General features: G+C 42.7%; 51 protein-coding genes, 4 tRNA genes, 1 pseudogene and 1 other annotated feature (2 of these 57 only partly in view). Of the genes and pseudogenes, 21 read left to right on the forward strand and 35 right to left on the reverse strand.

Annotated features, from left to right (window positions below):
* Window positions 1-187: a binding site (T-box leader), on the reverse strand; it reaches 84 nt to the left of the window's first position.
* 192 nt (window positions 188-379) lie between these two features.
* The gene (locus CKW02_RS19760) at window positions 380-1066 is read left to right on the forward strand and encodes an ABC transporter permease subunit (RefSeq protein WP_003215033.1); all 687 of its coding nucleotides are present in this window, start codon (window positions 380-382) and stop codon (window positions 1064-1066) included.
* On the forward strand, window positions 1067-1948 hold the full coding sequence (locus CKW02_RS19765; protein WP_003215070.1) for an ABC transporter ATP-binding protein: 882 nt from the start codon (window positions 1067-1069) through the stop codon (window positions 1946-1948).
* 36 nt (window positions 1949-1984) lie between these two features.
* On the opposite strand, the gene CKW02_RS19770 is transcribed toward CKW02_RS19765, so the two are convergent.
* The 11 genes from CKW02_RS19770 to CKW02_RS19820 form a co-directional block, all read right to left on the reverse strand.
* The gene (locus CKW02_RS19770) at window positions 1985-2452 is read right to left on the reverse strand and encodes a GNAT family N-acetyltransferase (protein ID WP_003215047.1); all 468 of its coding nucleotides are present in this window, start codon (window positions 2450-2452) and stop codon (window positions 1985-1987) included.
* Between the two features lie 69 nt (window positions 2453-2521).
* The gene (locus CKW02_RS19775; RefSeq protein ID WP_372706122.1) at window positions 2522-3712 is read right to left on the reverse strand and encodes a S1C family serine protease; all 1191 of its coding nucleotides are present in this window, start codon (window positions 3710-3712) and stop codon (window positions 2522-2524) included.
* Between the two features lie 78 nt (window positions 3713-3790).
* Window positions 3791-4585: an MBL fold metallo-hydrolase gene (locus CKW02_RS19780; protein WP_003214582.1), complete on the reverse strand. Its 795-nt coding sequence runs from the start codon at window positions 4583-4585 to the stop codon at window positions 3791-3793.
* 6 nt (window positions 4586-4591) lie between these two features.
* The gene (locus CKW02_RS19785; protein WP_095117928.1) at window positions 4592-5455 is read right to left on the reverse strand and encodes a two-component system regulatory protein YycI; all 864 of its coding nucleotides are present in this window, start codon (window positions 5453-5455) and stop codon (window positions 4592-4594) included.
* The gene (gene yycH / locus CKW02_RS19790) at window positions 5442-6821 is read right to left on the reverse strand and encodes a two-component system activity regulator YycH (RefSeq protein WP_003214749.1); all 1380 of its coding nucleotides are present in this window, start codon (window positions 6819-6821) and stop codon (window positions 5442-5444) included. The genes CKW02_RS19785 and yycH overlap by 14 nt, the downstream gene beginning before the upstream one ends.
* Window positions 6811-8649, reverse strand: a complete 1839-nt coding sequence (walK, locus tag CKW02_RS19795) for a cell wall metabolism sensor histidine kinase WalK (RefSeq protein WP_003214777.1) — start codon at window positions 8647-8649, stop codon at window positions 6811-6813. Before walK ends, yycH begins: the two co-directional genes overlap by 11 nt.
* A 7-nt stretch (window positions 8650-8656) precedes the next feature.
* Complete coding sequence (gene yycF, locus CKW02_RS19800; protein ID WP_003215017.1) at window positions 8657-9364, reverse strand: response regulator YycF; 708 nt, start codon at window positions 9362-9364, stop codon at window positions 8657-8659.
* A gap of 350 nt (window positions 9365-9714) precedes the next feature.
* Window positions 9715-9787: transfer RNA gene (locus CKW02_RS19805), tRNA-Phe, on the reverse strand.
* A 27-nt stretch (window positions 9788-9814) separates the two neighbouring features.
* A tRNA-Asp gene (locus CKW02_RS19810) sits at window positions 9815-9891 on the reverse strand.
* Window positions 9892-9972: 81 nt separating this feature from the next.
* Window positions 9973-10044 (reverse strand) — tRNA-Glu (locus CKW02_RS19815).
* A gap of 6 nt (window positions 10045-10050) precedes the next feature.
* A tRNA-Lys gene (locus CKW02_RS19820) sits at window positions 10051-10126 on the reverse strand.
* A 342-nt stretch (window positions 10127-10468) separates the two neighbouring features.
* Here CKW02_RS19820 and CKW02_RS19825 point away from each other — a divergent pair.
* Window positions 10469-10993, forward strand: a complete 525-nt coding sequence (locus tag CKW02_RS19825; protein ID WP_003214709.1) for a peroxiredoxin family protein — start codon at window positions 10469-10471, stop codon at window positions 10991-10993.
* Between the two features lie 29 nt (window positions 10994-11022).
* On the opposite strand, the gene CKW02_RS19830 is transcribed toward CKW02_RS19825, so the two are convergent.
* From CKW02_RS19830 to CKW02_RS19845, 4 genes are all read right to left on the reverse strand, one after another.
* Entirely contained in the window at window positions 11023-11232 is a 210-nt protein-coding gene (locus CKW02_RS19830) for a hypothetical protein (protein ID WP_003215098.1), read from the reverse strand.
* 15 nt (window positions 11233-11247) lie between these two features.
* A complete protein-coding gene (locus CKW02_RS19835) occupies window positions 11248-12381 on the reverse strand; it encodes a DUF418 domain-containing protein (RefSeq protein WP_003214724.1) in 1134 nt (377 codons plus the stop codon).
* Window positions 12382-12516: 135 nt separating this feature from the next.
* The gene (locus tag CKW02_RS19840) at window positions 12517-13806 is read right to left on the reverse strand and encodes an adenylosuccinate synthase (RefSeq protein ID WP_003214555.1); all 1290 of its coding nucleotides are present in this window, start codon (window positions 13804-13806) and stop codon (window positions 12517-12519) included.
* Window positions 13807-14022: 216 nt separating this feature from the next.
* Window positions 14023-14634: a TetR/AcrR family transcriptional regulator gene (locus tag CKW02_RS19845; RefSeq protein ID WP_189286556.1), complete on the reverse strand. Its 612-nt coding sequence runs from the start codon at window positions 14632-14634 to the stop codon at window positions 14023-14025.
* 106 nt (window positions 14635-14740) lie between these two features.
* Between CKW02_RS19845 and CKW02_RS19850 the strand changes: the two genes are divergently transcribed.
* Entirely contained in the window at window positions 14741-15946 is a 1206-nt protein-coding gene (locus CKW02_RS19850; protein ID WP_003215250.1) for a cytochrome P450, read from the forward strand.
* Window positions 15947-15978: 32 nt separating this feature from the next.
* Here CKW02_RS19850 and CKW02_RS19855 read toward each other — a convergent pair whose 3' ends face one another.
* The 3 genes from CKW02_RS19855 to CKW02_RS19865 form a co-directional block, all read right to left on the reverse strand.
* The gene (locus CKW02_RS19855; RefSeq protein WP_003214623.1) at window positions 15979-16392 is read right to left on the reverse strand and encodes a VOC family protein; all 414 of its coding nucleotides are present in this window, start codon (window positions 16390-16392) and stop codon (window positions 15979-15981) included.
* 129 nt (window positions 16393-16521) lie between these two features.
* A complete protein-coding gene (gene dnaB, locus CKW02_RS19860; RefSeq protein ID WP_095117971.1) occupies window positions 16522-17886 on the reverse strand; it encodes a replicative DNA helicase in 1365 nt (454 codons plus the stop codon).
* A gap of 220 nt (window positions 17887-18106) precedes the next feature.
* A complete protein-coding gene (locus tag CKW02_RS19865; RefSeq protein ID WP_003215035.1) occupies window positions 18107-19063 on the reverse strand; it encodes a DUF4885 family protein in 957 nt (318 codons plus the stop codon).
* 108 nt (window positions 19064-19171) lie between these two features.
* On the opposite strand from CKW02_RS19865, the gene CKW02_RS19870 reads away from it, so the two are divergent.
* The 13 genes and pseudogenes from CKW02_RS19870 (at window position 19172) to CKW02_RS19930 (ending at window position 38556) form a co-directional block, all read left to right on the forward strand.
* On the forward strand, window positions 19172-20029 hold the full coding sequence (locus CKW02_RS19870) for a hypothetical protein (protein ID WP_003214534.1): 858 nt from the start codon (window positions 19172-19174) through the stop codon (window positions 20027-20029).
* Between the two features lie 580 nt (window positions 20030-20609).
* Window positions 20610-21491 (forward strand): alpha/beta hydrolase, encoded by an 882-nt coding sequence (locus CKW02_RS19875; RefSeq protein WP_003214949.1) that lies wholly within the window; start codon window positions 20610-20612, stop codon window positions 21489-21491.
* 7 nt (window positions 21492-21498) lie between these two features.
* Window positions 21499-22284 carry a 2,3-dihydro-2,3-dihydroxybenzoate dehydrogenase gene (locus tag CKW02_RS19880; RefSeq protein WP_003215196.1) on the forward strand — a complete coding sequence of 262 codons (786 nt, stop codon included), beginning with the start codon at window positions 21499-21501 and terminating at the stop codon, window positions 22282-22284.
* 26 nt (window positions 22285-22310) lie between these two features.
* Window positions 22311-23492, forward strand: a complete 1182-nt coding sequence (gene dhbC / locus CKW02_RS19885) for an isochorismate synthase DhbC (RefSeq protein WP_003214915.1) — start codon at window positions 22311-22313, stop codon at window positions 23490-23492.
* 48 nt (window positions 23493-23540) lie between these two features.
* Window positions 23541-25136, forward strand: a pseudogene (locus CKW02_RS19890) ((2,3-dihydroxybenzoyl)adenylate synthase); the annotation flags it as partial.
* Window positions 25137-25155: 19 nt separating this feature from the next.
* The gene (locus CKW02_RS19895) at window positions 25156-26064 is read left to right on the forward strand and encodes an isochorismatase family protein (protein WP_003215100.1); all 909 of its coding nucleotides are present in this window, start codon (window positions 25156-25158) and stop codon (window positions 26062-26064) included.
* A 15-nt stretch (window positions 26065-26079) separates the two neighbouring features.
* Complete coding sequence (locus CKW02_RS19900; protein WP_003214729.1) at window positions 26080-33228, forward strand: amino acid adenylation domain-containing protein; 7149 nt, start codon at window positions 26080-26082, stop codon at window positions 33226-33228.
* 20 nt (window positions 33229-33248) lie between these two features.
* The gene (locus tag CKW02_RS19905; RefSeq protein ID WP_003215360.1) at window positions 33249-33476 is read left to right on the forward strand and encodes an MbtH family protein; all 228 of its coding nucleotides are present in this window, start codon (window positions 33249-33251) and stop codon (window positions 33474-33476) included.
* Between the two features lie 124 nt (window positions 33477-33600).
* Window positions 33601-35223, forward strand: coding sequence for an AraC family transcriptional regulator (locus CKW02_RS19910; RefSeq protein ID WP_003215194.1), 1623 nt, complete (start codon window positions 33601-33603; stop codon window positions 35221-35223).
* Between the two features lie 98 nt (window positions 35224-35321).
* Window positions 35322-36287, forward strand: coding sequence for an ABC transporter substrate-binding protein (locus CKW02_RS19915; protein WP_003215121.1), 966 nt, complete (start codon window positions 35322-35324; stop codon window positions 36285-36287).
* A gap of 78 nt (window positions 36288-36365) precedes the next feature.
* Window positions 36366-37100, forward strand: coding sequence for an alpha/beta hydrolase (locus CKW02_RS19920; protein ID WP_003214801.1), 735 nt, complete (start codon window positions 36366-36368; stop codon window positions 37098-37100).
* A 72-nt stretch (window positions 37101-37172) separates the two neighbouring features.
* Window positions 37173-37319: a YycC family protein gene (locus CKW02_RS19925; RefSeq protein ID WP_003214589.1), complete on the forward strand. Its 147-nt coding sequence runs from the start codon at window positions 37173-37175 to the stop codon at window positions 37317-37319.
* A gap of 22 nt (window positions 37320-37341) precedes the next feature.
* Window positions 37342-38556 (forward strand): CynX/NimT family MFS transporter, encoded by a 1215-nt coding sequence (locus CKW02_RS19930; RefSeq protein WP_003214688.1) that lies wholly within the window; start codon window positions 37342-37344, stop codon window positions 38554-38556.
* Window positions 38557-38596: 40 nt separating this feature from the next.
* On the opposite strand, the gene rplI is transcribed toward CKW02_RS19930, so the two are convergent.
* The 3 genes from rplI to CKW02_RS19945 are packed head-to-tail and all read right to left on the reverse strand — an operon-like array spanning window position 38597 to window position 41991.
* Entirely contained in the window at window positions 38597-39046 is a 450-nt protein-coding gene (gene rplI / locus CKW02_RS19935; RefSeq protein ID WP_044139055.1) for a 50S ribosomal protein L9, read from the reverse strand.
* Window positions 39043-41022 (reverse strand): DHH family phosphoesterase, encoded by a 1980-nt coding sequence (locus CKW02_RS19940; RefSeq protein WP_003214961.1) that lies wholly within the window; start codon window positions 41020-41022, stop codon window positions 39043-39045. Before CKW02_RS19940 ends, rplI begins: the two co-directional genes overlap by 4 nt.
* A 30-nt stretch (window positions 41023-41052) precedes the next feature.
* Complete coding sequence (locus tag CKW02_RS19945) at window positions 41053-41991, reverse strand: YybS family protein (protein WP_003214844.1); 939 nt, start codon at window positions 41989-41991, stop codon at window positions 41053-41055.
* 302 nt (window positions 41992-42293) lie between these two features.
* On the opposite strand from CKW02_RS19945, the gene CKW02_RS19950 reads away from it, so the two are divergent.
* The gene (locus tag CKW02_RS19950; protein WP_003214584.1) at window positions 42294-43223 is read left to right on the forward strand and encodes a manganese-dependent inorganic pyrophosphatase; all 930 of its coding nucleotides are present in this window, start codon (window positions 42294-42296) and stop codon (window positions 43221-43223) included.
* Window positions 43224-43267: 44 nt separating this feature from the next.
* On the opposite strand, the gene rsiV is transcribed toward CKW02_RS19950, so the two are convergent.
* From rsiV to CKW02_RS19965, 3 genes are all read right to left on the reverse strand, one after another.
* Window positions 43268-44125, reverse strand: a complete 858-nt coding sequence (gene rsiV / locus CKW02_RS19955; RefSeq protein WP_003214892.1) for an anti-sigma-V factor RsiV — start codon at window positions 44123-44125, stop codon at window positions 43268-43270.
* Window positions 44126-44620: an RNA polymerase sigma factor SigV gene (locus CKW02_RS19960; RefSeq protein WP_003215191.1), complete on the reverse strand. Its 495-nt coding sequence runs from the start codon at window positions 44618-44620 to the stop codon at window positions 44126-44128.
* 148 nt (window positions 44621-44768) lie between these two features.
* Window positions 44769-45425 carry a hypothetical protein gene (locus CKW02_RS19965; protein WP_003214666.1) on the reverse strand — a complete coding sequence of 219 codons (657 nt, stop codon included), beginning with the start codon at window positions 45423-45425 and terminating at the stop codon, window positions 44769-44771.
* Between the two features lie 84 nt (window positions 45426-45509).
* Here CKW02_RS19965 and katX point away from each other — a divergent pair, with 84 nt between their 5' ends.
* Entirely contained in the window at window positions 45510-47120 is a 1611-nt protein-coding gene (katX, locus tag CKW02_RS19970) for a catalase KatX (RefSeq protein WP_372706121.1), read from the forward strand.
* A gap of 48 nt (window positions 47121-47168) precedes the next feature.
* Here katX and wrbA read toward each other — a convergent pair whose 3' ends face one another.
* The 10 genes from wrbA to CKW02_RS20020 form a co-directional block, all read right to left on the reverse strand.
* Window positions 47169-47837 (reverse strand): NAD(P)H:quinone oxidoreductase, encoded by a 669-nt coding sequence (gene wrbA / locus CKW02_RS19975; protein ID WP_034620302.1) that lies wholly within the window; start codon window positions 47835-47837, stop codon window positions 47169-47171.
* An 18-nt stretch (window positions 47838-47855) separates the two neighbouring features.
* Window positions 47856-48464, reverse strand: a complete 609-nt coding sequence (locus tag CKW02_RS19980) for an alpha/beta hydrolase (RefSeq protein ID WP_034620304.1) — start codon at window positions 48462-48464, stop codon at window positions 47856-47858.
* Window positions 48461-49432: a ring-cleaving dioxygenase gene (locus CKW02_RS19985; RefSeq protein WP_034620306.1), complete on the reverse strand. Its 972-nt coding sequence runs from the start codon at window positions 49430-49432 to the stop codon at window positions 48461-48463. Before CKW02_RS19985 ends, CKW02_RS19980 begins: the two co-directional genes overlap by 4 nt.
* Before the next feature lie 191 nt (window positions 49433-49623).
* Window positions 49624-51141, reverse strand: coding sequence for an osmoprotectant update ABC transporter permease/substrate-binding subunit OpuFB (gene opuFB, locus CKW02_RS19990; RefSeq protein WP_003215320.1), 1518 nt, complete (start codon window positions 51139-51141; stop codon window positions 49624-49626).
* On the reverse strand, window positions 51134-52099 hold the full coding sequence (locus CKW02_RS19995; protein WP_034620308.1) for an ABC transporter ATP-binding protein: 966 nt from the start codon (window positions 52097-52099) through the stop codon (window positions 51134-51136). Before CKW02_RS19995 ends, opuFB begins: the two co-directional genes overlap by 8 nt.
* Window positions 52100-52310: 211 nt before the next feature.
* The gene (gene rpsR / locus CKW02_RS20000; protein ID WP_008347556.1) at window positions 52311-52550 is read right to left on the reverse strand and encodes a 30S ribosomal protein S18; all 240 of its coding nucleotides are present in this window, start codon (window positions 52548-52550) and stop codon (window positions 52311-52313) included.
* A 40-nt stretch (window positions 52551-52590) separates the two neighbouring features.
* A complete protein-coding gene (gene ssbA, locus CKW02_RS20005; protein ID WP_003215157.1) occupies window positions 52591-53136 on the reverse strand; it encodes a single-stranded DNA-binding protein SsbA in 546 nt (181 codons plus the stop codon).
* A gap of 36 nt (window positions 53137-53172) precedes the next feature.
* Window positions 53173-53460: a 30S ribosomal protein S6 gene (gene rpsF / locus CKW02_RS20010; RefSeq protein WP_003215073.1), complete on the reverse strand. Its 288-nt coding sequence runs from the start codon at window positions 53458-53460 to the stop codon at window positions 53173-53175.
* 108 nt (window positions 53461-53568) lie between these two features.
* The gene (gene ychF / locus CKW02_RS20015) at window positions 53569-54669 is read right to left on the reverse strand and encodes a redox-regulated ATPase YchF (protein ID WP_003214682.1); all 1101 of its coding nucleotides are present in this window, start codon (window positions 54667-54669) and stop codon (window positions 53569-53571) included.
* A gap of 216 nt (window positions 54670-54885) precedes the next feature.
* Window positions 54886-55092, reverse strand: coding sequence for a DUF951 domain-containing protein (locus CKW02_RS20020; protein ID WP_003214565.1), 207 nt, complete (start codon window positions 55090-55092; stop codon window positions 54886-54888).
* 285 nt (window positions 55093-55377) lie between these two features.
* On the opposite strand from CKW02_RS20020, the gene CKW02_RS20025 reads away from it, so the two are divergent.
* Together CKW02_RS20025 and CKW02_RS20030 are read left to right on the forward strand one after the other, a co-directional pair.
* On the forward strand, window positions 55378-56697 hold the full coding sequence (locus CKW02_RS20025) for a hydrolase (protein WP_095117930.1): 1320 nt from the start codon (window positions 55378-55380) through the stop codon (window positions 56695-56697).
* Window positions 56698-56712: 15 nt separating this feature from the next.
* Window positions 56713-57123 (forward strand): hypothetical protein, encoded by a 411-nt coding sequence (locus tag CKW02_RS20030; RefSeq protein ID WP_003215287.1) that lies wholly within the window; start codon window positions 56713-56715, stop codon window positions 57121-57123.
* 25 nt (window positions 57124-57148) lie between these two features.
* Here CKW02_RS20030 and CKW02_RS20035 read toward each other — a convergent pair whose 3' ends face one another.
* Window positions 57149-57671 carry the final stretch of a YkvI family membrane protein gene (locus CKW02_RS20035; RefSeq protein WP_003214632.1) on the reverse strand. 533 nt of this gene lie beyond the right edge of the window, so the window shows 523 of its 1056 coding nt (coding positions 534-1056); its start codon lies off the right edge, out of view; it ends in the stop codon at window positions 57149-57151.

A 57671-nucleotide genomic window follows, 5' to 3' on the forward strand; every position in this document is an offset into this window, starting at 1 on the left:
AATCTGGCTCATATACTGTGGTTTTGATAACGAGTACCAACTCTCGTCGTGTCCTACTAATATCATAGATATGTTCAGCACGAGGCTCAGAGACCATTTTTCGAATCATTATTTTTGCTTCTTTTCAGCTGCCGAAGCTCTCTGTGGAAAAATTGATGATTGTACTTTCTCTCGTCATTGCCTGTTTAACTATCTTGAATTAAAGCTATCATACATGATGTTTTTTGATAAATCAAGATATTTTTCTGAACATTTTCAAAAATGAGTCAACTGGTGTTGAAAGAGTCTTCTTTTTATAAAATTTAAACAAATGTTAAAGAGCAAGATATGGTGTCTTTCCTTTCTAGCGGTATAATAAAGATGAAGGGAGGTACAGCGTGTGTGGACCATCTGTATGAATGAGTTTAAGCAGCTCTTCAAAAGCACAAAATCTATTTTAACAATTGTTATTATTTTCATTTTATCTACTTTTGTTTCAACTCTACCGTTTATTGCTGCTCATCAGGACAAATGGGAGGCAAAGGATCCTTATTCCATTGGGAATGAACTGGTGATGTCGTTATTTGGTTTCTTCCTTATTTTCTTATTGTCTCACGATATTTTAAGCCGAGAAATTCATTTGAAAACCATTCGTTTTCTCGTCAGTAAAACCACTCGTTTGAACATTATTATCGGGAAATATCTTGGACTGATGCTGTTTTGGCTTAGCTGTATCATGACGACATACGTACTGAATATGGTGATTTCACATCGTTTCCTGTTCTCTGATGCGTTAAAAATCTTAACCTTTATCAGTGTCGGTATCTCATGTGCTTTATTTTTGTCCATGCTCTTTCCAACCCCACAGAAATCAATGTTTGTTGGGATGTTGTTTTCCTTTCTTTTCCCAATCGTCAGTATGATATCTGTTCTTTCTTCAGAACGATTGATTCATTGGTTCCAATATATGACGCCTTATTATTATGTGCGCTTGAGTGAGCCGCTGACCTATATACTCTTGAATACAGCATTGACCGTTATCTTACTCATTGGAACAGCACTCCTATTTCAAAGGAGGGATGTCTAAATGCTACATACAAAAGAACTCACAAAAAAATACCGGACAAAAGTCGCGATAGATCACATTACCCTTGATGTCAATCAAGGTGATATTTTCGGGCTCATTGGACCGAAGGGTTCTGGTAAGACGACGTTTTTCAATATCATTACGGGAATTTCCCGGCAAACCTCTGGGACGTTCACGATGATGGATATGCCTTCATTAAAAAAGGTGAGGCAACATATCGGTGTTCTGCCTGAATATACGGATTTATATGAAGGGCTTACGGCACTTGAACATATTGCCTACTTATCAAAAATCACCGGGACGCGCCAGAAAACGAGTGATTATGAAGAACTGCTCGAATTTGTCGGCTTAGATCACTATCAGCAGGAAAAGGTCGGTTCCTTCACACCTGGTATGAAGAAACGGCTCGGCATAGCGCAGGCTATCGCCCATCGACCCGAATTTATTTTACTCGACGAGCCTTTTGCTGATATTGACGCAGATTCAATCTTGCACATCCAGCAGGTCATTGACACGTTAAAATATGAAGGGAAAACCGTCTTATTAACGGCTGACCACCCAAGGTTCACAAATAGTATTTGTACAAAAACTGCTTTTATTTCTGAAGGAAAATTAGTGTCCCCCCATACACATCCTCAAGAGAAAACCATCACATCCTCAAACATACGTGCAACCTTCAAGCATGCGTGGATTGATGATGAGGTGAAGCCTGTTCTCACACAGTACTTACAAACTGTTGGAACAGATCTTGTGATCAGTGATGACGAGACCTCATTGTTGATTCGTTCAGAAGCCCAAGTCCCATCGATCATCCGCGCTTTCGTGAAATGCAAAGTTGATTTATACAGAGTTACGGCTCAAGATGCCATGAGTTCCTCATAAAAAAGCACCGCATGCGATCCGCACGGTGCTTCTTCTTTATGATAAAGGTTTACTCATATAGATTCCAGTTTCTGCAAATCCCGTCTTCTCATACAGTGAACGGGCAATTTGATTATGAGCAAAGACATGAAGCGAGAGTTTCTGCACTCCTAATGACTTTGCTTGCTCCTCTAATGCAGCAATGGCCTGCTTTGCAAAGCCTTTGCCTCGATAGGCTTCGAATAAAATAAAGTTATAAATGAATCCTTCCTGCTGAGGGTGATTCGGGTCATAACAAAGCCAAACCCAGCCAATCGCTTCTTCCCCATTTAAGAAATTCCATAGCTCATGATGCTCTGTCTGTAGACCTTCGGGAAGTAGCCGATCAAATTGTTCTTCGGCGTTTGCAAGTGATTCTTCCTTCTCCCAAGTCCCTGCGAGTACCTTTTCTTCTGCGTACCGCTGAATGGCCTTCTCCATCAATACATCGTAATCTGTTTGTGACATTGGTTGTAGTGTAACCAATCGTACCGCCCCCTTTCCTCCATCATATGATGAGCATGCAAAAAAAAACCAGTCCCATCAAGGAACTGGTTAGCCACCGAATCGGTCGGTTTGAGAAAGTTTGATCTCTACAGATTTTTTCTTTCCACTTCGGTAAAACTGCACCTTTACCTTGTCGCCGACTTTCTTTTGATATAAATACTTACGAAGGTCTACGATATTCTGTACACTCTTGCCATCAAAGAAAGTGACGACATCCAGCTCTTTTAGTCCCGCTTTTCCTGCCGGAGACAAAGGCTCGACACTCATCACGACAACCCCTGATGTGACGTTAGACGGCAGCTTCAACGTTTCCTGCCAGTGATAGCTCGCAATATCTGCTAAAGACTTCATGCCAACGCCTAGATACGGACGCTTCACTTCTCCGTATCGCTCTAAATCTTCTATGACAGGGATGACGAGGTTTGCCGGGATAGACAGCCCGATGCCTTCTACCTCTGATTCAGCAATCTTCATTGAGTTGATACCGATCACTTTTCCGTCCATATTGATCAAGGCACCACCGCTGTTCCCTGGATTGATGGCGGCATCTGTTTGCAGTACTTCCGCATTCCAATCCGCCTGTCCGTCTCCATTCGAGTCTACAGGAATCGCACGTTCCGTTCCTGAAATGACACCTTGTGTGACAGAGCCTGCGAATTCAAGCCCTAAAGGATTTCCAATGGCGATTACAGGCTCACCGGGCTTCACATGGTCTGAATTACCGAAGGCTGCGGTTTGCTTGATCTTATCACTTTTGACGGTGAGAACCGCTAAATCCATGAGCTGATCACTTCCGACAAGATTTGCTCCAATTCTTGTCCCATCCTGAAGACTCACTTCAAGCTGATTGGCACCTTTGATGACGTGATGGTTGGTCACAATATAAAAGGTGTCACCCTTTTTCTTATAAATCACACCTGACCCGCTGCCTGCCTCTCCGCCTTCTTCCCAAAAGCTCGACTTTTGGATATTAATGACGCCGACAACCGTATCCGACATATTCGATACGACTTTTGTGACCGCATCATTGACGTTCACATTGACGGTCTTTAAAGGGCCCTGTGCTGCTTGCCCATCTCCGTTCTGCTGCCACCCAAAGGGACTGCCGCTCTGTCCTGATACATAGGGGAAAAAGAATCCCATTAAAAAAGCTCCTACCAATACACCGATCAGACCAGATAGGAAATATCCTTTTCTGCTTCGTCTCGGCTTCCACTCTACATCGCGATAATCCACTATGTTTCCTTCCTTTCAGTGAATAGATGATGTATATAGTGTTGGTAAGAAGCTCTTATCTTAATCATACGATTGTAAAAATCATACGGCGCAAAGCGGGGTTGCTTTTTTCGGGTCCGTATCATATAAATCAAAGCCATCCCCGACAACAAAGCCTTTCATCTCAAGCGTCTGCTGGACCGCCATACGGGCTAAATCCTTCATGTTGTTGTCTTGACTCAAATGAGCCAAGTAAATGCGTGAGGTGGCATCTCCAATGACATCTGTCATCGCAAGAGCCGCATCTTCATTTGATACATGTCCGACATCGCTCAAAATTCTGCGCTTAATGCTCCACGGGTATCGGCCCATTTGCAGCATACCGACATCATGATTGCTCTCAAATACAAATGTATTGGCTGACTGAATGATCCCTTTCATACGATCACTCACATAGCCTGTATCCGTCATTAGGGCAAGTTTGCGCCCGCCATAATGGAACACGTAAAACATGGGCTCAGCCGCATCATGTGAGACGCCAAAGGACTCAACATCGAGACCGCCAAAGGATTGGACGGTTTCCATATCAAAATGGAATTTTTGCTCTATGTCAACCTTCCCGATATGAGTCTCCATCGCCTTCCATGTTTTCGCATTTGCATAGACAGGGAGCTTGTACTTTCTTGCCATGACACCAAGCCCTTTAATATGATCTGAGTGCTCGTGTGTCACAAAAATGCCGTCCAAGTCCTCAGGCTTGCGGTCGATTTGACCAAGCAGCTCGACCATCTGTTTGCCGCTTAAACCAGCATCGACCAAAAAGGCATGCTCGTCTGTTTCTAAATAAAAAGCGTTCCCCGTACTTCCGCTCGCTAGTACACTGAACTGCAAGCTCATGTTCTCTCACTCCATTGAAGATTTGTCATCTTTCTCTATATGATCAAGTGTTGAGCCATCAATGGCATTGATCAAATATTCTTCTTCTGTCTTTTTCTTTGAACTAGCTGATACGCCTTCAAGCTCGACTCGCCATACAGGCACCATGACCTGCGTGCTTGCACCTGGGTATTGCGTATAGTAGCCCAGCTCTACCTTTTTCACGGTCGTGTTTTGGCTCAGCATGTTTTGCGTATATAAATCCTTCACAGTTTCAAGCGCTGGCACTAGGGTTTCTTTTCTCACTTCATTAATCGATGTCACCATCGACTGCTGATACGATACGACCTCGTTTTTATCATTTAGATCTAGGGTGATTTTTCCGATGGTTTCGGAGTCATCAAGCCCCTCTTGGAAAATGTATTTCCCTTTATACGTTTGGAAAAAGACGATTTTCCCTGTCTCTTCATCAATACTCCACAGCTTATAATTCTTCCCATCCAGCAAACGCTGGTTCACAAGGTTTGCCGCCGCTGTTTTCATATCTTTTTTCGGCAAGGCCACTGGTTTATTGAAAGTCATTTCAAGCAGCGTGACAGGATCATCTTTGTCTCTTTTCGGGAATGTGCTTTTCGCCTTTTGATCAGCTAATTCGTCAACATCCTTTTTCGTATATTGCTTCTTTTCAGCTGTAATGCGATAGCCAATCTTCGCTTCATCTGATAGATTGCCATATTTGATCCCGTCTGCCTTCATTTCTTCCGGCGTATCCGTTTTTTCGATAATCGCAAAATGATCGGTTGATCGTTTTTCAAAGTATTGAAAACCTAGAAAGATATCGAGAACGAGAAAGGCTAGGATAAAGATCGTTTTGGTCTTATTCCACTCCATGATTCTCGCTCCCCTCTGTCAACAAATCATGCGATAGAATCACGGTTTTGCCATTGTATTTCATGCACCATACTGGCTCCAGCCAGACAAACATCGCTTGATCTTGATCTGATGGGGTGGAAGCAGCTTGATAAGCCGGGAAAATTTGTTCAATTTTCTCAAGGTCATCATATTTCGTCTGCTTGACGATTAAGTCTTTCAACTCTGTCCCATTCATCAGCTTGACCTGTTCGCTCTGACTCGCTTTGTTGCCTAGAATATAGTTTGGACGCTTGTAATTCAAGATGTCGTCATTCGCCCACTGTACTTCAAGAGAGGTCATCCCAAATGGGTGCTTTGTACTGTTGACGATCGGTAGGCCATCCATAAACATATTAAAGGAAAGCTGCTGGTTGCTATTGATGCCAAAGTATTGATAGTCATCGGTAAAGCTTCCCGTATCATTGAAATACTTCACACTTCGCTTGATCAAATCGCCCGTTTGGAAAACGGTGCTGCTGTTGATATTGCGATGTTGATATTGGATGCGGTGGTCTTTTTGATTGGCTTCAAGGCGGCTTGTGCCATCTGTGTACACCGTTCGGTTTAAATTAGACTCCTCGCCGACTAGACTCGGATCCGTAAACAAAGCGTCCTTGAATTTGCTTGTCTTAATCGTTTCGATAAAGAACATTTTTGCTTCAAGCTGCTTTTGCTTTCTCGGAAGGAGGAAATCTCGTTTCGAATTCGCTGAGAATGTATAGAGATCATAGTGCGGCATCTCGTTTTGAGCGGCTGCGATACTGTCCATGAGATTCCGATAGTTAGCGGATTCTATTGTCAGCTCAAGCACCGTTTCCTTGCTGTATGAAACCAAATAAACTTTCTTATTGGCCTTGTCCTGCTGGGAGAACGGCACAATCATCCGGTCAAACGAATTGTATTCAATGGACTTATTCGGCCATTTAAACAACGCTTGGAAAATATCAATCGGAATCGGGTCATTGAACACAAGATCCAATGTCTTCCCCTGTCCTCCGCTTCCATAGAAGAAATTCTTAAATTTCTGCTCCGAATATTGATCTGACACATCCGAAATCTCTTTCACATCCCAAAGGCTCACATCATTCCAGAAGTTTTGAAAGAGTTCCTTTTGATCCACTTTAAAATGCTCCCCATTTGAATGGATGAACATCTCCCGCGGCTTCACGACATCAATGAGGCTTCTAGGCTCATCGCTTGATATCTTCTTCGTTTCCACGACCTGAGTGCCGGCATCTGCCTGGTCCTGCATGACGGGCTGGAACATCCAAATATTCCACGTAAACACAAGACTGATCGCAATTAGGATTGTCAATATTATGGTTTTAAAGGTCTCACGCTTCATCCCAATCATCCTCTTGTTCTTCATTGTACGGAAGGGTAAAGGTCACTGTTGTTCCTTTTCCTTCAATGCTGTCAGCCCAAATATCTCCGCCATGAGCCTGAACCATTTCTTTTGCAATCGCAAGGCCTAGGCCGGTTCCGCCAAGTTTTCTTGTTCTCGCCTTATCCACTCGATAAAAACGTTCAAAGATTTTATCCATATCCTTCTTCGGAATACCGATCCCTTCATCTTTGACGCTGAATAATACAAGGCCATTCTCCTCATCCAGATCAACGGTAAACGTGATATGTCCACCCTCTGGAGAGTATTTCATAGCATTGGAAATGATATTATCGAGCACCTGTGTGATTTTATCTTGATCGATTTCCACATATATTTCACGCTGCGGAAGATTGCGGATAAAATCGACATGCTGCTCTTTCGTCATTTCAAAACGATCAATGACCAATGAGATAAACTTGATAAAATTCGTCCACTCACGGTTGAATTGATAATCCTTGCTATCGAACTTAGACAGCTGCAGCAGGTCATTAACAAGCCGGATCATACGCTCTGTTTCATTTTGTGTAACACTGAGGAACCTTGGCGCAAGCTCTTTATCACCAATTGCGCCTTCAGCCAGTGCCTCAAGATAGCTTCGCATCGTCGTCAGCGGTGTGCGCAGTTCATGTGATACGTTTGCGACGAATTCACGGCGTTCTGCATCAATTTTCTCCTGCTCTGTGACGTCGTAAATGACCGCAATTAAACCATCAATCTTCCCGTGCTCTTTCTGAATCACTGAGAAATTTACACGCAAAACAGACAGCTGATCTTCGCGTTCGATTTCTATCAGCATGGAATCTTGATTTTCGACTAAATCTTCAAAGGTATGCGTGTCCTCGAGGCCCAGTAAGGACGTGATCGGCATCTCTAGTGCTGTTTCACGTGAAACATTTAACAGCTCTAATGCGGGGCTGTTTAATAGAATAATCGCACCGTTTTGATTCGTTGCGATGACGCCATCCGTCATATAGGCAATGACCGAAGAAAGCTTTTTCCGCTCACCCTCCGTCATCAGCTGCGCTTCCTCCAGCTCTCTCGTCAGATGGTTAAAGGTTGTCGCAAGCTGGCCAATCTCATCATGTCCATACTTTCGGACCTTTCTGGAAAAGTTCCCTTTGGCGAGCTCTATCGCTTGCTTTCTCATATCCGAGATTGGGTGTGTAATGGTTCTGAATATGAATATACCAAGTAGAGCGGTTATCCCAAGGGCGAGCAGCGTTCCCGTTGCCAAAATCGTATTAATGGTTCGCATTTGGTTAAAAACACTTTCCATGGATGAGACCACATAAATGACACCAACGGTTTCTTGGTTCTCATTTTTCACGGCTGTCGCTGATATGCGGACTCGTTTATTCGATTCTGGGTCATAGAATTTTTTCTCGTAGTCTTTGCCTACTGCGAAAATACGGCTAATGATTTGATCTGTGATTTTCTTGCCGGCAATCTCCTGACTGCCGTTATTCACAGAGGCAATCACCTCTCTGCTTCCGTCAATATAGCTGACTTCAGAAATTTCATTAGACTCATCTTTGTTGTTAAAGTCGTTTAATATCTTTTGAGCATCCTCTTTTAATTCTGCCTTGCTTTTCGATGAATCTTGTTCTAGGTAATACGATAACGAGTAGATTCGCTGATTCAAGGAATTATCATATGAATTAATTAAGGACTGCTCTAGCTGCTTCACAAAGTACACGCCAATGATCTGCATGGCGACGATGATCAGCAGCACGTAAATTAAGGTCAATTTAAAGTGAATCGAGCGAAAAAAACCTACTTTATTCATAAGAATCTTAGTCCTGCTCTGGGTTTCTTAAATAGTAGCCGACGCCTCGTCTTGTCACGATCCAGCTCGGGTGGCTAGGGTTGTCTTCAATTTTCTCACGAAGACGGCGGACGGTGACGTCTACTGTACGGACATCCCCGAAGTAATCGTAGCCCCATACGGTTTGCAGCAAGTGCTCACGTGTCATAACCTGTCCGATATGTTTCGCTAAGTAATGAAGCAATTCGAACTCACGGTGTGTCAATTCAATCGTTTCCTCGCGCTTAGACACCACATACGCATCTGGATAAATGACAAGTGATCCAATTTCAATATCATTTGATTCAGATTCTTCCTCTGTCTGCGGTGTAGCAATTTGTCTTCTTAAATTCGCTTTCACACGGGCAAGCAGTTCGCGCGTGCTAAATGGCTTCGTCACATAATCATCTGCGCCAAGCTCAAGACCGATGACTTTATCAATTTCAGAGTCTTTTGCTGTCAGCATGATAATCGGCATGTCATATTTCTTTCTCACTTCACGGCATACCTCAACGCCATCTTTGTTCGGTAGCATAATGTCGAGCAGAATAATGTCCGGTTTGATTTCTTCTACCATTTCAAGGGCTTCATTGCCGTCATATGCACAATGAACCTCATAGCCCTCTTTTCTTAAGTTAAACTCCAATATATCAGCAATCGGTTTTTCATCATCTACGACAAGAATCTTTTTTTCCATTGTGATTTCCTCCTGCATTTTTAGCATCTATGTCATTCCATTTTTGCATGTCTCATCAGACCTTTTTCATTTGAGCAAAAAAGGTTCACTGTCTATTATAACGTTTTACGTGGCAAAGATAAAAATAATAACGGCTTTCTTTTCTAGCAATCGTTGGATAGGAAGACGATACTCAAAAAAATGATGGTTTTTTTCCTTTTTTATTGAAACTTTTCCAGTCACTGATCGTCTATATAGATGTAACGTCTTCTTCTTATGGAGCCGGGCCCTACCTAGGTCCGGCTTCTCCCTTTTTATGCCTTCTTTTCATAAAATAAAAACGCACCTGCGATTGCAGATGCGTTTGGAAGTGGCTCGGGACGGAATCGAACCGCCGACACACGGATTTTCAGTCCGTTGCTCTACCAACTGAGCTACCGAGCCATCATCAAAAAGATGAATAAGTATAAATGGCGGTCCGGACGGGACTCGAACCCGCGACCTCCTGCGTGACAGGCAGGCATTCTAACCAACTGAACTACCGGACCTCAGTAACTTGCCCGAAAAAGCAATCGTGGTGCTCTTCCAAGCAAGTGAGGAAAAATTAGCTTAACGCTAAAGTAAATCAATGACCCGTACGGGATTCGAACCCGTGTTACCGCCGTGAAAGGGCGGTGTCTTAACCGCTTGACCAACGGGCCAATACATGGTGAGCCATGAAGGACTCGAACCTTCGACCCTCTGATTAAAAGTCAGATGCTCTACCAACTGAGCTAATGGCTCTCGGTTTGTGAAAAGTAATTCTGAAGAAGTTGTATTGCGTCAAACCAATCGCTTTAAAAAAGCTGGAACATCGCATCCTAACAAGTTTCAGAGACCTTTGCAACAACGAGATTTATAATATCATAGAGTAATTACATATGGCAATACGTTTTTCGACATTTTTTTAAAAAAAGTGTCGGATTTGAAATCTCCTGCCAAATCCCTTCTACTTGCAACCGCCTTCATTTTCACTGCCTCTTTTCATGACCTCTGCCTATTCAAGCACATAGAAACGTTTTAGACCGCCCGAAATTGGTTATACATGAAACAAGTGACATTGTGATTGAAAAAGGAGGAAGCAGTATGAGTTCATTCAAATTAGGAGATAAAATGCCCAATTTTTCACTTCCAACCATTCAGGGCGAACATATTGATTTTCACAAACATTTAGAGGAGCATCAAAGCTGGCACCTCATCGTCTTCTTTAGAGGCTCATGGTGCCCAGTATGTGTAGAAGAATTGAAAGAGCTCGAACAGCAGCAGCCATACTTTCAAGACAAGGATATCCACTTAATGGCGATTTCAACGGATCATTCTGATGACTTGAAGGAATTTGCCGATAAAGAAGGACTATCCTTCCCAATCATGTCTGACAAGGACCTCACTTCATTAAAAGCATATGAAGTCCACTATCACGGAGAAGATGCTCCTTATGAAGATCACGGAGTGCACGGGGAACCTGCCTATTTCTTATTAAACGAAAAGGGCCAAGTCCTCTATCAGCAAAGACAAACAAGTCCGTTTGGCAGACCGCATGCCAACGAACTGCGCAAAATCATTCAGTACATCCGCAAAAACTTAAAAGGCCAATATAAAAGCGTGAAATAAGAAAGAAGCCCTCATGACGAGGGCTTCTTTTATGAATTCCTTTTATGATATATCCAGTCTGCGACGAAAAACACAAGAAGACCCGACATGAGAATCACAAAAGTGACGGGTGGTTTATCATCTTGGAAATAAGAGTACAGCGAATGTCCTCCTAATGCGAGAAGATAAAAGATAAATGCCGGCCCAGCTGCTTTATGTGCATTCGCTTGTTCTTTTTTCGTACTTTTTTTGAAAAACATTGTAACGATTCCCCTTTATGCTGCTTTCTTCTTCGTCACCCGGCGAAGTGCCTGCGAACGAATATATTCCATTGGACCAATTCTCCAAACCTTTAGACAACATGCTGATATGGCGATTTGCAGAAGAGAAATGAGCAGCCATGCCAATACGATAAGAGGGGCGTTGATTTGCCCGCCAAGACCCAATCCCCAGCTATAAAAAAGAACCGAGCAGATGACATTTTGCAGGATGTAACAGCTGAGCGCCATTTTCCCTACATATTCAAACCAATTCCACATGAACCATGACTCCGTGTGAGCCAAGAGCTTCGCAATAACAGCGATATAGAAAAGAGAGAGGAATGGCGAAAACGCATAGCGCACAACGAATTCCACTAGTTCGTTCGGAACGAAGACAAGTGCATTCAGCGGCAAACCCACCCACAGACCGATTCGGAATAATCTTTTCCGTAGAGATTGCCCGCGTTCGTTTGCATAAAAAACACCGGCTCTCATCATCCGCACACCTAATAAAAACAGAAATGTGTTCATTGGAATGATAAAGATCGCTTCCCCCCGGTACATGAAAAAGTGTTGTAATCGTTCTTGAACCTGTGAGATCCATGTCTCTGGTAGTTGCTCTTCCAGCGCCGGTTCACTGCTTTGATCATACGATTCTGTTTCCATTTCAGAGAGGGCGAACACCATCAGACAGGACAGAACAAGCAGATGAATGACTCCAGAGAAGATCATGCCTCTTTTGATACGCTTGCTCCCTCCTCGCACAATAAATGCCACAAGCAAACCGGTGACAGCGTAACTCATGAGCACATCATATTCCATCACAAGTGCAAAATGGACAAAGCCTTCGATAAATAAAAATAAAAGAATCCATAAATATGTACCCGGCCAAGGCGTGTTTTTTCTTTTGGCCTGCTGGTATTTGAGCTCTAGCCCTACACCGAACATGATAGTGAGCAGCGAGAGCATTTTCCCATAGACGAACATGGAAACAAGGCTTTCTAGAAAACTGCCATTCTCATATTCATCTGCAATCTGATCTGTCGCAAAGGTATCCCCTGCATAGGCAAAAAACCAGACGTTCGTTCCCAATGTGCCTAATATGGCGAAACCTCTTAAAATATCTAATAATCTTATTCTTTCTTTCACTAGAACGCTCCTTCCCCCTATACAGTTATCATATTTTGGTAATGATCGGAAGCTTGTTCTACTGAAATTAAGAAATTTTTAAACAAAAAGACACCAGTAAAATGTGAATTTTACTGGTGTCTGATCAGTCTATGATTATGGACGGTACACGCTGCGGACAACGTTCGTTTGTGAACGATCTGGTCCGACTGAGAAAATGGAAAGTGGAATACCTGTTAATTGTGAAATACGCTCTAAATAATGACGGGCATTTTCAGGCAGTTCGCTTAAATTCTTCACGCCTGTAATATCCTCTGTCCATCCTGGCATTTCTTCGTAGACAGGCTCACATTTCGCTAATTCTTTTAGACTTGCTGGGAATTCTTCTGTGATTTCTCCGTTCAATTTATAAGCGACACAGATTTTCAATGTTTCAATCCCTGTCAATACATCAATTGAGTTAAGAGATAGATCTGTAATCCCGCTCACACGGCGAGCATGTCGGACAACAACACTGTCAAACCAGCCAACACGGCGCGGGCGTCCAGTTGTTGTACCGTATTCACGGCCAACCTCACGGATTTGATCGCCAATGTCATCATGGAGTTCTGTCGGGAATGGGCCATCTCCAACACGTGTTGTGTACGCTTTTGACACGCCGACCACATGTTGAATTTTCGTTGGTCCTACACCAGAACCAATCGTCACTCCTCCAGCCACTGGATTAGATGACGTAACAAATGGATATGTCCCTTGATCGATATCAAGCATCACACCTTGTGCTCCTTCAAATAGCACGCGGCGGCCTTCATCTAGTGCGTCATTCAAGACAACAGATGTGTCCACGACATATTTTTTCACTTGCTGACCATATTCATAATACTCGTCTAAAATATCTTCAATCTTGAAGCCTTCTGAGTCGTACATTTTCTCTAAAAGACGATTTTTCTCTTCTAGATTACGTGCAAGCTTCTCTTCAAATACTTCACGATCTAATAGATCTGCGACACGGATACCGATACGAGCTGCTTTGTCCATATAAGCTGGTCCGATTCCTTTTTTCGTCGTACCGATCTTGTTAGCCCCTTTCCGCTCTTCTTCTACCTCGTCCAATTTTAAATGGTAAGGCAAAATAACATGGGCTCTATTGCTGATTCTGAGGTTATCTGTACTCACATTCCGTTCGTGAAGATACGCAAGCTCAGTGACCAACGCTTTAGGATCAACCACCATTCCATTACCGATGACACAAGTTTTTTCTTTATAAAAAATACCGGACGGAATGAGGTGTAGCTTGTAAGTCACTCCATCAAATTTGATCGTGTGACCTGCATTGTTTCCCCCTTGATAACGGGCAATCACCTCTGCATTTTCTGAAAGGAAATCGGTAATTTTCCCTTTCCCTTCGTCACCCCACTGCGTACCTACTACGACTACTGAAGACATATCGTGCACCTCCGTTAACCTTTCAAAACGTTATCTCTTTCAAACACATTTATTTTATCAATGCAAAACGAAAAAGTCAACGCGAAATCCGAACATTAATATCTCGAAATCAAATTTTGTTCGTTTTAAATATGAGAAAAAGCGCTTTAATCACTTCTTCAGCGCTTAAAAAGGGAGATTTTGAGTAAAAACAACAATTTTGATTATTCTTACTTTCTATTGATTTTCAATTAAATGAATCATAGAGCTTGCCATAAAATCAGGTGAGTACGGTCTCCCTGTCCTCAGCCACCATTCAGCTGTTCCAACATAAGCCGAAATGACGAATTGCTTCTGCATGTCGATAGGAACGAGATGCGGATCAGGCTTTGAGCCTGCAACCCCCTTTACCCCCAAAGAAAAGCTTTCTTCAAAAAAAGCACGAACCGTTCCATGAATATTGAGCTCTCGTCCTCGCTTCAAGAGAATTTGATACTCCTCTTCGTGTTCTTGCAAATGCTGATAAAATCGAAAAATATACACATATGCCGCATGCTCTTTTTCCAAATTACCTTCTTGTACAGGCGCAAAAATGGCACATTTCATCACATCAAACATCTCATCCATCACCTGCTGGGCAAGATCAAATTTATCCTCATAATGCTGATAAAAGGTCGTGCGGTGGATGCCCGCCACTTTCGTCAAATCCTGTACAGAAATTTTCCCCCATTCTTTCTCGCTTAATAACTGAAATAATGCTTTTCTTAATTGCTGCTTTGATTCCGTTGCGCGCTTATCCCCTCTGTAGCAGTCCGCCACAAGCCGCTCTCCCCTTCCTATTTTCTTCAACAGATTTCGCTTTTCTGTTGGTTGAATCCTCCAGGCTGATGAATTAACTTTAATCTAACACAATGAAAAAAAGGAAGCATCTGACAACCTATAAGGAGTGATGATCATGGAAACAACAACCCCAAGTGCCGTGCAAAAAACGTTATTAAGAGGAAAAAACAAGCAGGACCCGTATCACCCATTTGATTGGTATGCCAACATGCGCCAGACATCACCTGTTCATTTTGACGAAGCCAGCCGAACGTGGAGTGTATTCACCTACGAGGAAGCAAAGCGTGTGACAATCGATAAAGATACCTTTTCGAGTCAGCCTCCTAAAAACCAGCGGAAGCATTCACTGATGAAAACAATGGTGATGATGGACCCTCCCAATCACACTCGTATCCGCTCCATTGTCAGCAAAGCCTTTACTCCTCGAGTCATGAAATTGTGGGAGCCTCGTATTCAAGAATTGATGGATGAACTCATGGCACAACTTGAAGGAAAAAAAGAGATTGACCTAGTGCAAGACATCTCTTATCCGCTTCCTGTCATTGTCATTGCAGAACTTTTAGGTGTGCCGTCAGAGCATAAACAATCCTTTAAAGAATGGTCAGATATTCTCGTCAGCATGCCTAAAAGTGAAAATGAGGAGGATGTAGCTGAATGGCAGAAAACACGTGACAAAGGAGAAGCTGACATGATGGCGTTTTTTGCAGACACCATTGAAAAGAAACGTCACAACCTCGGTGATGATTTGATTTCCCTCATTATTCAAGCGGAGGAGAATGGAGACAAACTGTCAGCGGATGAACTAATTCCATTTTGTAATCTTCTTCTTTTAGCCGGCAACGAAACAACTACCAACTTGATCTCCAATATGATCTTCAGCTTGTTAGAACAGCCGGGTGCGTATAAAGCGCTCGCCCAATCACCTGAACTCATCCCACGTGCAGTGGAGGAGGCCGTCCGTTTTCGTGCACCAGCTCCTACAATCGTCCGTTATGTCACAAAAGATACAGAGCTTGGAGGAGAAGTGTTGAAAAAGGGAGACAATGTGATTGTGTTTCTTGCTTCCGCCAACCGAGATGAGCGTCAATTTTCAAACGCACACGAATACGATATACACCGCCATCCTAATCCTCATATTGGTTTCGGGCACGGCATCCATTTCTGTCTTGGCGCACCACTCGCACGTCTTGAAGCATGTACAGCTATAAAGACTTTAATCGAACGATATGAGGCGTTAGAGCTCCTTTCTTACGTTCCGATGACAAGCAGCAGCATGTATGGACTGAAAGAACTGAAACTGCGCGTCACGCCTCGTTCATAACAGAAAAGACTCCCGGGCATGGGAGTCTTTTTTTAAACGGGGGTGATTCCATCTGTGTTCATGAGCACAATGCGATACCCATCTGGGTCTTCAATGGTTGCTCCTCCCCGTTCCCAATATGGATTTGTAGAGGTGACTTGCCGTCCGCCAAATGAGATCAACCTCTCTTTCATTTGCTGAAATTCCTCAGCATTTGGAATATAGAACACAAGAAGCTGTTCTGGATGCGGGGAGGGCAGACTTTCTTCTTCTTCATGCTTCGTGATTTCTAGATGAACATGCTGATGAGGAAGTCCCAGCATGACGCCGTCATATCCTTCATGCTGATCAAACGAGCCTATTCGTTTGAGCCCTAAGCCTTCTTCATAAAAGGACACAACCTCTTCCATGTTGACGGTTGGGCGTGCGATGCGTAATTGAGCGGCTTCGAACTGTTGAAATTTCATCAGTCATCACTCCTTTTCTCCTTTTAGTATACGATTTCTTTGTCTTTCTCTCCTCCTCATTTCGACCGTTTTTCAATCATTCTTTCGATGTAGATCCATCAAAAAAAGCCCAGCTTCTTGAGCTGGGCTTTAAGCACCGGGCGGAACACCCGCATCGTCAAATCTTCTTTCCAGGTTGACGAATTTGTTATATTCTTTGACGAACGCCAGTGATACTGTACCAACTGGACCGTTACGTTGTTTGGCAATAATGATTTCAATAATGTTCTTATTCTCTGATTCTTTGTCGTAGTAATCATCACGATAAAGGAATGCCACGATATCGGCATCCTGCTCAATACTTCCTGATTCACGAATATCAGACATCATCGGACGTTTGTCCTGACGCTGCTCTACTCCACGTGAAAGCTGAGACAAAGCAATAACTGGAACTTCAAGCTCCCTTGCCAGTGATTTTAATGCCCTAGAGATTTCAGAAACCTCTTGCTGACGGTTATCGCTTGATCGTCCGCTCCCTTGAATGAGCTGTAAGTAGTCAATCAGGATCATGCCAAGACCGTTTTCTTGCTTCAAGCGGCGGCATTTCGAGCGAATTTCACTTACTCTGATTCCAGGTGTATCGTCAATGAAAATCCCACTATTTGATAGCGAGCCCATCGCCATTGTCAACTTGCCCCAGTCCTCTTCTGTCAGATTACCGGTTCTTAGGTTCTGTGCATTAATATTCCCCTCTGCACAAAGCATACGCATGACGAGCTGCTCAGCCCCCATCTCTAAACTAAAGATGGCGACACTTTCGTCCGTTTTGGTCGCAACATTTTGTGCGATGTTCAATGCGAAGGCTGTTTTCCCTACTGATGGACGAGCCGCTACAATAATTAAGTCATTTCGCTGGAATCCAGCTGTCATCCGGTCAAGCTCGGAGAAACCTGTTGGAATCCCTGTGATATCGCCTTTTCGGTTATGAAGCTGTTCAATATTATCATATATCTGAACAAGCACGTCCTTAATGTTTTGGAAGGCTCCTGAGTTTTTACGCTGCGCCACTTCCATAATGGTCTTTTCAGCATCACTCAACAGATCCTCTACTTCATCCTCACGCGTGTATCCATCCTGTGCAATGGTTGTCGCCGTACGGATCAGACGTCTTAAAATTGATTTCTCTTCTACAATTTTTGCATAGTATTCAATGTTTGCGGCAGTTGGGACAGAGTTCGCAATATCGGTTAAATACGAAATCCCGCCTACCTCTTCTAGTAAATCTGTATTGGCCAGTTCAGAAGTCACCGTAACAAGATCGACCGGTTCCCCTCTATCACCAAGTACAAGCATCGCATTGTAAATCTTTTGATGCGACATTCTATAGAAATCCTCTGGAATTAATACTTCAGAAGCGAGCGTAAGCGCAGATGGTTCTAAAAAAACAGCACCTAATACGGCCTGCTCGGCTTCTATATTTTGCGGCGGCAGCCGGTCATCGAGAAGTTCCGTCATGCCAAGCACCGTCCTTTCATAAAAAAATACGCTACTCATCATTTTAACATTTTCATCAATAAAAAAGTGAAAAACATCGACTATAGTCAAAATTACCATGAGGATGTTTCGTTGAACAGCCAACCAACGCATCTCAATAGAAAAGACCCTGTAACATCAATTGTTATAGAGTCCTTCATTGCCGCTAATGGGATTTGTATCTGTTACCGTTCACATGTTGTTAATCGATCGTTTTCTTCACTCCATAATTTTCTTTTTGCCCAATGTCATGTAAAGACCCGTTTTGATAACCAATGGATAACACCAAATCGGGAATAGAATCAAACCCGTTTTTCGCTAGATCAAACAGCTGTGCTCCGTAATGTGAAGCGGCAATACGTGCATGTTCTGCTGTGTATGGATTTTTCAGGAGATCTTCTTTGTATATATCAAAAATATTCGTCCCTTTATCGGTTACAAATTGACCGTTTACAATACTTAAGTCTTTTAAATTGTAGCCTGTCACCGTTTTGATTTGATTCACAAGGTGGAATTTAGCAAGAGAATCAGGCGTGAATTGAGTAGAATCATCATTTCTACTTTTCATAATATGGAAAAATAATTCTCTTGTATTGTTGCTTGTATTTAATAGGTCTTCTATTTGTTTAGTCAGCGATTCATCTGTTGATCCACCCACCACTAATTTGAAATGATTTGGGTCGATGGTAAAAGTTAAATTCATGTTCTTAGGAATGGTTATACCATTTTTAGAGAACAAATCTTGCAATTGTTCGTTGACCTTTTGTCGGTTGAATATTTTCTTTTCTACGCTTTCTTGGGTAGGATCGTACCGTTTTTCGTTACGGAAGATGGCGTCATTAAAGTCATATTGCCCACCCTTATTATTTCTTGCCCAACTCATTTCCATAGTGTACGCAGCTTCTCTTTCAGACTTGGTTAGATCACTTCTGAAATAAGAGGAGTATGGATTTCTATACTTATTATATATGTGGTCTTGAGGATCACTGAATCTTTTATTTTGTTCATTAATTTTTTGATATTTCTCATCAAGTATCTTCATTCGTTTATCTGCTTCGGTCATCGTCTCATTTGTACTTTTAATAGTTGATTGATTTTTCGAATCCATTTCTTTATGAGTGTTTGAAGTAGCTGTCCTGTATGACGTATTAATATTCATTTAGATTCTCCTTTTTGAAAAATTAGTGATTATTAAATATATCGGCAATTCAGTTAAAATTTGTTAGTTTTGATCCGATATAGTAATTATTACAAGGAGGGTTAAAATATGACAAATACTATCTTCAAACGTTTTTTATTACCTGCATTATTATTAGTGCTTGTTACTAGTTTTTTTGCACCTAATTCAGCAGAAGCAGCGATTACAGGAAATAACAGTCCTAACACAGCAAGCTCAATGGGCTATTGGAAATATAGTCGTCCAGATACGACAATCTTACCTGAAGGTGAAAATGAAGCGTATTATCAGTTCACGATCAATAAGGGTGAAAGGGTTTATGTGCGAAGCTCATATGATAAGAAATATACAGGTATGAAAATAGAAGTGTATAATTCTAAACAATCTACTACAGGGTCCGAGGTTATGAATCCTGATTCAATTACACCATTTATTTTTGCTAATACTGGTGACGTTACTTCAACTTCAGAAACTTATTTTGTGAAAGTGACCCGTGGTACATATACAGGGAATATGTACTTTACTGTTTCCATTCAAGATCGAATTAAATCTGGAAATGGGACATTCAACTTTACGGGAGCCGCTACCAACTTGGGAAATACTTCTTTGAATTTTTTAGGAGTTGATTCTTCTGTCATTACAATGGATTTAACTAATCATACGGCTATTCCCCGAAGTGCAATCGTTAAATCAATATCAACAACTAGTACCCAATCGCCTAACCAAGGAAATGTCACGCACAAGCTGATGGCTGATGAAAACAAGATTTGGAACGAATCCATTGTTTCATCTGCAACAAGTGGTTCTTACCGTATTTCTCTGGAAAATCAATTAAAAGTCGCGCAAAAGTGGAGCTTCAAGTACAATGCAAAGGCTACAGCGAGATCTACTATGAGCAATGTCAAAGCCGATATCCGTTACGAATATGATGTCACAGATGGATTCTAATTTAATGGTGTTTACAGACTTGTACACCAATTGACCAAAAAGTAAGGGGACAACCCTTACTTTTTTTAATTGTATAATTCGCACTCTAAAAAAAGCTAAGCATAATATTGAATAAGTTTTGAGATATGAGATCACCAACTTTTCGCAAAATCCTCCTCTTTTTCCCTAAAAATACAAGTGAGTCTATAGACTTATTTTTTCTCAAAATCTTTTCGAGAAGAAAAACCTATATTTATTCCTGTATCAAACAGAAGAAAATGGTAAAAATTCCGAGGCAGTCAAGGTCTTTTGACATTTCTCCTATTTTTAAATGACAAGGTCCGATATTCCCTATTTCAAATCATTTGTTAGTGAGTTAGTCCTTTATTTTCTGAATATTGGGATAAAAAAATCAAATACACAACTTTATGAACATTTGACTTCATAATTGATAACCATTATCATTTGTTTTGCTTGCGGATAGTTGAGAATCATTTTCATTTGGAGAAGCCATTCTTCAAGTACTACACTCATCCAATAGCTACAAGCCTGCTTTTATCATCGTATGAGAGTCGAATTTGAGGAAGGAGATTTGTCACATATGTCCAAACGCCCTGAAGGAATGGGTACTGAGGATTCATTTTTCGGAGAAAGCCGTCCTTTTTTTATACCCGGGACGGAGCAACTAGATATCACAGCACACCCATACAGACTTTTTATATTTAAACCGAATACTACTCCTCCAGCGGCTGGTTTTCCAGTCATGTACGTGCTTGATGGGAATTCACTTTTTGGCACAATGGTCGAAGCCATTCGTTTACAGTCAAGAAGACCTGAAAAAACAGGTGTTGTACCTGCCATCATTGTTGGAATTGGCTATCAGACAGAAGCGCCCTATCATCCGCTCAGGCATTATGATCTCACTCTTACCAGCCCTGACGCTTCCATCGGGGGCAAAAGAAAAGACTTCTCCATCCATACATATGGTGGGGCCTCTGCTTTCTTTTCTTTTTTAGAAAAGACTGTGAAGCCTTATATCGAGCAACGCTTTCCGATCAACCTAAGTCGTCAAACACTGTTTGGGCATTCTCTTGGCGGTCTTTTTGTATTACACACACTATTTGAGCACCCTGATGCTTATCAGACATATATTGCAGGCAGTCCTTCTATCCACTGGAACAAAAATTTATTTCTAGAAAAAGAACACCAATTCACCAACCGCATACGTCAGGTGCCTATGAATGTCAGGCTGCTTGTAGGTGTAGGTGAGTTAGAAAAACATCATCCATGTCAAATGAATGCTCATGCAAAGTCACTAGCAAATCGTATGCTGCCTTTATCCTCATATGGCTTACATACGGCCTATCACGAGTTCCCTGAAGAAGGACATACGTCCGTTTTACCGGTGCTGATGAATTACGCTTTTCGTTTTGCGCTCTATCATGATGATCTTTTAACAACCACAGACATGAAAGAAAGGTAGTGAACGTATGAAACATAGTGGTCTATCTCAAAAGATTGCCCTTGTCACAGGCGCAGGGCAAGGTATCGGACAAGCAGTCGCAAAAAGACTAGCCGACGAAGGTGCGATCATTGCAGCAGTTGACGCAAATGAGGATCAGCTTCAAAGCACCGTCCATCAAATGAATGATGAAGGCTTACGTGCCTTTGCCTATCCAGGTGACATTACCGATCAAGCATCTGTTCAGCACATTATCAATCAAATTGAAAAACAGCTTGGACCCATTTATTTACTAGTCAATGTAGCAGGCATTCTTCGAATCAGTTCTATTGACCAGCTTAGTGCAGATGACTGGCAACAAACCTTCGCAGTCAACACACATGGTGTCTTTTATGTATCACAAGCTGTCTCCAAATACATGATGAAAAGATCAGCAGGGGTCATTGTGACCGTCAGCTCTAACGCAGGTGCCATTCCTAGAATGAATATGGCTGCCTATGCCGCTTCAAAGGCAGCAGCTACTTCCTTTACAAAAACGCTTGGATTAGAGCTGGCAGACTATGGAATCAGATGCAATGTTGTCTCTCCTGGCTCTACCGCAACACCTATGCAATGGGCTTTATGGTCTGATGAACAAGGCGCAGACCATGTGATCAAAGGGTCATTAGAGACGTATAAAACCGGTATTCCTTTACAAAAAATCGCTGATCCTCAAAACATCGCTGATGCAGTCATCTTCTTTGCATCTGAACAATCCAGTCATATTACGATGCAGAATCTCACGATTGATGGTGGCGCAACACTCGGAATCTAGCATTTCATCAAAAAGGAGGCCTTTTCATGAAACATTCATTATTGCCGTCAGAAGAAAAAGTACAGTTGATTCAAGACTATCAGCCAGGCGCTTTTTTCCTTGCTTCCCCTAAACGTACAATACTTGCAGAAGGGATTTTCCAGCATATTGAAACCAATCAGCTCAATGAACTCTCCACAAGGGTAGCGCACGTATTTGACACTGCCAAACAAGCTGGTATTCAATCACCAATTATTGCTGGTGCTGTTCCGTTTGATCCGGCGCAACCCGTTCGTTTAAATGTGCCAATCCATGTACAGTTTAGTGATCCACTCGAATTTCATCAAGGTGATGAGGAATCGGAAGTGACATCGCCATCCTATGAGGTGACACCTGTCCCTTCTCCTGAAGTCTACATGAATGGTGTGAACGAAGGGTTAGCTAAAATTGAAAAAGGAGAGCTTAGCAAAATCGTCATTTCTCGATCTCTCCATCTCAAATCAAATCAAGACATTCATACGAAAGCAATACTCGAACGGCTGGCTCGTCACAATACGACTGGCTATACGTTTGCTGCAAATGTAGCTGATCCGAAATCTCCCCAAAAGCGCACACTTCTTGGGGCAAGTCCTGAGCTGCTTCTTTCAAAAACGGGTTCATCTGTGATTTCCAATCCACTCGCTGGTTCTCGGCCGCGTAGTTCAGATCCAGTAGAAGACCAGCGCCGTCACGATGAACTCCTTACTTCAGCGAAGGATTTACACGAGCATGCAGTGGTTGTCGACGCTGTCACTAAAGCGCTTGCTCCTTACTGTCGTAAGTTAGATGTGCCTGTATCACCATCCGTCATACAAACAGAAACGATGTGGCATTTATCTACTGTCGTAAAAGGTGAATTAGCAGATTCCAGTGTATCCTCAATTGATTTAGCGCTGAGCCTTCATCCAACACCCGCAGTATGCGGAACACCTACAGCAGATGCACGTGAAGCAATCCAAGCAATTGAACCCTTCGATCGAGGATTTTTCACAGGAATGATCGGCTGGGCAGATGCAAATGGTGATGGTGATTGGATTGTCACCATTCGTTGTGCAGAAGCTGAGGGTCAATCCCTTCGCCTCTTTGCTGGTGCAGGAGTGGTCAAAGGATCTAAGGCAGAAGAAGAGCTAGCCGAAACATCTGCAAAATTTAACACGATGCTTCGTGCGATGGGCATCCACCAGCTATAAAAATACATAGGAGATGACAAAAACATGTTTGTTCAACCACCTACATAGCCAGAAGAATTTGCAAAACGCTACCGTGAAAACGGCTGTTGGCGTGGAGAAACCTTTGGCGGTATGCTTCGTGAACGCGCCATATCGTTAAGGAATAAAACTGCGATTACATACGCTGATACGCACATGAGCTACCAAGAACTTGATGAGCGCGTCAGCAGTCTTGCCGCCGGTTTCCATCAGCTTGGAATTCAAAAGGGCAGTCGAGTTGTCGTGCAGCTTCCTAACATTCCTGCTTTTTTTGAAGTCATTTTCGCTTTATTTCGAATTGGTGCTTTACCCGTCTTCTCACTGCCATCTCATAGAAGCAGCGAAATCACTTATTTTATTGAGTTTGCCGAAGCAGACGCATATGTCATACCAGATATCCATGATGGCTTTGATTATCGATCACTCGCACGTCAAGTGAAAGAAAAGCTTCCCTCATTACCTCATGTCATTGTTGCAGGGAAGGCTGAGGAATTCCTTGACTTGGATGATCTGCGCAAGGACCCAGTACTTGATCCTCAAATTCATGTAGAGGCAAGCGATATTGCATTTCTTCAGTTATCAGGAGGCAGCACAGGCCTTTCTAAGCTCATACCTCGTACACATGATGACTATATGTATAGTCTTTGGAAAAGCAATGAGGTGTGCGAGCTCACAAAAGATAGTGTGTATTTAGCTACACTTCCAGTTGCGCACAACTATCCATTAAGCTCGCCTGGAGTCCTTGGGACGTTATACGCAGGTGGAAGAGTCGTTCTTGCACCGGGATCAAGTCCTGATGTCGTCTTTCCACTCATTGAAAAAGAACGGGCAACAATTACCGCAGTCGTTCCGCCTATTGCATTGATCTGGCTAGAAGCCGCTCCACATCGATCAGATGACTTATCGAGTCTTGAGGTTTTACAAGTCGGTGGTGCTAAATTAAGCGCCGAGGCAGCAAAACGAGTGATGCCTGCCCTTGGGTGTAAGTTACAGCAAGTTTTTGGCATGGCAGAAGGTCTGGTCAACTATACCAGATTGAATGATCCTGAACATGTCATTATTCACACACAAGGACGCCCGATGTCTGAATATGATGAGGTACTAGTGGTAGATGAGGAGGACAAGCCCGTCCCGAATGAAGTGGCTGGACACCTTTTAACAAGAGGACCTTATACGATTCGCGGCTACTATAAAGCCGATGAACAAAACAAGAAAGCATTTACAGCCGATGGCTTTTACAGAACAGGTGACATCGTGCGATTAACAAAAGAAGGAAATGTGGTAGTAGAAGGCAGAGACAAGGATCAAATCAATCGTGGCGGCGAAAAGGTTGCCGCTGAAGAAGTTGAAAATCATTTACTTGCGCATCCTGACATTCATGATGCCGCCATGGTGTCCATGCCAGATCCGTTTCTTGGCGAACGCTCATGTGCCTTTGTTATTGCGAAAGGAAACAACAAGCCAGCACCACACGCCTTAAAGTCATTTCTAAGAGAACGCGGGCTCGCTGCCTATAAAATTCCCGACCGCATTGAATGGATCGAGGCGTTCCCACAAACAGGTGTAGGCAAAGTCAGTAAAAAAGCATTAAGAGAATTAGCTTCAATCCATACTGCCAACGTATAAAAAAAGAGGAGTGAAAACCATGGCAATCCCTACTATTCCTGCGTATCCAATGCCAAGCATACAAGATTTACCCGAAAATAAAGTGAACTGGATCCCTGATCCGAAACGTGCTGTCCTGCTAATACATGACATGCAGCAATATTTTTTAAATGCATTTCAACAAGATACATCACCGATCACAGAGTTAGTGCAGCATATTGAACAATTACGTGATACATGCAAAGAACTTGGCATTCCTGTCGTCTATACAGCTCAACCTGGTGACCAAGACCCGAAGGATCGTGCCTTATTAACAGATTTTTGGGGGCCTGGTCTTGGTGATGATGAAGCATTGACAAAAATCATTGATCAGCTTGCTCCATCTGAAGCAGACACAATGCTAACAAAATGGCGTTATAGCGCATTCAAAAAATCCAATTTTTTAGACATTCTTCAAGAAGGCGGGCGTGATCAACTGATCATTACTGGCGTATATGCACATATTGGCTGTATGCTGACAGCCGCAGAAGCATTCATGCTCGATATTGAAACTTTTTTTGTCGCCGATGCCGTCGCTGACTTTTCACTTAAGCATCACAAAATGGCAATGACCTATGCAGCTGAACGCTGTGCGGTGACCACAACGACAAGCCAAATCATTAGTCGTTTAACAGGACAGGAAGCAGACGGTGATGATCTATCCTTTGATGCTATCGTTCACCAAGTAGCTGAGTATATCCAAATCGAGCCGAATGAAATACCGTTTGACGAGAATCTCGTCTATCTTGGACTTGATTCTATTAGAATGATGAGTCTAGCGGAAAAATGGAGACAGCAAGGAGCGACAGTCAATTTCGTTGAGCTTGCAGCTAATCCAACGCTCACGTCTTGGCGAGCTCTTCTTTTCCCAGAAAAACAGCCATCTATCCCAAATATCGATTACTTGTAAAGGAGGTATAGACCCTTGTCGATCCAGTCAGTCGATTCATTCCCACTAACCGGTGCCCAATCAGGCATTTGGTATGCGCAGCAGCTTGATCCATCTAATCCTATTTTCAATACAGCTGAATATATAGATATTAAAGGTCCTATTGATCCCGTACACTTTGAAGCAGCCATTAGAAAGACTGTCTTAGAAGCAGATTCCTTGTATATGCGCTTCGTTGAGGATACTGACGGTCCAAAGCAATGGTTGATATCTAAGAAAGAGATTCCATTTCAATCTATCAATTTACAAAATGAAAAACAGCCGCTTGATGCGGCTAAAGCATGGATGAAGACAGACCTTGCAACGCCAGTCTCTTTAGAGAAAGATGTATTATTCCGTGAAGTACTTTTTCAACTTGCTGACGACCGTTTTATCTGGTATCAGCGCATTCATCACATTGCCATTGATGGATTCGCCTTTTCGCTCATTGCACGCCGTGTTGCTGAGGTCTATTCAGCCCTATCGAAAGGGACACCTGTGCCTCCTCAAACATTTGGATCCTTACATGACGTAGTCCAAGAAGAGATCACCTATCAACAGTCCAATCGGTATGAAGATGATCGAGTTTTTTGGAAAAATCGCTTTGCTGATCAACCTGAAATTGTCAGCCTTGCTGAGCTTGCCCCAAGAACGTCGGATCATTTTATCCGCAAAACGGCTAGCTTCGATGCCGAAAAGGTAAGCAAAATGAAAAAAAATGCTCAATTTTTCGGTGGTACGTGGCATGAAATGATTCTTGCGGCATCCGCTCTATATATGCATCGTATGATTGGTGCACATGATATTGTTTTAGGATTACCTGTTATGATGCGCCTTGGATCGTGCGCCTTGCAAACACCCGGAATGGTCATGAACCTGGTACCGCTTCGTTTAACATGCAAACCAGAAATGACGCTCTCAGCACTTGTTCGCCAAGTATCTGATGAACTGAAAGCCATTCGTCCTCATCAAAGATATCGTCATGAAGACATGCGGAGAGACTTTAAACTCATCGGAAGAAATCAACGATTATTCGGCCCGCAGATCAATATCATGCCATTTGATTATGATCTCATGTTCGATCAGAGCATTGGTCAAGCACATAATCTTTCAGCAGGACCCGTAGATGATATATCGATCAACATATACGACCGCGCAGATGGGAAAGGATTTCAAATCGACTTTGATGCAAACCCTGCCGTTTACAAAGAGCAAACAGTTGACGCTCATCAGCAGCGTTTTCTTCAATTGCTGGAGGAAATAACCGGACTAGAGCAAGATCAGACGATCAGTCAATTCAACCTTCTTTTGTCTGAAGAAAAAGAGAACATTCTCAAGCACTGGAATGATACAAAACGAGAATTACCAAAAGAATCTTTACGGGAACTATTTGAAAAACAAGTCAGCAAAACACCACAAGCAAAAGCATTACAGTTTGAAGAAATCACTTTGACCTACGAAGAGTTGAATCAGCGGGCAAATCAATTGGCTCATTATTTGAAAAAGCGCGGCATTGGACCAGAACAATTTGTCGCAATTGCTCTGCCTCGTTCCATCGATATGGTCGTAAGTCTATTAGCCGTTATCAAGACAGGAGCCGCATATCTGCCACTAGACCCTGATTACCCTAACGATCGTGTCGCCTATATGCTAGAAGATGCCAAACCGGCGTGCTTGCTCACAGTCAAAGAGACAGCAGACGGTTTGGAGCATCCGCACATCGTTCAACTGGATGATTCAATTGTTCATCAGGAGATAGCAGGCAGCCCGCATCTCAATCCGACTTGGAGCGAAGGCTCCCCGCATCACCCGGCTTACATCCTCTACACGTCAGGATCGACAGGCAAACCAAAGGGTGTTGTTGTAACAAAACGAAATGTGATCAACTTTATATTGTCTATGCAAGATTCATTTTTATTAGATCAAGGGGACCAGCTTTTAGCGGTAACGACCATTGCCTTTGATATTTCCGGGCTAGAAATGTTCCTCCCGCTTTTACATGGTGCCGCTATATTATTAGCAAAAAAAGAAACGATACAAGAACCAGCAAAGCTTTCAGACATGATTCGTTCTCATCATGTCACAATCATGCAGGCAACACCAACGTTGTGGCATGCGTTAGCAGATGATTACCCTGACGTGATAACAGGTATGCGTGTTCTTGTTGGAGGAGAAGCACTCCCTGCCTCCCTTTTGCACACATTACAATCTCTTCAATGCGACATTACCAATTTGTACGGACCTACAGAAACGACGATCTGGTCTACCATGGAAAATGTCACAGCACATCGAGAGAATAGTGGACCGGCGATTGGCAAACCCATTTGGAATACGAACATTTACATTTTAGATGAAGGACTAAACCCAGTCCCAGCAGGATCAATCGGTGAACTTTATATTGCAGGTGAAGGAGTATCCAGAGGATATCTTGGACGATATGACTTAACGGCTGAACGATTTGTCGCTGATCCATTCGGCACAAAAGGCACGAGAATGTATCGCACTGGTGATTTAGCCAGATGGCGTGAGAATGGCTCGATTGATTATATTAGCCGTGCTGATCATCAAATTAAAATTCGCGGCTTCCGTATTGAACTAGGTGAAATTGAAACAGTTATTATGCAGCACCCAGCCATAAAGCATACATCCGTTATCGTTCGGGAGGATCAACCTGGACAACAGCTGCTTTGTGCGTATGTTGTGCTGACAGACGACTCTTCTCTTCACCCTTCAGAGCTTAGGCAGTTTGTGGCTGCGTTACTTCCAGACTACATGGTGCCTTCTGCTGTTGTCTTTTTGCCGGAACTTCCACTTACACCAAACGGCAAAATCGATCGCAAAGCATTGCCAGTGCCAAATATGTCTTTAGTTAGTTCTGAGCGTACACCTAGAACACCCCAAGAAGACATGTTATGTAGTTTATTTGCAGAAACCCTTGGCGTATCTCAAATTGGCATAGATGATAGTTTCTTTGATTTAGGCGGACATTCTTTACTTGCCGCTCGTCTGCTTAGACGTATACGCGATACATTCGGTGCAGACCTAAGCATGAGCACCATTTTTGAATCACCTCGAGTCGCTGAACTTGCACAGCACTTAGACAAAGCAAAGGACATTCGGCCGCCGCTTCAGGTAGAAAAAAAGCCAGATGAAATTCCATTATCCTTTGCCCAAAAACGGCTCTGGTTCCTTCATTGCCTTGAAGGTCCAAGTCCAACTTATAATATTCCACTTGTCATTCAGCTGACAGGTACATTAGATCAAAAAGCTCTCATTGGTGCTTTAGCAGATATCACTGAAAAACATGAAACCCTTAGAACCATCTTTCCAAATAAGAACGGCATGCCAAGACAGGTTATTTTACACCCGAAAAGTGTTCAGCCTGAACTCCACGTCACAGCTTCAAGTGATCAACAAATTGATAATCAGTTAAACGAAGCCATTCGCTATAGCTTTAAGATTGAAGAAGAACCTGCACTTCGAGCTGAATTATTCATACTTGATGCAAATCGATCCGTGCTGCTTCTATTGCTGCATCATATCGCTGGTGACGGCTGGTCACTTGCACCATTGACACGAGACTTAGCTGCTGCTTACGAAGCCCGTATACAAGGAAAATCAATCTCCTTGCCAGCCGAACCTGTTCAATATGCTGACTATGCTATTTGGCAGCAGAAGCTGTTGGGCAGTGAGGAAGAGACGGATAGTCTATTTGCCAAGCAGCTTACCTATTGGACAGGTGCCTTACATGACCTGCCTGAAGAACTGGAGCTTCCCTATGACTACCCGCGTCCACAGGAAGGAAGCTTCAACGGTGCTACGATCGACTTTGCGATTGAGCCCGCTTTACACCAGCTGCTCCTTGAACTTGCAAAGCAGCATCAGGTGAGCTTGTTCATGGTGCTTCAAGCATCACTTGCAGCATTACTGACACGTCTTGGAGCGGGAACAGATATCCCTATTGGCAGTCCAATTGCTGGGCGGAATGACGATGCACTTGACGACATTGTGGGATTGTTTGTGAATACACTAGTATTACGTACAAATACAGCTGGTAATCCAACCTTTAGTGAGCTATTGAAGCGAGTGCGAGACGTTGACTTAGCAGCCTATGAGCATCAGGATCTGCCATTTGAACGGCTAGTGGAAATTCTAAATCCAAACCGCTCCAGATCACGCAATCCATTGTTCCAGGTCATGCTTGCCTTCCAAAATACACCGAAGGCGGAAATGAAGTTGACACAACTTGACTCAGACCTCTACGTGAAACCAGTAGGATCAGCTAAATTTGATCTGACCATCGAATTAACAGAACAAAGAACTGAAACTGGGTCAGCAGCAGGATTAACAGGATTGTTTGAATTCAGCACAGATGTATTTAAACAAAGTACCATTCAAGCAATCGCTGCCAGAATGAAGCGCTTTTTAACAGAGATAGCTGAGCGCCCACATCTGCCGATTGGTCAAGTGAACATTTTATCAGATAAAGAGCGGCAAACATTTCTACCTGACAAAAAGACATTCGCTCAGTTAGACCAAGCACATCGTCTCCCGACCTTATTTGAAAAAACGGTGCAGCAATATCCTGATCGAGTGGCAGTAACGGATGGCAAGTGGCAGCTTACCTATGAAGAGTTAAACAACAAAGCCAATCGTCTTGCTCATTTATTAATAGAAAGAGGCGTTGGACCAGAACAGTTCGTTGCACTTGCCCTGCCTAGATCAATCGATATGCTCGTCAGCCTATTAGCCGTTCATAAAGCAGGCGCAGCCTATGTTCCGCTTGATCCTGATTACCCAGCAGACAGGCTGGCATACATGATACAAGATGCCAAACCAGTTTGCAGCATCACAACAAAAGCAGCTGCATTGCATCTCCCTGCTGATTGCGATTTGATTTTGTTAGACGAAAAAGAAACAAATGATCAATTACAGATTACGCCAAATCACAATCCGGCTGATATAGACAGAATTGAGCCGCTATCTCCTCTGCATCCGGCCTATATTATTTATACATCCGGATCTACAGGGAAACCAAAAGGAGTGGTCATCCCACACCAAAATGTCATCCGTCTTCTGACATCTACTGAACATTGGTTCCATTTCGATGAAGAGGATGTTTGGACAATGTTCCATTCGTATGCCTTTGACTTTTCAGTTTGGGAAATATGGGGGCCCCTTTTATATGGCGGTCGGCTTGTCATTGTTCCTCATACCATCTCTCGTTCTCCAGAAGAGATGCTGCATCTTCTAGTCGATGAAGGTGTGACTGTGCTTAATCAAACACCTTCTGCCTTCTATCAGCTCATGCAGATAGACAAGGAACAACAAACACTTGGTCAAGCATTATCACTCCGCTATGTCATCTTTGGCGGTGAAGCATTAGAGCTTAGCAGATTAGAAGATTGGTACAGCCGTCACTCAGACTGCAAGCCAAAGCTAATTAACATGTACGGCATTACAGAAACCACCGTACACGTTACGTACAATGTACTCAATCGAGACATGATCGCAAAGAAATCCAGCAGCTTAATAGGCGAACCGATTCCTGATTTACACGTGTACGTACTAGATGAATACCTACAACCTGTTCCACCTGGGACGACAGGTGAAATGTATGTAGCTGGAGCTGGTTTGGCAAGAGGTTATCTAGGCAGGCCTGACCTAACATCAGATCGATTCCCTGCCGATCCTTATGGAGCACCTGGCACAAGGATGTATCGAACTGGCGACCTCGCTCGCTGGACGGTAGAAGGGGCACTTGATTACATTGGCAGAGCAGATCATCAAATTAAAATACGCGGGTTTAGAATTGAACTTGGAGAAATCGAAGCCGTTCTATCACGCCACGACGCAGTTGCACAAGTTGTCGTGATTATGCGAGAGGATCAGCCTGGTGACAAACGCTTAGTCGCATACATCGTCACAACTGAAGAAGACCGTTTCGATACAGAGACCCTTCGCCATTTTGCGGCAGCCAGTCTTCCTGATTACATGGTGCCTGCGGCTTATGTACAGATTGATACGATGCCACTTACAGCAAACGGAAAGCTTGATCAAAAATCACTACCGGCACCTCAATTGCATATACAGCAAACGGATGGCCGCGGCCCAAGAAACCCGAAAGAGGAAGTTCTATGCCACCTCTTTGAAGAGGTGCTTGATTTGCCAAAAATCAGCATTGACGATCGCTTTTTTGACATTGGCGGGCATTCCTTACTTGCGGTTCGTTTAATCAGCCGCATTCGTGATGCACTTGGTGTCAAACTAAGCATCGGAACGTTGTTTGAAGCACCAAATGTTGCAAGTTTGGCAGAGAAACTAGAAACAGGAAGCGATGAAAACGCACTAGAAATCCTGCTGCCGCTAAGAACAAATGGAGAAAGATATCCTCTCTTCTGTGTTCACCCAGCTGGTGGTCTTAGCTGGTGCTATGCAGGTCTCTTGAATACATTAGAGAAAGACATCCCTATTTATGGATTACAGGCAAGAGGAATCGCAAGAAAAGATGACTACCCGCACACACTAGATGATATGGCTGCGGATTACATCAAGCACATCCAAACGATTCAGCCAAAAGGTCCTTATCATCTTCTTGGCTGGTCACTAGGCGGAAACGTTGTACAGGCAATGGCTACACAACTCCAGCAGCAAGGTGAAGAAATCGCTCTCGTTGCGATGCTAGATGCCTATCCAAACCATTTCTTACCGCTTAAAGAAGCACCCGATGAAGAAGAAGCACTAATCGCTCTTCTTGCACTCGGGGGTTATGATCCAGATACCTTAACAGGTGAACCGCTCACGATGAAAAGTGCTGTCGACATCTTGAAGAAAGACGGCAGTGCACTAGCAAGCTTAAGTGAAGATGCCATTAGAAATCTAAAGGAAACCTATGTCAATTCAGTTCGATTGCTCGGAGAATATCAGCCAAAAACTTATCATGGGGACATATTATTCTTTAGATCTACCATTATCCCAGATTGGTTTACACCAATTGATCCCGAAGCATGGGCACCTTATATCAACGGAACCATTGAACAGCACGACATTCATTGCCGGCACAAAGACATGTGCCAGCCTAAACCCCTAGCAGAAATTGGTGTCATCTTAGACAACTCTCTGCATCGGGTCAAACAAAAGCACTAAGAATAAAGGAGAGATGACAAATGACAAATCCCTTTGATCGTGAAGACGGTGTATTTCTTGTGCTTGTCAATGAACAAGGACAGCATTCACTTTGGCCATCATTTGCACCAGTGCCAGATGGGTGGGAAAAGGTCTTTGGTGAAGACACTAGAAATGCCTGCATCGATTATATCCAGACACACTGGCAGGACTTACGGCCATTAAGCTTAACAAAAGAACCTGCGCTAGCACATGGAAAAACAGACTAAATCATCGCGCCCTGATCTGAATCAGGGTGCTTTTTTGACAGAATAAACATCACCATCTTTCCAGCTCTTTCTGCTACAATTTAATTGAGAATGTTTATCAACAAATAAGAGATCAGGTGGTTTTATGGGAAACAATCAATTACGTACAATGGCAAAGGCAGAACAATTCATCTATCGATTGACATTTGCTGAAAAAATAAAGAATGCAGAGCTTCCGCATAAGGAGCAGCAATTATCAGATACATTTTGCCTCCTCGTTAGCATAAGCAGCAGCGGCTTACTCACGCTGAACGATCAAAAATGGCGATTGAAAAATCTAACGCTCTATACAATTCTGTCTGATGAGACATTTATGTTAAAAACAAAGCCTTATCAAAAACACGAGCTCTATCTGCTTCGCTTTCAAATGTACACGCCGCAAGGTCAACACATAGAAGAAGTATCAACTGAACATGCCCGGTCTTTACTGAATGTATGGCAATTTATCGATATTAGCTCAATTGAACAAATTCATTCTTTACTGTCCGAAATGACAGAGGAATGGAAAAGACATGAATCCGTTAGCTTTTTTAGAAGCCAAACCCTTTTTCAACAGCTCATCCTGCAGCTTTTCACACTGCATAATGAAGATATTTGTGACACGACACATGCCCTTTTCAAAACAAAACAATATATTGATCAACATTCCGAAGAACCCCTCAGCCTTACAAGTCTATCTCAAATGGCTGGCATCAGCGCCAATCATTACAGTGAGCTATTTAAAAAGCATTTTAATGTGAGTGTCACTGATTATATCACCAAGAAAAGGATGGCTAGAGCCAAACAGCTAATGGCAAAAGGCAACGCAAAGCTCAAAGACATTGCACTGGAAATCGGCTATCAAGATCCCTATTACTTTAGCCGCATCTTTAAGAAAAAAACGGGCATGACCCCTTCTACTTATATGAAAAGCCGTCAGCGGAAAATTGCAGCCTATGGCCATTCCATACTCGGTCAGCTCACACCCATTCATATCATCCCGTATGCTGCCCCTCTTCACCCTAAATGGACAGCACATGATTTTGAGCATCATGCAGAAGAAATCCCGATTCACCTGAGTGCACATCGGATCAATGAGCACGCTGAAGCCAATTTAAAGCAATTAAAGGAAACAAAACCTGAGCTGATCATTGCCAATGATCATGTGACAGAGGAAGAAAAACAAGTGTTGAAAACCATCTGTCCTGTTCACTTTGTTCCATTCACCCATTTGGATTGGCGCACTCAATTCAGACAAACAGCTATGTTCCTAAACGAAGCGAAGGAAGCAGAAGAATGGTTGATTCATTATGAGGAGCTCGTCATTCAGGCGAAAAAGACATGCCTTTTTGATCATCCACCAAAAACCGTCCTGCCTCTTCGTATCTTTCAAGATCAACTCTACTTGTCTGTAAATCGCACCATGTCAGAAGTGATTTTTCATGATATTGGTCTTCTGCCAGCTTTTCAGAATGATGGACAGCTAATAGAAAAGAAAATCACCATTCGCTCCATACAACAGCTAGATCCAGACGCCATCTTCCTCTACTTGCATAAGGAGCCAAAAACCCTTGCTTTTTATCAAAAGTTAAAGCAACAGGAAGATTGGCAAAATCTCAAAGCTGTGACGCAACAAGCAGTCTATCCACTAGCATCTGACCCTTGGCGTGAATACACAGCAGCCAGTCATAAACGAGTCATTCAGGACCTTTTATCTTTTTTTCCGTAAAAAGTCCATCATTTGACAGAGAATTGTCTATGGATAAAAGGACAAAAGCCTAATACAATCTTTAATTGAGAACAATTATCAGTTAAAGGAGAAAACAAATGAAAAAATGGTTAGCATTGCTTATCCTTTGTATCATGACGATCACCACAGCTGCCTGTGGTGCTGCAGAAAATAAACCTGCTTCAAACACAACCAAAAGCAAGTCAGCTGAAATAGCAGAAACAAACATCAATTACTTAGATCAAACGTACAAACTCAAAACGCCAGTGAAACGAATTGTCATTGCTGGAAGCCTAGAATCAATGGAAGATGCCAAATTACTTAATATCGAGCCTATTGGTGCTTCTACAGTAGGCGGCACATTCCCTGAATTATTTAAAGACATCACAGCGAAAACAGAAGGCATCGGTGAAAAAACAGAACCGAATCTAGAAAAAATCTTAAAACTAAAACCAGACGTGATACTCGGATCAACAAAGTTTCCACCTGCAACAATTAAAAAATTGGATAAAGTCCAAACAACGATCCCAGTATCCCATGTCTCTTCTGACTGGGAAAGCAATCTTTTATTGCTCGGTACACTTACTGGAAAAAGTGAAGAAGCGAAAAACATCATTTCTGATTATCAGAAAGACCTCAAACAAGCGAAAGAAACCCTGAAAGACAAAAGCAGCAACAAAACAGCTGTCATTTTACGCATTAGACAAGGCGACCTGTACGTGTACCCTGAAGACGTATACTTCAACTCTACCTTATATGGGGACTTAGGATTTACAGCACCAAGTGATATCAAAAAAGCCAAAGCACAAGCATTGATTTCATTGGAGCGCCTGGGCGAACTCAATCCTGACTATATTTTCGTTCAGTTCTCTAAAGAGGAAAACTCATCGAAACCTAACGCATTAAAGGACTTAGAGGAAAATAAAATTTGGACAAGCCTAAAAGCTGTGAAAAATGGGCACATCAATGAAAATGTCGTTGATCCTATGCTTCAAGGAGGAACTGCACTAAGCAAAACAACCTTCCTTGATAAGGCCGTCAAATGGTTAGAGAAAAACAACTAAAAAAAGAAGACAAAGGGTTAATGTTTAGCCCTTTGTCTTCTTTTCAGCTTATTTGAGAATCTTGAGGAGTGAATACATATGAACGGAACGTTTCTATATGACGAGTTTAACGGGCGTCAGCTTGATATTTACGTTCCACATGACACCTCTATTAATGTTCCAGCTGTCTTTGTACAAGATGGCTCTTCTTTGTTTAGAACACACCTGCTAGAGATCGAAAGACTGATCGAAGCCAAAACCATCTCTCCAATCATCATTGTCGGCATACACCCCTTCAATCGACTTGACGAGTATACACCATGGAAGGCGTCATCACTGCACTCTGGGTTTCCTGACTTTAAAGGCGAGGCACAGACGTATGTGTCATTTTTAGCGAATGACTTGCTCCCATATATCAAAAGAAAATATCCAGTCAAACAGACCTGTCATGAACATAGTCACATAGGTGCTTCATTAGGTGGGCTATTTGCAATTTATACTTTATTGATGTACCCTGCTCTTTTTAAAAACATCGCATCTATCTCTGGGTCATTTTGGTATCAAGATTTTCTGCCGTTTGCTAAACAACAAAGCATTCAGTATGTGGATCACCTTATTTATTTGTCTGTGGGCAGTGAAGAAGGTAAAGGCAAAACATCTGCTCAACAGCACATGCCTTTATTCAATAAACAACTACATGATCTTTTATTACAGAAAGGGATGCAGGAATGGCAGCTGCACTATCACATCGAACAAGGGGAGGGCCATCATCTGAAACAATTTCAAAAAAATTTCTTATCAGCCCTAAAGTGGTTTTATCAAAGAGAACTCTAATTTTTTATCTGCATGGCACAAAGCCGATATGATATATTGGAACCTATAGATTGAAAGAGGAGGGATTTGCGTATGAGACCTTTACAAATCTCAGCCGATACAGCACAAAAACTTGCGGCATCACTTAATGTACCCATTGAACAAATCATGCATATGCCGCAGCATATCTTAATCGCTAAACTAGCAGAACTTGAACAGAAGAAAGATCGTTCTTCTTAAAGAAATAAAGGAGTTTACATTCATGGAACAACAACTAGAACAATCAACATTACATCCCCGCAGCAAGGGACAAACCATCCTGCTGATTGCTGGGATTTTACTCATTGCATTTAACCTGCGGCCTGCCATTACGTCCGTGGGACCTCTCATCGGCGCCATTCGTTCCGATTTGCAGCTTTCAAATGGACTTGCGGGTTTTCTCACCACTTTACCACTGCTCTCATTCGCATTGCTTTCTCCAATTGCACCTAAAATCGGAAAGCGTCTTGGCAATGAACGAACCCTTTGGCTTGGGCTTGCTGTCCTTCTATTTGGGATTGTGATTCGCTCGTTTGGCTCGATCACCTTCTTAATGGTGGGAACCGCGCTTGTCGGTGTCGGGATTGCGATATGTAATGTGCTTTTACCAGGGCTTGTGAAGCATAAATTTCCTGCACATGCTGGTTTGATGACGAGCGTGTATACGACTTCGATGTCCGTCTTTGCGGCACTTGCATCAGGTGTCAGTGTTCCGCTCAGCCATGCAATGCCTGGCGGCTGGAATACTTCATTCCTCGTATGGGCTGGCCTTGCACTTCTCGCGATGATGGTCTGGGCGCCGCAGCTTCTTCATCAGAACACAGCGGCCGTCAAAAGCATTTCGCTCACAGAGCAGCCGATATGGCGTTCGCGTGTCGCATGGCAGGTGACCTTTTTTATGGGCTTGCAGTCATTCCTTTTTTATAGCAGCATCGCCTGGTTTCCTGATATTTTAACATCACATGGAATGAACCTGTCGACAGCCGGCTGGATGCTGTCCATTATGCAGTTTGCTGGGCTGCCATCCACCTTTTTAACGCCTGTTTTCGCGGAAAAATTAAAAACACAAAGACCGCTTGTCTTGGGCCTTGTCCTTGTGTATTTACTTGGCATGATCGGGCTCCTTCTCGGAGGATCGACGCCTATTCTTGTGATCTCTGTTTTATTGATCGGCATTGGACAAGGTGCCAGCATCAGTCTGGCGCTCACTTTTATCGGATTACGGACGACCAATATGGAGCAAGCCGCTGCCCTTTCCGGAATGGCGCAGTCTCTCGGTTATTTATTAGCCGCCGTTGGTCCTTTCATGATCGGTATCCTTTTTGATCTCACACATACATGGACGCCATCCATTATCATCTTTATCATCATCCTATTTTTCATGTTTATATCCGGTATGCGAGCCGGACGAAGCGTCTATATTTCAGATCCATCATAAAAAAAGAACCCGCCTCCTCATGAGACGGGTTCTTTTCGGTTTATGCTTGTTCTGTCACGTGTACCTTTAATGTTGCTTGTACCTCTGGATGAAGCTTCACCGGTACATTTGTGTAACCTAATGCACGGATGGCGTCATTCAGCTCGATTTTGCGCTTATCGACTTTGATTTGATGATCTTTTTGCAATTTATCAGCGATTTGTTTGCTTGTAATAGATCCAAACAGACGGCCGCCTTCACCTGATTTTGCTGTTAGTTCCACTGTTAGCGCCTCAAGTGTTTCTTTTAATTGTTTCGCTTGTTCAAGCTCTTGGATGGCATTCTTTTTCTCTTTGTTCTTCTGCCCTTCCAATGCGCTTAGGTTCGTTGGGTTTGCTTCAACTGCTAACCCTTGTTTGATGAGAAAGTTGTGAGCGTATCCGTCAGCTACATTCTTGACTTCGCCTTTTTTCCCTTTGCCTTTTACGTCTTTTAGAAAGATGACTTTCATCTTTGAACCCCTCCTTCGAAATATTCATCAATGGCAGCTTTTAACTGCTCTACCGCTTCTTCAATGGTTATACCATACATTTGGGTTGCAGCGTTAGTTAAATGACCGCCGCCATCTAACGCTTCCATGATAATTTGGACGTTGATATCTCCTAATGATCTCGCACTAATGCACACCGTGTTGTCATCTCGTCTAGCGACAGCAAATGACGCTTCTACCTCACTCATTGACAACAGGGAATCTGCCGTCTGGGCAATCGTGATTTGATCATAATACTCCGAGCTGTCTGACGGTAATGAAGCAATCGCCACCTGATTTTGATACAGATCTGTATGCTGAATGAGCTTTGCCCGTTTGATGTAATGATCGACGGTCTCTTTTAGGAATTTTTGGACAAGGACAGGATCTGCCCCCTTCGCACGAAGATAGGATGCTGCATCAAACGTTCTTGATCCCGTTCTCAACGAGAAACTCTTCGTATCAACGATGATCCCTGCGAGAAGCGCAGTAGCTTCAATCATGTTAATGCGCAATTTCTTCGGCTGATACTCTAAAAGCTCTGTCACAAGCTCTGCTGTGGATGAAGCATACGGCTCCATATAGACAAGTAATGGGTCACGGATAAACTCCTCGCCGCGTCTATGATGGTCAATGACCACGATATTTTCAATTTTATTGAGTAGTCGTTCTTCCATGACGAGAGACGGTTTATGTGTATCCACGACCACAAGCAGCGTGTCATCCTTCGCAAGCTCCATGGCTTCCTCTGGGGTGATAAAACGTGACCAAAGATCTTCATAATTCTTAATTTCACTAATCAAACGTTGAACACTGTCCCCAATCTGGTTGGCATCAATGACAATATAGCCTTCTTTCCCATTAGCCTGGGCGACCTTTAAAATCCCAATGGATGCACCGATTGAGTCCATGTCTGGGAACTTATGCCCCATAATCATGACATTTCCGCTTTCAGAAACAATTTCTTTTAAAGCATGAGAAATGACTCGTGCGCGTACACGTGTCCGTTTCTCCATTGGATTCGTTTTTCCGCCGTAGAATTTCACTTTTCCATTCGGCTGCTTAATGGCTACCTGATCCCCGCCTCGTCCGAGGGCAAGATCAAGACTCGACTGCGCAAGTGCCCCAAGCTCTTTTAAAGAAGGTACGGATGCACCGATCCCGATACTCAAGGTAAGCGTCGCACTATGCGCTCCTGTTTTCTCACGGACCTCGTCTAGAATAGAGAATTTCGACGCTTCCAGCTCTGCTAAAATGCTCTCATTTAGAACCGCCATAAATCGTTCGGACGAAATTCGCTTCAGGAAAATGCCATATTCCTGTGCCCAATTGTTTAACAGAGACGTCACTTCACTATTAATGGTGCTGCGCACCTGATCGTCAAGCCCCTGCGTGACATCATCGTAATTGTCTAAAAAGATATAAGATAACACCGTTCGTTCATTTTCGTACTGTCTTTCAATTTGTACCTGTTCTGTGACATCAAAGAAATATAAAAGGCGCTCTGACCGTTTAATAATGACTTTGAATTTTCGGTCATTCAGCGTCACATTTTCTGTCTCGACCTCTTGTTTAATAAGAGGCACAATAGACTCGAATGTATCATACAAGGATCTGCCGACAAGCGTGCTTTCATGAAAACACGAAGCGAGAAATGGATTTGTCCATTCGATATAATACTGGTCATTAAACAGCATAATACCAATTGGCATTTCCATTAATGCTTCTTCTCCAACCTTTTTGACTCGATAGGATAATGTTGAAATATATGAATCAATCTCTTTTTGCACTTGCGTATCTGCCCACTTTAAGAAGTAGAGCACACCTGCAAGGACTAAAAGACCAACCGCTCCTATGATCCAATTATAATAAAGGTTGAGGAGGACTGTGACCACCGCAAGGAAAATCAAAGCGATGATCGGATACTTGATGACAGGTTTTCTATAGAAGCTTGGCACTGATATCAACTCCTCAACATTCAGAGTGAATTATTTGTTTTTTACTTTTTCTCTTAAATCAAAGCCTATGTCAGCAATCCCTATAATACGCACAATCACAGCGACTGGCGGATAGAGAACCCCTAACACGATAGCGAAAATGGGCACCGCTTTTGAGATGCTTTTTTCGTGGCAATAATAGAAGATAAAAGAAAATCCCTGAATAAGCACCAGTATAAATAAAATTTGAAACGCACTCGTTTGAACGAGCGATAAAAAGCTGCCTTTTTCCGTCTGAATCAGCATCAAAAGCAGTGTGAGTAAATAATACCATACCATGCTTTTTGGCAGCCGCATATCCTTAAATTTCTTCAAGGCTGGCATGTCTTTGACAAACCGTTTGATCAGAGGCTTCACAAACCAGTGGTTCACGAACGCCGTCAGCGTAACTAACATCAACAGCGCGACAGGTAAAGCACTCAATGCAGCATCCTGCATCTCTCTGAACTGCTTCAGCTGCTTCGCAATGTCCTGCTCAGAAGCGCCGGATTGCTTTAAGACACTCTCTAACATCGGAATCATTTGCTCAATCGACTCTTTCGCGATACCCATGATATCGACTTGAAAAAGCTGAACACTGACAACAAAGGAGATAAGAAAACTAAATAAATAGATCAGCGCACCTGTAATGATGGCATTCCCAGGCTGCCGTCTGCAGTAGAAAACACCCATGCCTAATCCGACAGCAATCAGAATTGGCGCCGTCATGAGTCCATTAATAGATCCAATTAAAAAGCTGATCACTATCCCAATAGCGCCAGCAGCAATTCCTTTTTTCAAGCCGTGCCTGATTGTATAGAGGATGATCGGAATCGGAGCAGCTAGAAAGAAAATAATGGATAATAGCGGCACATACAAATAAAACAGCGTCATGACAGAGAAAATACTGATCATGATAGCGCCCTCTACTAACGCTTTTGTTTGTTTCACACCTTCACCTCTATCTAATCCTTTTACTATATCTTGCTCAATGTGTCCTTCTATGTATACGTACGATGTAAGCTACACCATGTCTTACCCCAACCTTTATTTTACCATAGCGGTAAATCGCAAGTAAAATGCAGGCTATCTTAGGAGCGTTTCACGTGGAACACTGATATCGATTCGTACATGCAACTTTTCAAACAGCATGTTACAATTTTTTAGATTATTCTTAGCTATAAACCCTGAATTCAAGGTCAAAAGCTGTTAGAATAGAAACATCATCAATAAATGTAAGAAGGAGAATTCACATGGGAAAAACACTCGTATTCGGACACAAAAACCCTGACACAGACACGATTTGCTCTGCTATCGCTTACGCTGATCTAAAAAACAAAATCGGCGTCGAAGCAGAAGCGGTCAGACTTGGAGAAATCAATGGAGAAACACAATTCGCATTAGATTTCTTTAAACAAGAAGCACCTCGTTTCATTGAAACGGCTGCAAACGAAACAAAGCAAGTCATTCTTGTCGATCATAACGAATTCCAACAAAGTGTAAGCGATATTGATCAAGTACAAGTGACTGAGGTCATTGACCATCACCGTATTGCCAACTTTGAAACAAGTGAACCTCTATACTATCGCGCTGAGCCTGTTGGCTGTACAGCAACAATCTTAAACAAAATGTACAAAGAGAACCAAGTGAAGATTGAAAAAGAAATCGCTGGTTTGCTTTTATCTGCAATCATTTCTGATTCCTTGCTATTCAAATCACCAACATGCACACAACAAGACATTGATGCTGCGCATGAGCTAGCTGAAATTGCAGGAGTAGATCCAGAAGTTTACGGCCTAGACATGCTAAAAGCTGGCGCTGACCTAAGCCAAAAAACGGTTCAAGAACTAATTACAATTGATGCAAAAGAATTCGCACTAGGCAATAGCAAAGTGGAAATTGCGCAAGTCAATACAGTAGATATCGCAGAAGTTACAGCAAGACAGGCTGATATTGAAGCGAAAATCAATGAAGTCATCGCAGCGAAAGGTCTTGATCTATTCGTTCTAGTGATCACAGACATCCTAGAAAATGACTCTCTTGCACTTGCACTCGGTGTCGAAGCTGCAAAAGTAGAAAAAGCATTTAACGTCACACTTGAAAACAACACCGCTTTACTAAAAGGTGTTGTATCAAGAAAGAAACAAGTCGTACCTGCACTGACAGACGCACTTTCTTCATAAACACAACAAGACTGCTGACATGTTCAGCAGTCTTTTTTCTTCTTTTAATGAATGTACATATCGCTGACAAGAATATCCTTTAACACACTTGTTGGAATCGTGAATTCAACTACACCCATGTAACCAGGCGCCACATCATATTCATTAAAGGAAATCACCAGTTTGCCTTTTGAATTGATATAGAAGCTTTGATCTGGCTGAATCTTCTTAAACGGATCAACCGTATCTTGCTTGGTAATCCAGTAAATCTTATTTGAATCCTCTTTCATCTGTTTCTTCATTTGCTCTTTAATATTTTCACTAATCACATCAATATAACGGTCATCTTTAAACAGGCTTGGTAATGTAATGAGTACATGATTTTTCTTATCCACCGTATCATACGTCATTTCCTCTGCCGCAGACGCCTGAGTGGTCACCTTGTATCGACCTAGTGAGAGAATTTGGTCATTGTTTGTTCTCACTTCATATCCGCTCTCAACACTTAAATGACCATTTTTATATCCCTTTGTTTCCTTTTCAAAATCTTGATACAGCTTTTTGTTTTCAGCTAAATATTTTTGATTCAGGCTGTCTTGTAATTTTCCGTCCCCAAGCCCTGAAACGTGTGGTGTTTTAAGGTCAATATTCGTTCCTTGATCGCTCTTTTTAAATTCTGTGAATGTCACGACTTTCACCAGCTCGCCAATGACAGGTATCTCCGAAATAGCTCTTGCCGCCTGTGGACTGACATTCACAGTCGTGACAAATAGAGCAGCCGCAGCAACAAGTCCGATCGTCCATTGCTGAAAATGAGGTTTTTTGTTTTTTCGTTTTAATGTCCGTTCAACCATAGCATCATATTCCGGTGGAATGGGGATTTCTAAATATTCCTCTTTTAACTGTTCTAAATACTTATCCATTTATATTTCCTCCTGCGATAATTCTACTTTTAAAAGCCGCAACGCCTTATATAATCTTGTTTTAATGGTGTTTTCATTTTCATCGAGAATGTGGGCGATGTCCTCTAGTTTTAAATCTTCAAAGAATCTCAAGATAATGATGCCCCGGTAGATTTCGGGCAAATCCTCTATGGCTCTTCTGACATCTTGATCCTCATATACATCTGATTCACCCTGTGATAAGAATTCAAGCGTATCATCGTCTGTCACTTGCACCCGCTTCTTCTTTCGTAAAAAGTCTAGGGCTGCGTTCACCACGATTTTATAAAACCAGCTATGCATCTTGGTCGCATCCTCTAATCGGTGAACAGATTTGAGTGCTTTATGAATCGCCTCTTGAACGACATCCATCGCATCTTCTGGGTTTTTGACATAACTATAGGATAATCGATAAAAACTGTGTTTATGCTCCATTACGTAATCAGCAAATTGATCCTCAATTTTTCGTTTCTTCATTTTACAAAGAGCTCCTTTATCTTAAATGCGCATCGGTTATTTCTTACAATGGATAGACGCGCACCTTTTGAAAATAGTTTGCGCTCGATTATTTTTTAACATGTCATTCCATTTCCGTTTCTATACAAAAAGAGCGAACCAGACAGGTTCACTCTTTCAAAGCGGATATTGTTTGATGGACAAACTGTTTAAGTGGAGAAAGCGGATGAATGATCGGAACGCCTGTCTCCTCTTTCATCTGCTGTGCCGCATGAACCATTGATAGTTGCATCACGCAAATGTCTCCACTTTTTTTCATACATCTTCTGAGCTGCTTTTTGATTAGCTCCTCATAATCCTGCATATCACCATTTAGGCAAAGGTGAAAGACATCCTCCATCACCATAACCTCTGCATCAATCTGTTTGCCGTACTCTTTTGCATATGACTCAAGCCGCTTCATTGTCCCTTCCACTGTATTCGGGTTTGAAAACACAAGTTGAAGAGGCCCTTTTTTCTGACAAATCAGTTCAAATAACGGTTCATCAATCGGAACAATCGGTTGCTTAAAGAGATGCTGCTGATCACCCAAAGCGGCAATATATTGTGTGCACGTGAGCAGAATGATGTCGGCTTCATCTTCTTTCATCAATTTGTTGATGGCATAGGTTTGCTGCTTGTGAGGATTAAAATCGGGATCTTTTGTGGCACGTTCTATAAATGATGAATCGACCGTGTGATGCAACTCAATATCTGTATCACCAAACACGTCTTCTATATAGGACTGATTAGACGGATGGGCATGAAGGCAGTGTAATCGAATCATCAGGTTCGCTCCTCGTGAAAGTTTTCAATCATTATATCAATCCTTGTATGAAATAGGGAGAAAGATGACCATATTGTTAGGGAGATATTGAAGGAGGGATTCGAATTGAAAGAAGATCAACACCCTAAGCCATCTTCAGAGTCAGAAGACACTTTAACAAATCGGCAAGGTCACCCCGTAACAGACAATCAAAATATGAGAACCGTTGGAAATAGAGGCCCAACTACGCTTGAAAATTACGATTTCCTAGAAAAAATCAGTCATTTTGATCGCGAACGTATTCCTGAACGTGTCGTCCATGCGCGCGGTGCAGGAGCTCACGGTTATTTTGAAGCCTATGGCACATTCGGTGACGAGCCCATTTCCACTTATACAAGGGCGAAGTTATTTCAGGAAAAAGGAAAAAAGACTCCTGTTTTCGTTCGTTTTTCTGCTGTCATTCACGGCGGTCATTCGCCAGAAACATTGCGCGATCCGAGAGGGTTTGCGATTAAATTTTATACAGAAGAAGGCAACTGGGACCTCGTTGGAAACAACCTGAAAATTTTCTTTATCCGAGATGCTTTGAAGTTTCCAGATTTGGTTCATGCCTTTAAGCCTGATCCTGTCACCAATCGGCAGGACGGCGAGCGTATTTTCGACTTCGTTTCGCAATCTCCTGAAGCGACGCATATGGTGACATTTCTCTTCTCACCTTGGGGCATCCCAGCAACCTATCGCCACATGCAAGGCTCAGGTGTCCATGCGTACAAATGGGTGAACCATGAAGGAAAAGCAGTGCTGGTCAAATATCACTTTGAACCGAAGCAAGGGATTCGCAACCTGACGCAAGAACAGGCTCAAGCGATACAAGGTGAAAACTTTAATCATGCCACACAGGATTTATATGAAGCCATTGAGCAAGGAGATCATCCTGAATGGGAGGTCTATGCGCAGATCATGGAAGATGATGCCCACCCTCACCTCGATTTTGATCCGCTTGATCCGACAAAGCTTTGGTACAAGGATGACTATCCATGGAAACCGATCGGACGGATGGTATTAAATAAAAATCCAGAAAATTATTTCGCAGAAGTTGAGCAGGTTGCCTTTGGGACTGGCGTTCTCGTAGACGGTTTGGATTTCTCAGATGATAAGTTGCTTCAAGGGCGCACCTTCTCTTACTCTGATACGCAGCGATATCGTGTGGGACCGAACTATTTACAGCTGCCGATCAATGCACCGAAAAAGCATGTCGCCACGAATCAAAGAGATGGGCAAATGGAATACCAGGTCGATCAAGGCAAAGGGCAAAATCCCCATGTGAATTATGAACCATCGATCCTCGGCGGATTAAAAGAAGCAAAGCAGGCTGGAAAGGATCATACGCCTTTTGTAGAGGGTGACGTCAAACGGGAAGCCATTGACCGCCCGAACAACTTCGGACAAGCCGGAGAAACGTATCGCCGCTTCAATGATTGGGAACGTGAGGAATTGATTAAGAACTTAGTCAACACCCTTGCGACCTGTCAAAAAGACATTCAAGAGCAAATGATCGAAAACTTTACAAAGGCTGACCCTGATTACGGAAAGCGTGTCGCTGACGGCTTAAAAGCCTTCAAACAAGAACAGCCAAGCGGACCTATAGGGTCTACAGGCGCCGCACAAGCTGTAGACGAAGCGATTAACAACAGCACACCATCAGATCCTTATTAAATAAAAAAGAATGCAGCGCCTGGGCTGCATTCTTTTTGTATTCATTGATTAAGCGTTTTGACCTTTTTTGATCCATTCTGCTACATTGACTGTACGTTTTGCTTGATGTTTTGCAGCAGCTTCTGCGTCCTCTTGGATCTTTCCATTTTGGTCAACAGTGACACTCACGCCGTAAGGGTTGCCCCCTGCACCGTATAATGAGTCATCTGTGTATCCAGGAGCGGCAATAATCGCTCCCCAGTGGAACATCGTTGTGTAAAGACTGAGAATGGTCTGCTCCTGCCCGCCATTTGGGTTTTGTGCAGAGGTCATCGCACTCACTGCTTTGTTTGCCAATTTTCCTTGGAACCATAAGCCACCAGTTGTGTCTAAGAATTGCTTCATTTGAGCCGGTAGGTTACCAAAACGTGTTGGCATGCTAAAGATGATGGCATCTGCCCACTCTAAATCACTTAATTGAACCTCTGGGACATCCTTTGTTTCGTCTAAATGTGCTTTCCATGCTGGATTTGATGCTACAACTGCTTCTGGTGCCAATTCAGCAACCTTTAATACTTTCACTTCAGCGCCAGCTTCTTTCGCTCCAGCCTCTGCCCATTTTGCCATCTGATAGTTTGTACCTGTTGAACTATAATAAATAATTGCTAATTTTACGTTTTCCATTTGTTCCATCTCCTTTTGTTTGGTTTGCCCAAAAAGCTTCTGTAAAAATCCCATCTATATTCCCTACCTTCATTAAAATTGACGACGATACCATAATGCCGCAGCATCGACTTCTTCTCTCGTTAGCTGATGTCCGCGATTTTCCCAATGTAGTGTGACCGAAGCGCCTGCGCCTTGCAGCAATTGCTCAAGCTCCTGTGATTCCTCTGGACGGCACATTGGGTCATTTTCACCAGCTGCGATAAAGACTTGTTTCCCCGCCAATGAAGGCAATGAAACTCCGCGTCTTGGAACCATTGGATGATGCAGGATCGCTCCTTTTAACGCATCCTCGTAATGGAATAAAAGACTTCCTGCAATGTTCGCCCCATTGGAATATCCGAGAGCGACGACATTGTGACGATCGAACCCATATTCATCTGCTGCTTCTCCGATAAATGTATACAGTTCCTCTGTCCGCTCAATTAAATCCTGCTCATCGAAAACACCCTCTGCTAAACGTCTGAAAAAGCGCGGCATACCGTTTTCCAACACATTCCCTCTCACACTAAGAACGGATGCGTCAGCATCTACTAAATCGGCAAGCGGCAATAAATCTTCTTCCGTCCCGCCAGTACCATGCAGTAATAACAAAACAGGTCTTTGTTCATTCTTTCCTTTTCGAAAAAGATGTTTCATCATAAATCTCCTTTCCCTTTGATTTCTCTTACCTCAATAGGCAGTACAATTTGTTCAATCTGACTGCGTTGCGCCTCATATTGCGGTGGCAGTTTCAATGCTTCACCCATTGTTTCCACTGATTCGTCGTGTGCAAACCCTGGAGGATCAGTCGCAATTTCAAATAATATGCCGCCAAGCTCTCTAAAATAAATGGCATTGAAGTAATTTCGATCTTGCACAGGTGTCACTTGATACCCGCTTTGTGCAATATGTCTTTGCCAATCTAACTGATCCTGATCATCTGTCGCTCTCCATGCAATATGATGCACAACCCCAACACCCATACGTCCGCGTGCAACAGGTGTCTTGTTCACATCAATGACATTGCCTATCTCACCAAACGAACGAAATCTCACATAGTCCTCTTCTTCTCCAACGCGTTCAAATCCCATTGTTTGTTCTAGTAGCTGCATCGTTTGCTCAGGCTGTGATGTTAACAAAACAGCTCCGCCAAATCCTTTGATCGCAACATCTGGCGTAACGCCATTAAATGTCCACTCATTTTGTTTCCCTTCCGCACGCTCTACAAGCTCAATCAACAAGCCGTGTGGATCTTCAAGTGAGAGAAAGGCTTCACCAAAGCGTTCAACCATTTCATAAGAAATATCAAATTGCTCAAGACGTTCCTTCCAGAAAGAGAAAGCGCCTGGCGGTACGACATATGTCGTCACGCCCACTTGACCTGCGCCAATTTGTCCCTTTTGAGCACCTGGCCAAGGGAAAAACGTGATAATCGTTCCCGGAGATCCTCCTTCATTTCCAAAATATAAATGGTAAGTACCTGGATCATCAAAATTCACGGTCTTCTTCACGAGACGAAGTCCTAAAACACCTGCATAAAAATCAACGTTCTCCTGAGGATGTCCTACAATTGCTGTGATATGGTGAATTCCTTCTGTTTTCTTCACTTCTAATGACCTCCTAATCATGAAGTAACAAGCCTCTATTCATTATGTCTTTACTGACGTCTTTATATTATCTCGAATTCGAGATATTAAAACAAAAAAATATATTTATCTCGAATTAAGGATATGATGTTTTTAAATAAAAGTCAACGATTTTTGTTTTTCCTTTTAAAAAAGCAGGTCTGCTTTTACATAACAGACCTGCTCTTCCATGATTATCGCAGTAATTTTTTCTTTTTTAAATAGGCTTTCGCTACCTGAAATGCATCCTTACCTTTCACATTCACTCCATAATTCATTTCTCTCATTTCATCGTCTGTGATTTGACCACCAAGCTTATTGAGAGAAGCCTCAATCTCAGGGTACTCCGTTAATGTCTCCTGCCTTAACAGCGGTGCTCCTTGATATGGCGGGAAAACATGCTGATCATCATCAAGCACCTTTAATTTGTATTGCCTCAATTCACTGTCTGTCGAATACGCATCGACTAAATTGATATCTCCTTTTTGAATCGCTCGATACCGAAGCTTCGGTTCCATCGTCACTACATCATCAAAGGAAAATTGATAGGTCTTTTGAATACCTCGATACCCGTCCTGTCGATCAGAAAATTCTAAGGTGAATCCAGCCTTTATGCGATTCTTGATTTTAGCTAGATCAGAAATATTGGATACATCATATTGATCAGCTAGCGACTGAGGCACGGCTAAAGCATACGTATTGTTGTAAGCCATCGGCTCAAGAAGGCGGAGCTGAAAGGATGATTCCAAACCGCGCCGCGCTTGCTCATACACTTTTTCTTTATCTGTGCTTTTCGCTGTTTGTTTAAGGAACTCAGAAATTGCAGTACCCGTAAACTCAGGATAAATGTCAATATCACCAGAACGTAAAGCTTGAAAAACAAAAGACGTCTTGCCAAGACCAGGCTTAAGATTGACTTGAATATCCGTATCCTGTTCAATTAAAAGCTTATACATCGAGATCAGAATTTCAGGCTCTGATCCTAGCTTTCCACCGATGGTGATTTCCTTCTTTTCTTGTTGAAATAGTAATGGGCCTGCGACAATAGCTCCTGCAATCACAGCAAAAATCGTCACAGAAATCACAGTCTTTTTAAAAGAAATTTTCTCAAACGTACGCAGCACCACATCAAATAAGAGTGCGAGTAAGGCTGCTGGTATAGCGCCAATGACAATGAGTGACATATCATTTCGGTCAATTCCCAGCAAAATCAGACTTCCTAATCCCCCAGCTCCGATCAGTGCGGCAAGTGTGGCAGTTCCCACAATGAGAACCATCCCGGTTCGGATACCTGCCATGATGACTGGCATGGCCAGAGGCAGCTCTACTTTTAATAATCGTTTGCGGTGATTCATTCCCATGGCAAGCGCCGCTTCTCTCAGGGAAGGATCGACCTCCTGAATGCCTGTATATGTATTTCTTAAAATAGGGAGTAAGGCATAAACGACAAGCGCAATAATCGCAGGCACTTGCCCAATCCCAACGAGAGGAATCAGCAGGCCAAGCAGCGCAAGCGACGGGATTGTTTGCAAGACCGCCGTCACCCCAATCACCCATTCTGCAAGCTTTGGCACCCTCGTTAAATAGATACCTAAGGGAATGGCAATCAAAATGGCTAAAAATAAAGCAATAAACGAAATTTGAATATGCTCAAGCAAGGCGTGTCCCAATTGTTCTTTTCGATCCAATAACACACTGATCCAATCATTCATGTGACTCGCCCCTCTCACTAGGTGAATCAGCTAAAAACTGAATCACAGCTTGACGATTCACTAGTCCAATTCGCTCCCCATCCTTTTCCACAGCCAATTCCTCATGCTTTGCCAATTGGGATAAGACCTCATCCAGCGTGGCATGTGCTGTGATCACTTCATAGCCTAAAAGAGCCTCGTGAGCCATTGGTCTAGCCAAGACTTCTAGCTCAAACGCTTGTTGTCCTACATGGCGAGCAGCCCCGGAGACAAACTCCCGAACAAAAGCATTGACTGGGTGTTGAACCAATTCCTCTGGACGACCAATCTGCACCACTTTCCCTTCCTTCATGATACAAATTCGATCACCAAGCCTCATCGCCTCCTGCATATCATGCGTCACGAAAACAATGGTCTTTTGAATACGGCGCTGCAAATCAAGCAGATCATCCTGCAATTTCTCCCTTGTTAGTGGATCTAACGCACTAAATGGTTCATCCATCAGGATAATCTCAGGATCAGCTGCAAGTGCACGTGCCACACCGATACGCTGCTGCTGTCCACCAGATAGCTCTGACGGCTTTCGATGTCGATACATAGCAGGGTCAAGCCCAACCATCTGCATCAATTCATCCACTCGCTTTTTAATCTCGTTCCGACTCCATTGTTTGAGCTCTGGCACCACAGCGATATTTTCTTCAATGGTCATATGAGGAAAAAGAGCAATTTGCTGTAGAACATACCCAATATCCCAGCGCAGCTCATACATATCATAATCGTTTATTTTTTGACCCTTTATGTAAATCTCACCTTCTGTTGAAGAAATGAGACGATTGATCATTTTCAATGTTGTCGTTTTCCCGCTTCCACTAGGTCCAATGAAAACAAAAAACTCACCTTTCTGAATCTCTAAATCAACAGATTCAACGGCATAACGCTCATCTGAAAATTGCATCGATACTTTCCTAAACTCAATCATCTTCCCACACCCTGACTGCAATTATTTTCTAGACTACCAATATGACAGATCGCCCCCGTATTTGTATAGAACAAACTGTCACTTTTTCTCTCTTTTACATACTTCCCCTAGGATGCCCGCCAAAAACAGCTCTAGCCAATTCGGATGAGATTCTTCGTGAGACAATAAAAAAAGCGAAGAGCTCGAGGCTCTCCGCTTTTAAGTCAACGACTTACTCACCAGTAACGTATGGAAGTAATGCCATTTGACGTGATTTTTTAATCGCTAATGTCAATTTACGTTGATACTTAGCGCTAGTTCCTGTTACACGACGAGGTAAAATTTTACCACGCTCAGAAACAAACTTTCTAAGAAGATCAACATCTTTGTAATCGATGTGCGTGATACCGTTAGAAGTAAAGAAACATACCTTACGACGTTTCGCACGACCGCCTCTGCGTCCACCTGCCATTTGTTTTCACACCTTTCCTTTAGTCAATTTTTCAGATCAATTAGAATGGCAAATCATCATCGGAGATGTCAATCGGTTTACCATCATTCGCAAATGGGTCATCATTGAAGCTATTTCCCTGATTACGATTTTGTTGGTTGCTTTGATTGCCATATGGATTTTGACTTGGTTCATTTCCGAATGGATTCTGATCGTTTTGGCTACCGCCATAATACTGGCCTCCGCTATTGCCACCGCCGCTGTATCCACCTGAACCAGCACCGCCGCTCTTAGGCTCAAGAAATTGAACACTTTCAGCTTGAACTTCTGTCACGAAGACACGCTGTCCTTGCTGATTTTCATAGTTTCTTGTCTGCAAACGACCGTCTACACCGGCAAGACTTCCTTTTTTCAAGAAATTAGCCACGTTCTCGGCTTGTCTTCTCCAAGTAACACAGTTAATGAAATCGGCTTCACGCTCTCCAGATTGATTCGTAAACGTACGATTCACAGCTAGAGTAAACGTGGCTACAGCCGCACCATTAGGCGTGTAGCGAAGCTCAGGGTCTTTTGTTAGTCTTCCGACCAATACAACACGGTTTAGCATATTGAAAGACCACCTTTAAATATATATTTCAATGATTTATACTTCTTCTTTAACAACAATGTGGCGAATGATATCGTCACTGATCTTAGCTAAGCGGTCAAATTCTTGAACTGCTGCAGCGTCAGATTGAACGTTTACGATTTGGTAGAAGCCTTCACGGAAATCGTTGATTTCGTATGCAAGACGACGTTTACCCCAATCCTTTGTTCCAGTGATCTCCGCACCGTTTGAAGTTAACACGTTATTGAAACGCTCGATAACTGCTTTTTTAGCCTCATCGTCAACTGTTGGGCGGATGATGTACATAACTTCGTACTTTCTCATCTGATTGCACCTCCTTTTGGTCTAAGCGGCCCTATACGGGCAAGGAGCAATAAATTATATTACTCACAATTGTATATTATAACAAATTACTTGGCCTATGACAAGAACCTATACATTAAAACGGAAATGAATGACGTCTCCATCTTTCACTACATATTCTTTACCTTCTAGACGGACTTTTCCAGCCTCTTTTGCAGCAGACATGCTTCCACCAGCAAGTAAATCTTCATATGCAACCGTTTCAGCACGAATAAACCCACGTTCAAAGTCCGTATGAATGATTCCAGCACATTCCGGTGCCTTCATTCCCTTTTTAAACGTCCAAGCGCGTACTTCCTGCTCACCTGCTGTGAAATAAGTAGCTAAACCAAGAAGTGAATAAGATGCTTGAATCAGCTGATCTAGACCTGACTCTTTGATGCCAAGCTCTTCAAGGAACATCTGCTTCTCTTCTCCTTCAAGCTCTGCAATTTCAGACTCGATCTTCGCACATACGACGATGACTTCAGCATTTTCACTAGAAGCAAACTCACGGATTTGCTGCACATATTCGTTGCCGTCATGATCTGCTACTTCATCCTCACTCACATTTGCTACATAAAGAACTGGTTTAGATGTGAGTAAATGAAGCTGTTTCACAAGCTTTTGCTGCTCATCTGTAAATTCTACAGATCTTGCCGATTTCCCAGCTTCAAATGCGTTCATTAGCTTCGACAAAATATCAAATTCAGCTACCGCTTCCTTATCCTTTTGTTTTGCAAGCTTACTCACACGAGCCAAACGTTTTTCAACTGTTTCTAAATCAGCCAAAATCAACTCTAAATTAATGGTTTCGATATCTGACACAGGGTCAACCTTACCTGATACGTGTGTGATGTTATCATCTGCAAAAGCTCTCACCACGTGACAGATCGCATCTACTTGACGAATGTGAGAAAGGAATTTATTCCCTAAACCTTCACCTTTTGAAGCCCCTTTGACAATACCAGCAATATCAGTGAATTCAAAAGCAGTCGGAACTGTCTTTTTCGGCTGCACCAATTCTGTTAGTTTTTGCAAACGTTCGTCTGGAACTTCTACAATTCCGACGTTTGGATCAATGGTACAAAACGGATAGTTAGCAGACTCCGCTCCAGCCTGTGTAATTGCATTAAATAGCGTTGACTTCCCGACGTTAGGTAAGCCAACAATACCAGCTGTTAAAGCCATTCTTTCATCTCCTCTATATCAAACGTGCTCGTTATACTGCGTAATATGAACCTAGAGCAATTATAAGTAGGTTTACATGAAAAGACAAGCTAACCGTTATGCATTATCAATAGAAGAAACATTGCCAAAAAGAATAAATCAATCCTTTAAAACGGGAATTTGCATCTAATTCTTCTATACAAAAGACAAATTTCATCAAAAAAGCATGAGGCCTACTTAAGCAGTTGGCTCCTCATGCTTGACGAGAATTTTCTTCATTTTTCGTTCAAAGTCTCTTCTTGGGATCATGACGCTATGCCCACAGCCTTCACATTTAATGCGAATATCCATGCCCAACCGAATTACAATCCACCGATTGACACCACATGGATGGGGTTTCTTCATTTCAACGACGTCATGTAACCCAAACGCTTTGTCTGCCATCAGCTTTCACCTCTCTTGCTTACTTCATTGAATCTATTGTACAAAAAAACGGCGATGAAGAGCAATGCACAAAGCAAAGACCCTCTTTCTCCTATTCTTTTTTATAGAAAAAACCCTTCTTTTAGATCATTTTATTTGTGACCAATAGTTACTTAAACTTCGCTTTTTTTCAATATTGTCACAAACACTGTAGGTCGAAAGGTTTTTATTGGTAGAACGCTGTGGTTTTTCCATATTTTTTGATTTATGATATCTGCATAAATGTTATGTGAGGGAGCAGGTACGATGGTCAATCGAAAGGATAGATTAACTGATAAAGAATATAAAATCATATCCGATCATGCTGGAAACATAGACAATTACCAGCAGCACCATACGATAGAAATAGGTCAGCAAACGCTCACTGTCCATGATTTTCTCAAGGTCGATCATCAATTATATGGTTTAACGATGCAGCCGGAACAATCAGACGAGTTCATCGTCGCTTTTCACTGTCCGATGCCAAAGCAAATGCCGGTGACCTCGCCACAAGATGTACACACCGCGGCACAGTCATTGCTCAAAACGGATTATGCCTATCCCATTGAAAGGAAGTCCCTTGATGGCAATCGAGATCATGTCTTTTTTAAAGGGAAGGAATATATAGAGCAAGTCAGTCAGAAGCATCCCAATGCAGGTATCTATCTCACTGGACAAGCCCTTGCCGGTGCTGTTTGTGCTTATGTTGCAACAGAACAGCCAGCTGTCAAAAAAGCCGTCACCTTTGATAGCCCAAATATATGGAGCAGTCTGGCGCCTTCGATTCAGCAGAAAGCGCAGCAAGGTCAATATAAACGGATCTTGACTGAATATATTCAACCCAGTCATTATGTAGGTTTACTCAATCGCCATGATCATGGAGTTGGTCAAGTGAAGTACACCGTACCGCCAAGGCAGCAAGGCGACGTCCAAGAATCCGTTAAATATAAACAAAGAGAAATTGACACCTTTTTAAAATCAGCTTTTGCGTCTATGAATATAGAATGGAACGAATCCTTTGATACAAATGCTTTTTTAGCTCTTATTTCTGGGAGTTTAAAAGGAAATGGGTATTCATTCCACAAAGATGGATCTGCCCAGATTTTAGATGAACAGCTTGATCATAATACAAGTTTTACAGCTATGCTGTTGCAAGAAATCCATTCTGGACGTGCATATGCACAAAGCGGTCTAGAAATTATCATAAAATCCCATTTACTGAAAAATTCATCCTACGATCTCCAAAGTGTGATTGAACATGAAGTACACACTATATTTGATAAAATCGATGGGATCGATGAAAGTGTAAAAGACGCCGTCCAACATGTAAAACAAGAGCTCAAAGGACTCGTCGGCTTTGGCCACTATGATTTATTAAGTTCAAGTGATGTGGAAGCACTGGTAGAAGAAGTGAGGATGGAACAACATCATTCCTCCTTTTATTCACACGAAAAACAACTGATTGCCCTGTACACCTTGAGAGATTACGAACAAGAACTTTCTTCCCTTTCAAGACATATGTACACAATGGGTGATGATTACGCCAAGGCAGATAGGCGCCTTGCGATGCAAATGGGTATTCATTAAGAAAGGAGTCGCCGCATGATCAATCAAAATAAACCTCCTAGTGACGCCCAGCGTTTCTTGCAAAATGTGAGTACCCGCCGATCCATGTCTGTATTTGAAAATCAATCGGCACCACAAACGCAAACGCAGTCCCCAGAAGAAATAGCCGCAATTCAGGCCCTACGAAGAGAAGGACAGCGAAAAGATCTAAAACGGCTGCTCAAAATGCGACTGCATGACGAATTAGCAAACACTCGCGTGCACTTGGAGTATCAATTGTCTAAAACCGAAGACATGATCAACCAGACGACCATTGTCAAGCAACACATCTCCCAGCATTTAAAGGGACAAGCCATTTCAGAATTAGAGGAACGCCTTCAGCGTCTCAAGCAAATGCCAGTCTATGATGATATCAAAGACGCCATTGACTCTATTCGGATAAAATAAGCACAGCTCTGACAAAGAGAGGTGCTTATTTTATTTTATCAATATAATTTTTAGGGCGAGAAAATATCTTTTTACTTAAAATCGGATATAGCATTAAACAGACAAGCAAATAAAGATTCAGCAAGCTGTATATCGGATACAAGAAAGCAATTAAATCGGCAAACCCAAGAGATGTTAAAGGCGCCATCAACAGAAGCATCACGAGCACAACCAGCCAGCGAGGCAATGGTACAAAAGAGAGCATTCGGCTGGATAAACCAAATAAACCTGCCGCTGTCGTCGTATAAATAGCTAGACAAAGGACAACGGTCATAAACACAAACAATGATGTCGGCGCTCCTTCTAATACTGTAAACAAAGGAATGCCTTCTGCTGATAGGCTCCCAGAAATATCAACCAGTATTTCGTTATACACGTACGAGATGACCCCAAAAATCAGGCCACTTAATATACTCGCCACTTTTGCCTCGCCAAGCCCCTTCATTTCTTTTCCAACCGAAGACAGCACTGCGACTACAGATAATATATTCAAAGAAGCAAAGACAATG

Source organism: Bacillus pumilus, assembly GCF_900186955.1.
Classification (GTDB): domain Bacteria; phylum Bacillota; class Bacilli; order Bacillales; family Bacillaceae; genus Bacillus; species Bacillus pumilus.

What these genes read in the sequence shown, in the direction of transcription:
- CKW02_RS19765 (WP_003215070.1), top strand. Translation starts at nt 1,067, where the DNA reads ATGCTACATACAAAAGAACTCACAAAAAAATACCGGACAAAAGTCGCG.
- CKW02_RS19780 (WP_003214582.1), bottom strand. Translation starts at nt 4,585, where the DNA reads ATGAGCTTGCAGTTCAGTGTACTAGCGAGCGGAAGTACGGGGAACGCT.
- CKW02_RS19785 (WP_095117928.1), bottom strand. Translation starts at nt 5,455, where the DNA reads ATGGAGTGGAATAAGACCAAAACGATCTTTATCCTAGCCTTTCTCGTT.
- yycH (WP_003214749.1), bottom strand. Translation starts at nt 6,821, where the DNA reads ATGAAGCGTGAGACCTTTAAAACCATAATATTGACAATCCTAATTGCG.
- walK (WP_003214777.1), bottom strand. Translation starts at nt 8,649, where the DNA reads ATGAATAAAGTAGGTTTTTTTCGCTCGATTCACTTTAAATTGACCTTA.
- yycF (WP_003215017.1), bottom strand. Translation starts at nt 9,364, where the DNA reads ATGGAAAAAAAGATTCTTGTCGTAGATGATGAAAAACCGATTGCTGAT.
- CKW02_RS19825 (WP_003214709.1), top strand. Translation starts at nt 10,469, where the DNA reads ATGAGTTCATTCAAATTAGGAGATAAAATGCCCAATTTTTCACTTCCA.
- CKW02_RS19830 (WP_003215098.1), bottom strand. Translation starts at nt 11,232, where the DNA reads ATGTTTTTCAAAAAAAGTACGAAAAAAGAACAAGCGAATGCACATAAA.
- CKW02_RS19840 (WP_003214555.1), bottom strand. Translation starts at nt 13,806, where the DNA reads ATGTCTTCAGTAGTCGTAGTAGGTACGCAGTGGGGTGACGAAGGGAAA.
- CKW02_RS19850 (WP_003215250.1), top strand. Translation starts at nt 14,741, where the DNA reads ATGGAAACAACAACCCCAAGTGCCGTGCAAAAAACGTTATTAAGAGGA.
- CKW02_RS19855 (WP_003214623.1), bottom strand. Translation starts at nt 16,392, where the DNA reads ATGAAATTTCAACAGTTCGAAGCCGCTCAATTACGCATCGCACGCCCA.
- dnaB (WP_095117971.1), bottom strand. Translation starts at nt 17,886, where the DNA reads ATGACGGAACTTCTCGATGACCGGCTGCCGCCGCAAAATATAGAAGCC.
- CKW02_RS19865 (WP_003215035.1), bottom strand. Translation starts at nt 19,063, where the DNA reads ATGAATATTAATACGTCATACAGGACAGCTACTTCAAACACTCATAAA.
- CKW02_RS19870 (WP_003214534.1), top strand. Translation starts at nt 19,172, where the DNA reads ATGACAAATACTATCTTCAAACGTTTTTTATTACCTGCATTATTATTA.
- CKW02_RS19875 (WP_003214949.1), top strand. Translation starts at nt 20,610, where the DNA reads ATGTCCAAACGCCCTGAAGGAATGGGTACTGAGGATTCATTTTTCGGA.
- CKW02_RS19880 (WP_003215196.1), top strand. Translation starts at nt 21,499, where the DNA reads ATGAAACATAGTGGTCTATCTCAAAAGATTGCCCTTGTCACAGGCGCA.
- dhbC (WP_003214915.1), top strand. Translation starts at nt 22,311, where the DNA reads ATGAAACATTCATTATTGCCGTCAGAAGAAAAAGTACAGTTGATTCAA.
- CKW02_RS19895 (WP_003215100.1), top strand. Translation starts at nt 25,156, where the DNA reads ATGGCAATCCCTACTATTCCTGCGTATCCAATGCCAAGCATACAAGAT.
- CKW02_RS19905 (WP_003215360.1), top strand. Translation starts at nt 33,249, where the DNA reads ATGACAAATCCCTTTGATCGTGAAGACGGTGTATTTCTTGTGCTTGTC.
- CKW02_RS19910 (WP_003215194.1), top strand. Translation starts at nt 33,601, where the DNA reads ATGGGAAACAATCAATTACGTACAATGGCAAAGGCAGAACAATTCATC.
- CKW02_RS19915 (WP_003215121.1), top strand. Translation starts at nt 35,322, where the DNA reads ATGAAAAAATGGTTAGCATTGCTTATCCTTTGTATCATGACGATCACC.
- CKW02_RS19920 (WP_003214801.1), top strand. Translation starts at nt 36,366, where the DNA reads ATGAACGGAACGTTTCTATATGACGAGTTTAACGGGCGTCAGCTTGAT.
- CKW02_RS19925 (WP_003214589.1), top strand. Translation starts at nt 37,173, where the DNA reads ATGAGACCTTTACAAATCTCAGCCGATACAGCACAAAAACTTGCGGCA.
- CKW02_RS19930 (WP_003214688.1), top strand. Translation starts at nt 37,342, where the DNA reads ATGGAACAACAACTAGAACAATCAACATTACATCCCCGCAGCAAGGGA.
- rplI (WP_044139055.1), bottom strand. Translation starts at nt 39,046, where the DNA reads ATGAAAGTCATCTTTCTAAAAGACGTAAAAGGCAAAGGGAAAAAAGGC.
- CKW02_RS19950 (WP_003214584.1), top strand. Translation starts at nt 42,294, where the DNA reads ATGGGAAAAACACTCGTATTCGGACACAAAAACCCTGACACAGACACG.
- rsiV (WP_003214892.1), bottom strand. Translation starts at nt 44,125, where the DNA reads ATGGATAAGTATTTAGAACAGTTAAAAGAGGAATATTTAGAAATCCCC.
- CKW02_RS19960 (WP_003215191.1), bottom strand. Translation starts at nt 44,620, where the DNA reads ATGAAGAAACGAAAAATTGAGGATCAATTTGCTGATTACGTAATGGAG.
- CKW02_RS19965 (WP_003214666.1), bottom strand. Translation starts at nt 45,425, where the DNA reads ATGATTCGATTACACTGCCTTCATGCCCATCCGTCTAATCAGTCCTAT.
- wrbA (WP_034620302.1), bottom strand. Translation starts at nt 47,837, where the DNA reads ATGGGATTTTTACAGAAGCTTTTTGGGCAAACCAAACAAAAGGAGATG.
- CKW02_RS19980 (WP_034620304.1), bottom strand. Translation starts at nt 48,464, where the DNA reads ATGATGAAACATCTTTTTCGAAAAGGAAAGAATGAACAAAGACCTGTT.
- CKW02_RS19985 (WP_034620306.1), bottom strand. Translation starts at nt 49,432, where the DNA reads ATGATTAGGAGGTCATTAGAAGTGAAGAAAACAGAAGGAATTCACCAT.
- opuFB (WP_003215320.1), bottom strand. Translation starts at nt 51,141, where the DNA reads ATGAATGATTGGATCAGTGTGTTATTGGATCGAAAAGAACAATTGGGA.
- CKW02_RS19995 (WP_034620308.1), bottom strand. Translation starts at nt 52,099, where the DNA reads ATGATTGAGTTTAGGAAAGTATCGATGCAATTTTCAGATGAGCGTTAT.
- rpsR (WP_008347556.1), bottom strand. Translation starts at nt 52,550, where the DNA reads ATGGCAGGTGGACGCAGAGGCGGTCGTGCGAAACGTCGTAAGGTATGT.
- ssbA (WP_003215157.1), bottom strand. Translation starts at nt 53,136, where the DNA reads ATGCTAAACCGTGTTGTATTGGTCGGAAGACTAACAAAAGACCCTGAG.
- rpsF (WP_003215073.1), bottom strand. Translation starts at nt 53,460, where the DNA reads ATGAGAAAGTACGAAGTTATGTACATCATCCGCCCAACAGTTGACGAT.
- ychF (WP_003214682.1), bottom strand. Translation starts at nt 54,669, where the DNA reads ATGGCTTTAACAGCTGGTATTGTTGGCTTACCTAACGTCGGGAAGTCA.
- CKW02_RS20020 (WP_003214565.1), bottom strand. Translation starts at nt 55,092, where the DNA reads ATGGCAGACAAAGCGTTTGGGTTACATGACGTCGTTGAAATGAAGAAA.
- CKW02_RS20025 (WP_095117930.1), top strand. Translation starts at nt 55,378, where the DNA reads ATGGTCAATCGAAAGGATAGATTAACTGATAAAGAATATAAAATCATA.
- CKW02_RS20030 (WP_003215287.1), top strand. Translation starts at nt 56,713, where the DNA reads ATGATCAATCAAAATAAACCTCCTAGTGACGCCCAGCGTTTCTTGCAA.